Source organism: Xanthomonas maliensis (assembly GCF_009192945.1).
GTDB classification, from domain to species: domain Bacteria; phylum Pseudomonadota; class Gammaproteobacteria; order Xanthomonadales; family Xanthomonadaceae; genus Xanthomonas; species Xanthomonas maliensis.
This window is the reverse complement of record NZ_NSET01000032.1, coordinates 1-57671: the sequence shown is the minus strand read 5'-3', so window position 1 is coordinate 57671 and position 57671 is coordinate 1. Positions and strand designations below refer to the sequence as shown.

The window sequence follows — 57671 nt, the reverse complement described above, 5'->3', positions numbered from 1 at the left end:
CGCAGCTTGACCTTGCTGGGGTCGTTGAAGGTGCCGGTGATCTCATAGATATTGCCGCTGGCATCCACGCAGTCGCCGGCTGCATTGCCGGACAGCGCCGTGCCGTTGAACGCGCCCGGACAGACGATGCGATTGAAGGTCCCGTTCTTGATGTTCTTCCAGAAGCCCGCCACCGTCATCGCACCGCCGTTGCCGTAATACCACTCCAGGCCCAGATCGGCCTGGTCGGCGGTCAGCGCCTTCAGGTCGGTCTGGCCTTGGGTGACGATGTAGGTGGTGGTGCCGCCGGTATTGGTGCCGGTGGAGACCGTCGAGGCGATGGCGGTATTGCTGTCCAGGATCGGCCGCACCAACACCTTGGCCGCGGCAAACCGCAGCAACAGGTCTTCACGGATGTCCAGCACCAGGTTCAGGCTCGGCAACCAGTTGGAATATTCGTACGGCGCGCGGGTCGTGCCGATCGCCTCGTTGGCATCATCGCTGAATTGCGAGGCCTGGGTCAGATAGGTGCGCGTATCGCGGCGGGTGTTCTCGTAGCGCAAACCGGCATTGCCGCGCAGGCGCATAGTGCCGATATCGCCGTCGATCTTCAGCATCGCGTAGGCCGAGGAAATATCGTTGGTGATGGTGTAGCTGCTTTGCGGCGCGAACAGGATCGGCACCTGGATGCCGGAGGCAGCCAACGAGCGCGCGTAGGCATCGATATCCGGCGCCACCCAGCTGTCCTGCGAAGCGAGCCGGCCATCGATGAAATTGCGCACCGAGCTGCTGGCGGCCGACAGCTCCGGAAACATGTCGTAGCCGGAGACATCGCCGCGCTTGATCAGGTAGAGGAAGTCGCGCCGCCAGACATTGCGCTCGAAGGTTTCGCGGCGGTATTTGGCGCCCAGCTTGAACGCCGCCAGCGGACCGATGCCGAGGTAGCGCCCAGCGTCCAGTTGCAGCGACCACTCCTTGTTGCTCAGCGCCTGGATGGCGCCATTGGGATACTCGTCGCGCACCAGGTTGGACTTGTTCCAGGCCGAAGCATCGTTGGCATCGGCATCGGTGACCAGCGAGATCGCATCCGGATTGGAGGTATCCAGCAAGGTCGCCGTTGGCTTGCGTCCCAGGATCACCGCACGTTCGTTTTCGTTGGTCTTGCCCTGGGTGTAGTTGGCGACGCCGCCGAGGGTCCAGCGCTCGCCCTGCCATTTAAGATCGTAGGTCAGCAGCCGGGTGGACAGATCGTGCTGCTCGCGCTGGCGGTTGTTTTCCAGCCAGTAATCGGATGCCGACACCTGCGTGGCGGTCAATCCATCTCGCTGCAATACCGTCAACGGACTCTGCTCGAACGAATAGACCAACTGGTTCATGTCGTTGTCGGTCTTGTCCTGCGAATACAGCGCAGTGAGATTCATCTCCAGGCGATCATTGGGCTTCCATTGCAGGCCGCCGTTGAACATCGCCCGGTCGGTGTCGCGCTGGATCGAGCGATAGCGCGGCCGCCGCGGGATGTACAAGGTGCCATCGTCGGTCTGCTGGGTGTACCAGCGGTCGATCCATAGATAGTCGGCACGGTCCTTGAGCTTCTGGTAGCCGCCACTCAAGAACACGCCCAGGGCGCCATCGCCCAGCTTGAACTGGTCGATATAGGTCAGCACGCCCTTGGGCGTAGGCGCGCCGCCAGCGAATTCGGAATACTGTTCCTTGGCCGAGAACAACAGCTTGGGCTGGCGGTAATCCAGCGGCTTGGTGGTGTTGATATTCACCGTGCCGGACAACCCGCCGGCATCCATGTCCGATGCCGGCGACTTGATCACCTCGATCGCCGCGGCCACCTCCGGCTGGATGATGTCGTAGCGGAACCCATCGGTGAAGTCCGCGCTCTTGATCGCCTGGCCGTTGATGGTGGTGGCAGCGTATTGCGGCCCCAACCCGCGCACGCTGATGGTGGAGCCACGTCCGTTGATGGTGGAAATCTGCACGCCGGGAATGCGCTGGATGGCCTCGGCGATGTTCTCGGCGGGAAACTTGCCGATGTCCTGCGAGGAGATGCCATCGGTCATGCGCACATCGTCGCGCTTATTGTCGAGTGCGGTGATCAGGCTCTTCTGGTAGGAACTGGTGACCTCGACCGTATCCAGCTGCGCGACCGGCGGCGGCGCGGCCTCCTGCGCCTGGACCTGCGGACCGATCAAGGCCAAGGCAATGGCCGACGCCAGCGTGGAAGGGAACCGATAGCGCGCACTACAGGGAACGACACGTGGCATGGGAACGATCCTGGTTGAAGTGACGAAACGCACGACGAGATGCCCGTGGATCGAACGACGCGTAACGGCGGTGCCCGTTGGCGCGCACTCGCCCGCCGCCGCCGCTTGCGCGGGACGTTGCATTTGCGGGTGTTGACAGGGTTTCCGCGGCTCCCGCGGAGACACGCACGCCGGCCCCCTGCCGCGCCGTGCGCCACCTATCGTTCGATCCTGCGGCCCTGCTGGGTCAAGACCAATGAAGACGATTCGATTCTTATGGTCTTATGAAGATCATGTCAACCAAATCGTATGACGACGCCAATCAGCGCCTAAGTCCGGTGCTATGCCGCAAAAAAGGGCCGTGCAATGCATCATGTTGGTGCGACCGTCGCTAGCGTTGTCAGCCACGCTACTTTTCTTTCACAGACGTCGGTAATACCAATTTAAGGATGTTGTCTCGCAAACGCATCGGTACGCCTGCGCAGCGCACGCACGAGGACTCGCCGCTACAAAGCCGCCGCATTCGCGGCTAGACCACCCGGTCAGGCACGAGCAGGACAACGTTGTCATGACCCTGCTGCGACACAAGCGACCTGGAGCGCGTACACCGCAGTCCAGACGCGACTGCAGTGCCGCCGCCGCCCCGCCATGGGGCAAGCGCGGAACCAGGTCTTGTCGGCTCGCTGGAAGCAACTGCGCAAAACGTGCGCACCCAGAAGCGAGCCAGCATGCGTCATCCAGGCGCTGGGGCTACAACTGCCCCTGATCCGTACGCATCCAATCGCGCGTTTCAGTCGGGACAAAGCCCAGCAATTGCAGACCCAGCAACAGCGAGGTATCGCTGCCCGGTTCGATGCGCGTGCGCCACTGCCATCGCCCATCACGCCAAAGTCGCAGTTCCGCATCGACCCGCACACCCGCCGGCAACTCGCTGTCGGGCGCCAGGCGCAGCAGCACGGCGTCATCGACGCAGCGCGGATGGCCGCGCAGTTGCAACGGCAACAGTCCCGCCGCCTCGCCCGCCGCGGTAGGCAACACCTGCAGCACCACCTCACCGCCGACCTGTGCACAGCGATCGGCCTCGAAGAGCGCGCGCAGCGCGCGCAGATCCACCGCCAGGTCCAGCATCGTCAGCCCCTGCGGCTGTTGCAGCAGCCAGCGGCCGCTGGCCTGCGCCAGCCCGCTGCGCCGGCCCTGCACCAATTCCGCACCACCGCCAGCAGAGGTCAGCCGCAGCCAGCGTTCCCCGCGTATCAGCGGCCAGGGTTGCAAGCGCACACCCACGTCACCGACGGCAAGCGCTCCCCAGCGGACGTCGCGCAGCATTCCGTCCCAGATCGAGCCCTGCACTTCCAGGATCGTGACGGGCAGTGCCTCGGTCGGTAGCAGTAACCGTAATGGCAGGGTGGCGATCACCACGCTCAGCAGCACGACGATCAACAGCGACAACCAGCGTACCGCCCTCATGGCGCAAGCCCCTCGAAGCGGCAGCGCACCTGCAATTGGCCATCGCCACGCGTCAGCTGCAGCGTGACCGGTGCAATCCCATGGCTGCGCCGCAGCTGCGCGAACCAGGCAAACAGCACGTTGCCCGGCACTGCATCGATCTGCAGATCCAGCACCCCGACGGCACCGGCATGCTGGCGCGACACGACGATGCCGGCAACGCGTGCGCTCTGCAGTAGGGCATCGCGCGTCAGCATGGCAGGGTTGGCCTGGCGCTGGGCGCCGCGTGCCATCAACAGTTCCTGCGCGGCGGTGTCATAACGTGCCTGCGCAGTCCGCTGCCACTGCCGCAGTGGCGCCACCAGCGCGTACCAGCCAACGAAGGCGAGCAGCGACATCGTCATGACCGCCAACAGTACGCGCTCGCGCGCGCTGCGTCCGCGCCCTGCCGCTTGCACACGGTGCAGCCACTCTTTCATCGCACCGGCTCCAGTTCCATCGCGGTCGCTATTCCGTCCTCACGCGTCTGGCTGTCGCCGGCGCGTGCCTGCCATCCAGCACTGCGCAAGCGCGTGGTCAGCTGTTCCAGCTCGGCCGCATCGCGGTGCACCACCGTGACACGCAGCGGCGCGGATTGTCGATAGTCGAGCGTGTCCAGCTCGATTCCGGGCACCGCTTCTGCCGCAGCAAACACCGTCTCCAGTTGCGCAGCGAATCGTTCTGCCGCGCTACCCGTCATACCAGTCGGCGCAGCAACTGGATTGGCATGCTCGGTGCTGCGCAAAGCGGCGACACGGCGCTGCAGGACCTGGGCGCCGATCTCGTAGCGCAGCGTCTGGGCCAGCGACAACAGCAGCGGCGACAGGATCAGCAGCGCCAGCAGCCAGACCGCGCGAGGCGACAGCGTGCCGTCGGCAGGCGCTGTACGGCGGGCAGCACCGGACGGGCGCAGGTCGATCGGCAATCCAGCGAGCTGGCTTGCGAACTGCGCGATGACAGGGTCGGGAGCGGCGTCGGGCAGCGGCTCGACCCATGCCGTGGATTGCCTGGCCAACAGTTGCCGCATTGCATCCGGCTCCAGACTGCACGCCAGACCTGGAGCACGCAGTAGCCAGCGCCCGTCCCAGGCCAGCAGCGTTGGCGTGCCCGCGTCCGACGCAGCTGGCAGCAACAGACAATCCGGCACGACCGCATCGGGCACCACGCCCAGCGCAGCGGCGCGCGTCAACCATTGCGCCATCGTCGCCGGCGCCACCACCGCCACCAGACGCGTGCCATCGTCTTCCAGCGTCTCGGCGATGCTCACCAGCGCCTCTTGGCTATCGGCCGCCAGATATTCGGCCACGTGCAGGCGCGCGGCGGCAAGCAATTGCGCACGACTGCGACCGGGCAGACGCAAATAGCGCAGATGCACCTGCACGCCCGGCACGACCAGCACGCTGCGCGCCGCTGCTTGCAGCGGTGTGGTGCATGGCTGCCACGATCGCAGCTGGCCGTGCGCTTCCACCTGCGCGGCGATGGCCGGAGCGGCGGCGTCGGCCGGCAGCACCAGCAGAAGGGTCGTCATTGATCGGGACTCCATTGGCGTGCCACCAGTCGCACCCGACCATCGGCATCCTGCCGCAGTTGCGCCTGCAGCATGACCTGCGCACCGGCATGGTCGACCTGACTGTCGAGGTCGAAATAGGTGGTGCGCAGCGCGACCTGTTGCAGCACCGGATTCGGGAGAGCCGCTTGCACCAGCGCCGGTCGGTTCCAGAACACCGCCGGATCGCGCCAGCCGCCGGCGGGCCGCTCGGCGATCAGGCGACGGGCAGCGGTCAACGTGATCGCACCGCTGGTCAAGGCCACCAGCACCGGCGCATCGTCCACCTGCAAGCTGTTGATGTTGATCGGCGACAGGCGTCCTTCCGGCAACGCACACGCATAGGGCCGCAGCCGCGCGATGGTCGCCGGCGTGTAGCCAGCGATTGCGGCCAACTCACTGACACCGGCCAGCAACGTCGCCCCGCTGCGACGCGGCTGCGCGCTTTGCAGGTAGTGCATGTCCTCGTGGCCATGCGCGCCCGGCAGCGCATCGCTGTCGATCCAGTCGACCAGTGCGTCGGTCAGCGCATCGGCGTGCGCCGGCGCTTCGCCCAGTGCCTGCAGCAACGCCCGGTATTGGCGCGCACCGTCCTCGCTGCGCTGCCATTGCTCGCCGGCCCCAGCCACCACGCTATTGAGATTGAAGCAGCTGCCGCGGTCGCGCAGGCGCACACGCACGGCGCCCTGCTCAAGCGGAAACAGCAGGGGCCGATCGTTCCAGCCGCCGTCCAGCGTGGTCCGCCCCGGTGTGCGGCGCGCCAACGCCTGCAATTGCTGGCGCGCGATCGCTTCGCTGCCGAGCGCATGCCACTGGGCCTGCGTCAGCGCCGCACCGTTGGCGGTGCGGCGCTGGCCAAAGCGCAGGTCGTCGAGCACCGCAACCATCAGCAGCGTCATCACCGCCACCAGCAGCAGCACCGTCAGCAAGGCCGTGCCGCGCTGTCTGGCCGGACCATGCCACGTCCTCATGCACGCCCCTCCGGCAACAGGAAGACCTGCCGCAGATAGCCCCACTGCTCCAACTCCAACTCCAGCGCCACCGCATCCGGCAGCGCCTCCAGCCCACCGCTCCAGCCATCGCTCCACTGTGCACGGTAATGGAAGCCCAGCACTGCCGAACGCACGCCGCGTAGCAGCACGTACGGTGGACCGAGTGCTGCGCCATCCAATGCGGGACGCGTGCGTCGTTCCAAGCGATCCTCGACCAGACGATATTCGACGTACTGCAAGGACGCCCGCGGCGCCTGGTCCGGATTGCTCCAGCCGCGTCGCACGAAGGCCAACAGTGGGCCGGAGCCACCCGCTGCTTCGGCGACGAACGCCGTGCGCGCGGCGTTACCGTCGCCATTGCGCGTGCGCCGCACCGCTGCCTGCTGCAGGTCGCTGCGTAGCAAGGCATGCGCAAGCTGGACCTCGCGCAGCTGCTGCAGCCGCAGCTGGACGATCTCCCGTTGATCGATGCTCTGCCGCAAGATCACCACCGCCGCGCTCGCCACCAGGGCGAAGATCGCCAGCGCCACCAGCAACTCGACCAGGCTGAAGCCACGGTGGCGATCGGCGCTCATTGCACGCTCCGCACAACCTGCAGCTGGGCCAGCTCCTGCGCCTGGCCCTCGGCGTACACCCGCACATCGATGCGCAGCAAGCCGGGCGCGCCTGCGGGCTGGCTCTGACGCTGCCATTGCCAGACGCGCCCGCCAGCGCGCTCCTGTCCCTTGGCGGCAGCGCCCAAGCTGGCCGGCGGCGCCAGCAGCGCCGCGCAGATCTGGTTTTCGGCCACCAGTGCTGCCAGGGTGCGCTCTTCCAGCACCGCAGCGGTCCGTGCGCTTTCGGTCGACAGATTGAGCAGGGCGACCACCGCCATGCCGAACACTGCCAGCGCGACCAGCAGTTCCAGCAGCGAAAAGCCTGCCATCGCGCGGGAATCAGCGCGCCGCCGCATCGACCTGCACCATGCCATTGGCATCGATCTGCAGCGCCACGTGTCGCGCGCCGTCGCGCAGCACTACCCGTTGCGGTGTGGCCGCGCCGGTCGGATCGAAGCGCACGCTCTGTTGCTGCGTGCCCGCCGGCAGTGCGGCCTGGATCCCGTCCGCCCACTGCGCATCGACAAACGGCGGTTCCATCGGCTGCCACCGATCGGCGTGCTGGCGACGGAATCGGTAGCCATCGGCGCGCACGCTCACCTCCACCATGCGCAGACTAAGCACGGCCTCGTCGCGCGCGTGCGCCAACGCGCCGGCCAGCGTGTCGGCCTGCGCGGCCACGTTGGGCCGGCGATCAGGCAGGGTCAGCAGGACCAAGGTGCCGGCCAGCGCCGTGATCACCAACACCATCAATACCTCGAGCAGACTGAAACCGCGCGCACGCGCCAACCGCAACCGGCAGCCTGACAGCGACGGACGCACCGACATGCCGTCCGCTCAGCGCCAGTTGCCGATATCGGCGTTGTCGCCATCGCCGCCTTCGGCGCCATCGGCACCGAAGGAATACACGTCGAAGCCCCCACTGCGGCCTGGCCGGCGGTATTGATACGCATGCCCCCATGGATCTTCCGGCAGGCGACGGATATAGCCGCCCGGGCGGTAGCGCTCCGGCCGGCCGAGCCCGGCAGGTGCGGCCAGCAGGGCCTGCAGGCCTTGTTCGCTGGTGGGATACGCCAGATTGTCCAGCCGATAGGTTTCCAGCGCCTGTTCCAGCACGGCGACATCGGCACGCGCCTTCTCGGCCATCGCGCGGTCTTGGCTGGGCATGACGTTGATCATCACCACCGTGGCCAGCAGGCCGAGAATGACGATGACCACCATCAGCTCGACCAGGGTGAAACCGGCCGTGCGCGCAGGGCGCGCGACGCGATGGCGAAGGGATGCGGTGGGTGGCATGGAGGGTCTCCGAAGCGAGGATGGCGCTAGCCGAGCGCGAGGGTGTTGAACTGCAGGATCGGCAGCAGGATCGACAGCACGATCACCGCCACCACACCACCGAGCAGCACGATGATGGCCGGCTCGAGCAGGCTCATCGCAGCGCTGGTGAAGGATTCGAACTCGCGCTCGAGATAGTCGGCCGCACGCTCGAGCATCGGCGCCAGCCGGCCGCTGTTCTCGCCGCTGGACGCCATGTACAGCAGCGTGGGCGGAAACACCCCAGCGCGCTTCATCGCCGCCGACAGGCTGCCGCCTTCGCGAATCGCCGCCACCATCGCATCGGTGGCCTGCCGCAGGGCGCGGTTGTCCACGGTGCGTGCGGCGATCATCAGCCCTTCCATCAACGGCAAGCCGCTGCTGACCATGATCGCCAGCGTGCGCGCCATACGCGCGGCATGCAGGTCGCGCAGCAAGCGTCCCAGCAGCGGCAGCCGCAACAGGGCACGATCGGCAGCCAGGCGCGGCACCGGCTGTTGCAGCACCCGCGCGGCCACCACCGCCAGCAACACCGCCCCCAGGAGTGCGGGGAGCCCCGCCTGCAGCAAGCCCTGCGACACCGCGATGACCGCACGCGTCAGCCACGGCAGCGCACGCCCCATCGAATCGAACTGGTCCACCACCTTGGGCACCACGCAGGTCATCAGCACGACCACCACCGCCGCGGCGGTCAGCGCCAGCGCCGCCGGATAGACCAGCGCAGACAGCAGTTTGCCGCGGACCTGCGCCTGCCGTTCGAGCAGATCGGCCAGCCGCGCCAACACCTGCGGCAGTGCACCTGCGCCCTCGCCGGCCGCCACCATCGCGCGATACAACGGCGGAAACGCGTTGCCCTGCCGTGCCATCGCATCGGACAGGCGAAAGCCCTCGACCACCTGCGCGTGGGTGTGCGCGGTCACCTGTCGCACGCCACGCCGATCGGCCTGACTGCCGATCGCCCGTAGCGCTTCTTCCACCGGCACCGTCTCCACCAGCGTCGCCAACTGGCGGGTGAACAGCACCAGGTCCTTGTTGCGGAAGCGCGCCGCCCGCACGCGTACGTCGTCGGCAACCGTGGCGGCATCGACCCGCACCGGCACCCAATCGCGCCGCTCCAGCAGGCTGCGCGCCTGCTGCGCGGTGTCGGCGCGGATCACGCCCTGGCGCTGCTGCCCGTGCAGATCGAGCACGGTATAGTCAAAGCGCGGCATGGTCCGGCTCCTGCTGACGGGTCACCCGCAAGGCTTCTTCCAGGGTGGTGAGTCCCTGCAGCACCGCATCGCGTGCGGCATCGCTCAGACGCGGTGCGCGCGCGAACGCGACGGTGGCCAACGCATGCTCATCGGCGTTGTCGCCGATCAGGCGACGCAAGGCCTCGTCCACCACCACGGCCTCGTACAGCCCGACCCGGCCGCTATAGCCGGTGTGCTGGCAGAGTGCGCAGCCGACCGCGACGTAGAGCTGCGCAGGTGCTGCGGTGTCCAGCAGCTGGCGTGCGGCCGCATCGACGGGGCGCGGTGTGCGGCAGTGAGGGCATAGCCGGCGCACCAATCGTTGGGCGAGAATCAGCCGCAGACTGGAGGCCAGCAGGAACGGCTCGATCCCCATGTCGCGCAGACGCGTCACCGCGCCGATCGCATCGTTGGTATGGACGGTGGAGAGCACCAGATGGCCAGTCAGGCTGGCCTGCACGGCAATCTGCGCGGTTTCGCCGTCGCGGATCTCGCCGAGCATCACCACGTCCGGGTCCTGTCGCAGAATCGCCCGCAGGCCCGCAGCGAAGGTCATGCCGACACGCGCATTGACCTGGGTCTGGCCGATGCCATCGATGGCGTATTCCACCGGATCCTCGACAGTGAGGATGTTGCGGGTGCCGTCGTTGAGCAGACTCAGGCCAGCATACAGCGTGGTGGTCTTGCCCGAGCCGGTAGGCCCGGTGACCAGCACGATGCCATTGGGAATCTGCAGGGCCCGCTGCACGGTGGCCATCACCGTCGGCGGCATTCCCAGCTGCGCCAGCGACAGCGCGCCCTGGTCCTTGTCGAGGATGCGCAACACCACCCGCTCGCTGCCACGGGTGGGCAGCGTGGAAACGCGCACATCGAGCAATTTGCCGCCCATCGCCAGCGACACCCGGCCATCCTGCGGGATGCGTTTCTCGGCGATGTCCAGCCGCGCCATCACCTTGACCCGCGACACCAGCAGCGGAGCGATCCGCCCTGGCAAGGTCGCCGCCTCGCGCATCACACCATCCACGCGCAGGCGGACCTGCAGGCGCGATTCGTAGGATTCCAGGTGAACGTCGGAGGCGCCCAGGCGTGCCGCTTCGGCGATGATGCCGTTGATCAGGCGAATGATCGGCGCATCGTCCTGGCTGTCGAGCAGATCGGCGGTGGGCAGCTCGTCGATCAGCGCGTCCAGGCTGCCATGCAGCTCCAACGCATCCATCGGCACGCCTTGTTGCAACCCGGCATCGGCATAAATGCGCGCCAGATGCCGATCGAAATCCGCTGCGGCCAGTGCCTGCACCCGCAAGGGGCGGCCCAGCACGCGTCGCAGTTCGATCAATGCGCGGCCATCGCCGTCCGCGCGCAGACCGACCTCGGGCCCGCTGTCGGCATCGGCCGCGAGCAGCAGCACGCCATGGCGCTTGGCGAACGCATAGGAAATCGACAGGTGCGGGAGCGTCGACATGGATTATTGCCGCAAGCTTGGCACTGCCGGCGTGGGAACTGGCCGCGTGGCGGCCGGTACCGACGGTGCGATCGGTGGCTGGGCGCGCAGGTAGTCGCGCACCAGCGCATCCAGTGCCGCCTCCGGCGCACCATCGCTGAGTTGCTGGTCGCGGAGATAGGAATAGCGGGGCGCGGTGACCCGCTGCGCATCGGCCGCATCGCGGATGATGGTCGGGCGAATGAACACCATCAGGTTGGTCTTGTCGCGGTTGCGCGACTTGTGGCGGAACAGCGCACCCAGGCCCGGCACGTCGCCCAGCAGCGGCACCTTCTCCACCGTCTGTCGTTCGTTCTGGTCGAGCAGTCCACCCAACGCAACGATCGCGCCGTTCTCTACCACCACCCGCGTTTCGATCTGGCGCTTGTTGAACACCAGCTCGGACGACTGCGCGCTGACCGGCCCGGCGATCGCCGACACCTCTTGCTTGATCGACAAGGTGATGCCGCCGGCGGTGTTGATCTGCGGTCGCACCTCCAGTTCCACACCGACGTCCTGCCGCTGGATGGTGCGGAACGGGTTGTCGTTGGCCGCGCCCAGCACCTCGCCGGTGGTGATCGGCACTTCCTGCCCGACCAGGATGCGCGCCTGCTCGTTGTCCAGCGTCATGATCGAGGGCGTGGACAGCAGGTTGGAACCGGTATCGCGCTTGACCGCGTCGATGATCATGCCGAACACGGTGTCGTTGCTCTGCCCGGCCAGACCGATCAAGCCGCCGCTGAGCCCCAACAGCGATTGCGCGGCAGCGTTGCGTGCCTGCTCCAGCACCGAGTCATCGTCGCTGTCGCCGCTGCGGGTTCCGGCCGCGGCGGCGGCCAGCGGCACGATGCCGGGTTGCGCGCCGGCGTACTGGGTGGCTAGCAGCGGCACGGTGCCGTTACGGCCGGCCACCAGCAGCTGCACGCCCAGCCGCTTGGCCGCGGTATCGGAGATCTCCACGACGATCGCTTCGACCAGGACCTGTTCGCGGTGCACGTCCAACTGCCGGATCACGTCCATCAACGCGCGTTGGGTCTCTGGATCGGCATTGATGATCAGCGCATTGGAACCGGGGTAGCGCACGATCACCGGGCGTTTGCCGCCCGCCGGCGCGATCACCTGGGCCGGCGCCGCACCTGCCGCCGCATTGGCCACGTCCAGTGCCGGACTGCGCGTGTCCTGGCTTGCGCTGCCGTCGCCGGCCGGGGTCTGCCCCACCAGTTGCTGCAGCACCGGCAACAGCTGCTCGGCGCTGGCGTGTTGCAGGCGGACGACGCTGACATCGCCACGGCGTTCGGCGCGTCCATCCAGATCGAGCGCGGTGCGCACGACCCGCTGCACCAATGCCGGGTCGCCACGTACGATCAACGAATTGCTGCTGTCCACCGGCAACACCGACAGCACGCTGCTGCGTTCGCCGCCCTGGCCGAACAGGCTCAGCAGCGTGCGGGCCAGCTCGGTGGCCGAACTATTGCGCAAGCTCACCGTATCGATCGCCGCGCGGTCGGCATCGATCTGCGCCACCAGCCCGCGAATGCGTCGCAGATTGTCGGCGTAATCGGCCAGCAGCAGGCTATTGCCCTGCGGCATCGCCATGATCACGCCGCCGCGGCCGACCAGCGGCTTGAGAATCTCCGCGGCGCTGCGCGCGTCCACACGCTGCAGCGCGAACACCTGGGTGGCAAAACCGAGGGTGCCATTGCCGGCGCTGCCCGGCTGCTGGGCGGCGGTATCGTCGGGCACGATGCGGTAGGTGGATGGCCCGCTGGACACTGCGATCAAACCATTGGCCCGCAACACCGCCAGCAACATGCCGAGCAGGTCCGCCTCGGACATCGCCTGCGCGCGCGCGACGTTGACCGCCCCCTGCACCCGCGCATCGACGATGAAGGTGATGCCGGTGGCACGCGAGACATCCTGGATGAAGGCACGCAGATCCACGTCCTGCAGACGCACGGCAGGCGCATCGGCCGCATGTAGCGCGCCGCTCGGCAGCATTGGCAGGGCGAGCAACAGGGTGGCCGGAAGCAACCAGAGAGCACGAGCAGCAGTCATTGCGGGCGCTTCAAGGTCAAGGTGTGGGTCTGGCCATCGCGGCGGTAGGTCAGCGTGGCGGTGTGGCCCTCGCGCAGCTCGTCCTGCAGCTCGGGGAGCTGGGCCACATCGAGGGCGCGCCCATTGACCTGGGTCAATACATCGCCGGGCATCAGGCCGGCTTGGCGCAGCAAGGCACCATCGCCGCGTGCCACCACCGTCAATCCGGCACCGTCGGGACTGGTACGCAGGCCAGTGGTGCTCAGCAGTTGCTGTGGATCGACCGCTGCCGCAGCAGGTGCGCTTGCCGGCACTGCCACGTTCGCTATCGCCGCAGCGCTAGCAGCCGGTATCGACGGCGACGCCGCAACCTGAGTCCCGCCGACTGCGCTGGCCGGCGCCGCCAACCCGACGCGCTGCAGCCCAGCGCCGACGCGCAGCAGCACATGGTCGGCTGCGATGGCATGCACGCGCACGCCATCGCCGACCACATCGCCGCGACGATAGGCGCCCTGCGGCTGACCATCACGACTCAGATAGGCTGCCGGCTGCGTCCCCAGCCGCACGCCGTGCAACACGATGCTGGCGGCCAGATCGCGATCGACGGCGCGGCCGTTGCGGAAGAACACATCGTGCTGCAACGCCGGCGCGACCGCCTTGCCTTGCGGCGGCAGCGCGCCCAGCGGTTCCAGCGGCGTCAGCAGCAACCACAGCAGGCGCATGCCCTGCAGCGTCAACAGTGCGAGCAAGCCAGCCAGCAGTACGCGTCGTAACCACAGCGCGGACCACCAAGTGCCAACGTGGAGCGAGGCAGGGAACACGGGACATCCGTCTCGGAATTGCGAACGGATGACAGAATGCGGCCGATATATGTCAGCTGTGAGAAATAATGACATGCAAGGACACATCGCGTCCTCCCGCCAAAACGCAAAACGCCCGCCAGGCAAGCCGCGGCGGGCGTTTGCGAACGCACGGAACCGGCAATGGCTTAGAAGCGTGCAGTCACACTGATGTCATAACTGATGCCGGGCTGATACGTGTACAGGTCCACCCGCTGCCCGTTGCGGGACTGGTATTCCTGGTAGCGGGTCTTGAGCAGGTTGCGTGCTGCAAAGTTCAAGGACAGCGTATTGCCCGACCAGTTCAAGCCTTTCTTGACCACCAGATCCAGCGAGGTCCCGGGCTTGTCGATGTAGTCCGGCTGCCCGGGGCGACCACGCGCGGAGATCCGCTCGCCGACGTAGTTGGCGATCAGCGTTGCCTGACTGTTGGTGCTCTCGCTTTCCAGCCCAACTTGCAGGTTGGCGATATCGTCGGACTGTCCCTGCAGCGCACTGCCGTCACGAATGAACAGCGTCGCCTGGACCGGCGCACTGAACCCATACGGCTGGACGGTATCGCCGTCGCTGGCGCTGACCTTGGACGTGGCACGGGTGTAGTTGCCGGACACGAACAGGCGATGATCGCCCCACCAGTCGGCAGTGACCGGCAGATCCAGATACTTCTTTGCTTCCAGCTCGACGCCGTACAGCGCCGCCTTGGGGGCATTGATGTAGCTCTGCACGATCCCGCCACCGGGCGCGTCGTTGACGATGGCCTCGATCGGCTTGTCGATCTCCTTGTAGAACGCACCGACCGTCACGTATTGACCCGGCTCGAAGAACCACTCGTAGCGCGCATCCAGGTTGATCAGCTCGCTATCGACCAGGAACGGGTTACCGAAGAACTGCCGATCGATATCCGGATCCAGATACTGCTGCGGCGCCATCTCGCGGAACTGCGGGCGAGCAATGGTCTTGGAGGCACCAAAACGCAGTTGCTGGTTATCGGCAAAATTCCAGGTCACCGTTGCCGATGGCAACGCATAGCGGTTCTGCAACGGCGCCACGCCCGACTGGCGGGTGCCAGTGAAGATGTCGTAGGGATGGACCGCCTGGGTCGCATCCTCATAGCGCACGCCGACGGTGGCACGTACGGTCGGCACCACCTCGGCCTCGGCCTGCAGATAGGCGGCCTTGACCTTCAACGTGGCCTCGTAGGCAGCGGCACCGAAGCTGCCGGTGGTTTCGCGCAAACGCAGCAGATCGTTGCTGAGGTTGTAGTCCGACAGCAGGTAGTCCACGCGCTGGTACTGGTTGGAGAACGGCAGCGGATTGTCCAGCGCCAGGAAGCGGAATTCGCGATTCCAGGCCTTGCGGTCGTTGTCCAGGTAGGACAGACCGCCCTTGAGGGTGAGGTCGTGTTCGATCGGCAGCCGCCAGCTCACATCCACACCGCCACTGGCGACCCGATCGTCGACCTTGCTGAAGCGCGTGTAGTTCTGCACCCGCGAGGCATCGTGCGCCCAGTAGCCATTGAGCAATTCGTAGCGGATGCCGGTTTCGTAAGGCACATCGCGGCTGGCATTGGCCACCGCCCCACGCCAGCTGATCTTCAGATCGTCGTATTCGCCGAAGGCATGGCTGCCGCGCAACTGATGGTTGATCAGCTGACGCTCGTACCACTCGGTATTGTCATCGCGCACATCGAAGCCGGCGAGCTCGTCGCGACCAGCGCGACTACGGGCCACCTTGAGGGCGTCGTGCACGTACAGTGTGGTCCAGCCCAGGGTGTGCCGGCCGTACTCCCAGCCCAGACCGACCATGCCATTGGTGCGCACGTTGTTGCGGGTGGTTGCGAAGTCGTAATCCGAGTTGAACTCCACCCCCTCGCTGGTAAAGATGCCGTCCTGCTGCTTGCCGGTTCGGGTGCGCCATTCGTTGTCGTAACTGGCCACCGCCAGGATACCGAGCTTGGCCTCGCCCACGTCCAGGGTGTAGCCGGCGCTGGCGCCGACGTTGACGTCCGGATCGATGCTGTCCTTTTCCTGCAACAGGTACAGGTTGGCGTTGTTCATGCTGCGACCGATCTGGCGCAGGTCCTCGCGCGAGAAGCCGCCCAGGTCGACCCGGCGACCGCTGGCGATCGCCTGTCGCAACGCCGCCGGCTGCTTGCGCGCGCCATCGTCGTAGCCCCACTCGTCGTCGCCGGAGCCGTAGTAGGTCAGGCCCTTCTCGCCGGTACTGACGCTGTTGCCGCCGCCACCGACCGTGAGCGACAGGAAGGGCGCGTCCGGCACCGTCATCGACTGCAGGTCGATCACGCCGCCGCCGAACTCGCCGGGATAGTCGGCCGAATAGGTCTTCTGCACGGTGACGCTGGCCAGCACATCGCTGGGGAACAGATCCAGCGGCACAACACGCTGCAGAGGCTCGGGACTGGGCAATGGCGAGCCATTGAACAGCGCCGAGGAATAGCGCTCGCCAAGGCCGCGCACGTAAACGTATTTGCCGCGCGACAGGCTCAGGCCGGTGACGCGGGTCAGTGCGACTGCGGCACTGCTGTCGCCGGTGCGCTCCATGTCCTCGCGGGTGACGAAGGATGCCACCTCGGAGGTCTGCAGCATCGGTTCTGGAATGTAGTCGCCGCGTACCACGACCTGGTCGAGCTGCTTGGGCGTTCCAGTGGTGCGGGCACCGGCGTCGGCCGTCGTGGATTGCGCCAACGCCGAACCGGAGGCAAGCAAGGTGGAAATGGAAAGAAACAAACCCGTCCGCGATAGACGGGCAGCAGAGGAAATTCGCATCGTGGGGAACCCTGGCGACTGAAGAATGGCGGCCGGAAACATCGCGGGACGGCAGCACCGTCCCGCGATGGCCTGGCTTAGCAGGGACGGTCGGCGGTCAGGCCGCAGGTCCACCCCTGCCACCAGGTGTCGTTGGCATCGCGCACGCCACCGATGTAGTTCACCTGCTGGAAGAAGCTGCTGACCGAACTCAGGCCCTGGAATGCCGGCACGGCCGATTCGTTGGCGCCATTGACGAAGGTGTTCTGCAGCGTGGAGACGCCGTTGGCGACGTTGTTGGTCCCCGCTGCGAACTGGCTGGCGGCACGCGGATCGCTACCGAAGGGCGTCGGGCAGGCGAAGAAGATCGACTGGAAGGTGCCGGCGGTGTCGGTGTCGGCCATGTTCAAGCACACCAGGCCATCGCCGGTGCCGCCGGCGGGGCGGGTGAAGACCGAGTTGTAGAACGCGGCCTGCGTGCCCTGGTTGAGCATGATGGCCGCACCGCTGCGTGCGTTGCCGACGAAGGTGAAGTTGGCCAATTTCGGACGCGAGTACGGCTGGCGACGCAGGCTGCTCCACTCGTTCATGCGATCGCCGCCACCGGCGCGCTGCACCACGATGCCGAACTGCAAGGCGCCGCTCCAGCCAGCGTCGGTGTCCAACGAATCGTCGTCGGCACCGGTGATCACCAGATGGCTGCCGTTGATCGTGCCGCCGAACCATTCGATACCGTCATCGGAGCTGTTGTGGATCTGCACGTAGTCCAGCTTGGTACCGCTGCCCGCACCGGCCAGGGTGATGCCCTGCAACTCGTTGTTGGGCGAGATCTCGAAGCCGGAGTACATCACGCGCAGATAGCGCATCGAGCCGCTGTTGTCGGTGGCGCTATTGCCGCCATAGAACGCGTTGGTGCCTTCCACCTGCGCCTGGCATTGCGGCGTGCCGGACACCGTGGAGCCCGGGCAGTTGTTGATCGGCGCACGGCCCAACACCACGATGCCGCCCCACAAACCGATGGTGTTGGCATTGACCTGCCCTTCCAGCGCCTGCCGTGCGGTGAACACGATCGGCGCGCTGGCGCTGCCTTCGGCGAACAATTGCGAGCCCCGATTGACCACCAGGTAATCGTTGCCTGAGGAACCGAACAAGGTCACGCCGGGTTCGATGGTGAGAATGCCCTGGCTGCTGCCAGCGACCGGCGCGCTGGCGTCACCGCCGCGGTCGACGCCGATATTGACGCGGCCGCTGATCGAATAGGCGGTGCCGGCACGGGCGGGCACGACCAGATTGCCATTGATGGTGTCCGGCAGTTGGCAGGCGCGCAGCGTGTTGTTGGCGATGGTGCCGATGTTGGAGAAGCCGCTCGGGCAGTCGGCCGCCGGGCCGCTCGGTGACGGCGACGGCGACGGCGTGGGCGCTGGCGTCGGTGCCGGGGTGGGTGCGGCCGACGGCGGGAACGCTCCCTCTCCTGGCGAGGCGACACGATCGGCGCCACCGCCGCAACCGGTCAGCGCCAGCGCGGCGCCGAAGGTCATCAGAAGGGTTTTACTGCTGTTGCGGACGGACATGCGGCTGATCTCCAGTTTCAAGAGTTTGGAATGAAGAGGAGTCGTCAAGAATGGTTGCGTTCCGCTCACTGCAGTGGCGAGCACGTTCAAGATCCCCGTCACTTTTATAACGGCCGTCTGTTGCATTTGTCTTACCTGACACGTATCGACATATTGCTGCCACACTTCGGTCCGCATTGTGTCGGGATGACAATCGACGACATCCCTGCCCCGCTCGCCGACTGGATCCTTGCGCAAGCGCTCGCCGGCAACGCGCCCGAACACGCGTTGCAACCACTGCTGTCGCAGGGATGGAGCGAGCAGGACGCCATCGACGCCGTGGAGACGCTGGTGCGACGGCACCTGCAAACACATGCCCACGCCAACGGGTTGCCGGTGCCGGTCCGCGTTCCTGCACCGCTGTCGGCCGATGCGGCCTCCGTGCTGGAACTGGGCGATCGCCAGGTGCAGGTGTTGGTCAGCCTGATGCTGCCGCGCGTGGTGGTACTGGGTGGCTTTCTCAGCGATGCCGAGTGCGATGCACTGATCGACTGCGCACGACCGCAGCTGTCGCGCTCGCGAACGGTCGACACCCGCGACGGCGGTCAGATCGTGCACGCCGCGCGCACCAGCCAGAGCATGTGCCTGCAAGTGGGGCAGACCGCGCTATGCGAGCGGATCGAGGCACGGATCGCGCGGCTGCTGGACTGGCCGGTAGAGCACGGCGAAGGGCTGCAGGTGCTGCGCTACGCCACTGGTGCCGAGTATCGACCGCACTACGATTATTTCGACCCTGATGCCCCCGGCACACCACCACTGCTACGCGCCGGCGGGCAGCGCGTGGCCTCGTTGGTGATGTACCTCAACACGCCCGAACGCGGCGGCGCCACCCGCTTCCCGGATGTCCACCTGGATGTCGCCGCAATCAAGGGCAATGCCGTGTTCTTCAGCTACGACCGCCCGCACCCGATGACCCGCAGCCTGCATGCCGGCGCGCCGGTGCTCGCTGGAGAGAAATGGGTGGCCACCAAGTGGCTGCGCGAACGCGCGGCGCGTTTGCCCGACTAGGTGTGACGCCACGTAGCAGCGGACAACGACTGTTGCCGACTGCTGACGCGAATGAACCGGGTCACAGGCATCAGCAGTCAGATGGCGACGTCTGAAGCGTTCGACCCATGTCACGCTCGACGCGGTTTGTGACCTGCGTGATCGCTGTGCAGGCCTCGAAATCGCTTCGACGGTTCCACCGGTTGCGTTGCGGCGATTGGTTAGCGCCCCTTCAATTTATGTTATAACATGTCATACATGACACAAACCTCCACACCTTCCCGAAGGGCTTCGTCCGTTTCATGAAGATCCGCACTCTGGTGGCAGCGGTCGCCGCGCTGTTGCTTGCGACTGAATCCCGCGCGCAGTCGTCCGATTCGGCACTCACACTGGGCAAGGTCAACGCCCATCAACACCGCGAAGGCCAGCTCACGGCCCATCAGGTGTTGACCTCGGTGGACGTCCTCGGCGCCGACCAGATCGAGGACAAGAACGTGTCCTATAGCTGGGAATTGCTCGGGCAGATGCCGGGTATCCAGTTGACCGAAACCCGCCAGGGTGCCGAATCCGGCAAGGTCAGCTTCCGCGCCTTCAACGGCGAGGGCTATCTCAATGCGATCAAGACCTTGATCGACGGTATTCCCAGCAACGTCAACAGCGGCAATCAGCGCTTCATCGACATGCTGTTTCCGCTGGAGATCAGTTACATCGAGGTGGTGCGTGGCACCAACGATCCGCGCTATGGGCTGCACAATATCGGCGGCAACATCAACTTCGGCACCCGCCAGGGCGGCAACGACACCGATGCACGGCTTGCCTACGGCAGCTATGCCACACGCGATGCGCAGGTCGCCGTGGGACGCGAACGCGACGGGTTTGCGCACAACTATTTCATCGGCGCGCAGGCATCGGATGGCTATCGCGCGCACGATCGTTCCAGCAAGTATGTGCTGGGCGGCAAATGGTTCTACGGCAGTCTCGACGACGGCATGCGCATCGGCCTGACGGCACGCGCCTATCGCAACCAGGCCGATGAACCCGGCTTCATGACCGCCGCAGAGCTGCGAGCCGGCCGTCGCGGCTCAGACCGCCGCAATCGCAACGATGGCGACGACCGCGATATGCAGCAGTTTGGCCTGCACCTGGACCTGATGCTGACCGATACGCTGTTCCTGGGCAGCAAGCTTTACTACAACCGCTACCAGGACGACCGCCGAGTGACCTTCAGCGACCTTCCCACCGGCAATGCGCCGCGCCAGCGTCGGCGTTGGGACGAGTCGCAGGTCGGCATGCTCAACACCCTCACTTGGCGGGCAAACGACCTGATCACGTTGGAAGGCGGCATCAACTACGAACATCAAGACAATGCGTACCGGCGCGAACGCTTCAGCTACGCCGAGCCTACCGACTTCGCCGCAGCGCCCGCACGCATCCAGAACGACGATCGCTACACTTTCGACAATTGGGGCGCTTACGTCCAGGCCATCTACCAACCGGTCGAGACCTTGAAGCTGGTCCCGGCCTACCGCGTGGACCGCTTCGATGGCGACACCCAACTGCCAGGCGCGGTGCGCGCGCCGTTGCAGCGCTACGGCAGCATCGGGCAACCCAAACTGAGCGTGGTCTATGCGTTGACTCCCACCACCAATCTCTACGCCAACTGGGGCCGGACCTTCCAGGTGCTGACGGGCTCCACCGCCCCGGCCTATCTCACCCCGGGGCAAGCCGGCATCCGCCCCTCCACCAACACTGGCGTCGAGCTGGGCATGAAATTCAGTCCATTCCCCGCCAGCCAGGCGCGCATCGCCGTCTGGCAACAGGATGCGGAAAACGAAATCTCCAACATGCCGGCGACCGGCACCACCGTCACCCTGGGCATGACCCGTCGCCGCGGCGTGGATGCGCAAATCAACGCGCAGCTGGGCGATCGTTGGACCCTGTGGGCATCGCATGCCTATCAGGAAGCCAAGATCACGCGCGACGATCGCGCTGCCGCGCTCACGCTGCAAGGCAACGAAGTCATCGCCACGCCACGCCATATCAGCAACATCGGCGTGGACTACCGCGCGACCGAGGCGTTGCAACTCGGCCTGCAAGGGCGCGCCCAAGGCGATTACTATCTCGAAGAGCGCAACGAGGCAGGCAAGTACGGCGGCTTTGCGACGCTGGACCTCAACGCGCGCTACACGATCAACCCGACCTGGAGCGTGGATGTGCAGGTCCGCAACGCCACCGGGCGCGCGTATGCCTACGTGTGGTACGACAGTTTCTTCTGGGCACAGGCGCAGCCGATGTTTTCGCCCGCGGCCGGACGGCAGCTCTATCTTGGGCTGAACATCAAACTATGACGGCGGCAGCGCGGGGCCCGGCTCACGCCTGCGGCCAGGCGCCTTGCTTGCCGAGCGCGCGCTCGCGCAGCGTCAACGCGGCGCAAACAGACGTCGGTCGATCCGCAGCATCACCCAACGCAGCGGCGTCCGCGCCAGGCACAAGCCGGCCAGAATGCCCAAGGTATCGGCCAGCGCATCGTACGGATCGGCACTGCGATTGGTGGTCAGCGTACCCTGCGCGATTTCGATCCCGATTCCCAGCAGCACCAGACCGAATGCTGCCAGCAGCAGCGCGCGTCGGGTGGCGAACAATTGCACCGCTCCCCAGCACAACAAGGCAAAGGTGATGAAGTGCTCCGCCTTGTCGCTGTTGGACGGCAACTCCGGAAACTCCGGTGGCGGGCCCATGCACACCGCGACTACCACGAGATTGGCCAGGATCCACAGCCCCACCCACACCCGCGGCCGCTGAAACGGCCGTAGCGCCCCGGTCACAGCCGCCACGTCAGGTCGCCGGCCAGGAACGCTGCGGAGAAGTCGACGTCACGCGCGAATCCCATCACCTGGAAACGCTCGCCCATCTCGCTGGGCAGAGTCAGCCGCTTGACCTGCTCGCGCAGCCGCAGACGCCCGACCTCATCGGCGCGCGCATCGGCCTGTGCCAGCAACGTGTCCAGGCCATTACCGAGCAGGAAACTGGACTGGGTGCAATAACCGGCCAGTTCGAAGCCGGCGCCGGTGCCCGCCTCGGCCAGCGCGGTGAAGTCCACCGAGGCGGTCAGATCCTGCAAACCCGGCCATCGATACAGATCGGTGTGCATGCGATGGCGATAGAACGCACGCAGCGTGCCGTCCTCGCGTTGCGCGTGATAGAACTCCCCGCGCGGGTACCCGTAATCCACGAATAGCATCGCGCCACGCTTGAGTCCGCCAGCCACCGCCTGGATCCAATACGGCAGTTGCGGCAACAGCTCGGAGCGGTAGCCATCGGCGAAGGGCTGCTTCAAATAGCGCTCCAGATGACGCACCGCCGCGCCCAGCAAGGCGTCGGCCGGCTGCTCGCCGCGCGCGAAGCGCTGCTGGTCGTCCAGCACCACCGTTTCCTCGTAGACCTGGCCATCGCGCAATGCAAAGCGTGGCGTGGGCAGTGCGTCGATCACTTCGTTGGCGAACAGCACGCCGTCCCAGTCGTCGGGGAACGGGCCGTCCAGCCACTCGACCAGATCGAAGACCGGCGGGATCAGCGTGCGTCCCAGCCGCTCGCGCTGACGCTCGCGCAGGTCCGCGCTGGGCTCCAGGATGGCGTAGCGCTCGGGCAGCGCGTCCAGCTCCAGCAAGCGCTTCAAGGTGACCTCGGCGAACGCGCCGCTGCCGCCGCCGACCTCCAGCACGCGCGCGGCCGGGCCCAGCTGTTGCAATACCGGCGCCAGCGCGCCGGAGACGGTGGCGGCGAACAACGGACCGAGCTCGGGCGCGGTGACGAAATCGCCGGCAGCGCCGAACTTGCTCGCACCGGCGCTGTAATAGCCCAGCCCCGGCGCGTACAGCGCCAGCTCCATGAAGCGCGAGAACGGAATGGCGCCACCGGCGGCGGCGATCTCGGCACGCAGGTGCGCGGCCAACTGGTCGCTATGGGCCAACGCGTCCTGATCGGGAGCGGGAAGATCGGCGTGCATGCAGATACCGGTTGCAGGGACAATGCACAGGATAGCCGAGCCTTCCGCCACACCGAGCCACGACGCCATGACAGACAATTCCAAGGTGGTGCTGATCACCGGCGCGGCGCGCCGCATCGGCGCGCAGATCGCCACCACCCTGCACACGGCCGGTTATCGCGTGGCGCTGCACGCGCACCGTTCCGGTCAGACGCTGGCAGCGCAGGTCGATGCACTCTGCGCACGTCGCGCCGGCAGCGCGCTGGCATTGCAGGCCGATCTGCGCGATGCCGATGCACCGGCCCACCTGGTCGCCGCCTGCGTGGGAGCCTTCGGCCGCCTCGATGGTCTGGTCAACAACGCCTCGGCGTTCTATCCCACGCCGCTGGAAAACGCGACCGTGGCACAGTGGGACGAACTGTTCGCGGTCAATGCGCGTGCGCCGTTCTTCCTTGCGCAGGCGGCCGCGCCGCATCTGCGCGCCAGCGGCGGCGCGATCGTCAATCTCACCGATCTGCACGCCGATCTGCCGATGCGCCAGCATCCGCTGTACGGTGCGTCCAAGAGCGCGTTGGAGATGCTCACCCGCAGCCTGGCGTTGGAACTGGCACCGGCGGTGCGCGTCAACGCGATCGCCCCCGGCGCCATCCTGTGGCCGGAGGACGGCAAGGCCGACGCGGCCAAGCAGGCCTTGCTCGCACGCACGCCACTGGGGCGGCTGGGGACGCCGGAAGAAATCGCCGAGGCGGTGCGCTGGTTGCTGGACACCGCCAGCTTCGTCACCGGCCATACCTTGCGGGTGGACGGCGGGCGCCTGCTCAGCTGAGCGCGGCCGCCGGGTCCAGCGCGACCTGCTCGAACGCCGTGCCGTACTGCGGATGTTGCTGCCACAAGGCCGCCAGCGTGCGGCCGCTGAGCGGGTCGACGAAGGCGGGAGCGATGTCGGCCAGCGGCTTCAGGACGAACGCATGCTTGAGCTCCGGGCGCGGGATGCGCAGATGCCCAGGACCTTCGACGATGCGATCGCCGAAGAACACCACATCCACGTCCAGCGTCCGATCGCTGTAGCGCGGTCCGCTGCGGTCACGTCCGTGGCGATCCTCCAGCGCGTGCAACCACTGGTCCAGCGGCTGCAATTCCAGCTCGGTGTCCAGCGCGACCGCATTGTTGACGAAGTCCGGGCCATCGAAGCCCACCGCAGGGGTGCGATACGCCGGCGAGATCACGATGGGGCCGAAACGCGCACGCAGCGCCTCCACGGCCAGACGCAGGTAGTGGGTGGGCTGCACATTGCTGCCCAGGCTGAGGAGCACGGTGGTCATGCGATATTCGCGCATGCGACCGGCGTCAGCGTCAACCATGCCGGCGCGGCGACAGAACCTGCCGCCGGCTCAGACCGCCTCGAGCGCGTGCGCCACCGCGCGGAACACCCGGCGCATCTCCAGCGGTTTGCGCAGCACATGCACGGGGATGTCGTGCGGAAAATACGCACGTCGCAGTGGCGTGCCGACATCTTCCAGCACGATCGCTGGCCCCTGATAGCCGAGCTCCTGCATGCTCAGCAACACGCTCACGGCCGACAGCAGGATGATCTCGCTGTCGATGATCACCAGATCCGGCATGGCGTGTTGCTGCACGATCTGCAGCGCCGCCGCGCCGTCGGTCGCCAACTGCGGCTGGTAGCCCTGGCTGGAGAGCGCATTGCCCAGCAGCGACAGCCGCGTGGCCTCGCCGTCCACCAGCAGGATGCGCTGGCCGTGGCCGAGTGCCGGCGGCAGTTCGGCCTCGCTGGCGGCACTGACCGGCGCACGCATGGGCACGATCATGTCGAAGCGGGTGCCCTCGCCCAGCTGGCTATCGACCTGGATGCTGCCGCCGTAGCTCTCGACGATGCGCTTGCAGGAGATCAAGCCCAGCCCGGTGCCGTCGACCTTGGTGGTGAAGAAGGGGCTGAACAGACGCGCACGGGTGTCGTCGCCCATGCCCACGCCGGTATCGGCAACGCTCATGCGCACGCAACGCTCGTCGTGCCGGTCGGCCGACAGCGTCAGCGTCCCGCCGTCGGGCATCGCCTGGATGGCGTTCAAGCCCAGATTGAGCAAGCACTGCTGCAGTTCGGTGTAATTGGCCTCGATGGTCAGGTCCGAGGCGAGCAGATCCATCTGCAGGCGCACGCCATCGGGCAAGCTGCTCCTGAGCAGCATCTGCACGGCCTGGAACAGATTGGCGATGGAGACCTGTTCGCGCGGCTTGTTGGAGCCGCGCACGAACGACAGCATGGACTCGGCCATTTCATGGCCACGGCGACCGCATTCGGCCACTACGTTGGCGAGCTGGCGCAGTTGCGGATCGTCGCTGCGACCGGCCAGCAGATCGGGCACGATCAGCAACGGCTGCAGGATGTTGCGCAGATCGTGACTCAGGCCGGCTGCGAGCATCGCCAGGCTTTCCAGCCGCTGCGCGCGCATCAGCTCGTTCTCCACACGCTGGCGTTCGATCTCCGCACGCGCCTCGCGGATCGCGCGCAGCACCGCACTCGGCAGGCGAGTGGGCGTGTGCTTGATGATGTAGTCGTTGGCGCCGTCCTGCAGCGCCTTGACCGCGGTCTCCTCACCCATGGTGCCGGAGACGAAGATGAACGGAGTGGCGCCGCGCTGACGCACCATGCGCAGCGCCTGGTAGCCGGAAAAACCCGGCATGCTCAGGTCCGACAGCACGATATCCGGCTGGAACTGCTCCAGCACGGCCTGTAGCGATGCTTCGTTGTCGACCCGCTCGAACAGCGCATCGATCCCGGCATCCAGCAACTGGTCCGACAATAGCTCGGCGTCTTCTGGTGAATCCTCCACCAGAAGTATCTTCAATTGCTCAAGCTTTGCCCCCTCTTGCGGCATGGCGTCAGTCCACTCCCGGGGCCTGGTTGATCAGCGCCCAGAAGGTGCCGAGGGTCTTGACCGCATTGAAGAACTGATCGACGTCCACCGGCTTGACGACGTAGGCGTTGACGCCCAGGTCCCAGGAACGCGCCAGGTCGCTCTCTTCGCGCGAGGACGACAGAATCACCACCGGCAGGCGCTTGAGGCTCTCCTCGCTGCGGATCTGCTTGAGCACCTCCAGGCCATCCAGCCGCGGCATCTTGATGTCCAGCAGCAGCACCGCCGGCAGCCCTTCCTCGCGGTCGGCGAAGGCGCCTCGGCGCAGCAGATAGTCCATCGTCTCCACGCCGTCTTCGACGTGCACGATGGGATTGGCCAGGCGGGCCTCGCGCAGCGCGTCGGCGGCCATTTCCGCGTCGGCCAGGCTATCTTCTGCCAGAAGAATGGTGCGGATGGAGGTCATGCGAAGGACTCTTGGTTGGGCGCGTCTGGCGCAGGGGGAAGAATGAAGTAGAAGCTGGCGCCTTCGTCGACGACGCCTTCGGCCCAGACCGTGCCGCCATGGCGCGCCAGCACGCGGCGCACGCTGGCCAGGCCGATACCGGTGCCGGCATATTCGCTGGCCTTGTGCAGCCGCTGGAACACCCCGAACAGCTTGGCGCTGTATTCCATGTCGAAGCCGGCGCCGTTGTCGCGCACGCTGAACTGGTGGCCGCCGTCGGGCAGCAGTTGATAGCCGACCTCGATCCGCGCGATCTCGCGCCTGGCGCTGTACTTGACGGCGTTGCCCAGCAGGTTCATCCACAGCTGGCGCATCATGTTCTCATCGGCCACCAGCACCGGCAGTGGCGCGATGTGCCACTCCACCCGGTGGCCGGTGTTCTCGCTCTTCAGATTGGCATCGAGGATGGCGCGCGTCTCGGCCACCAGCGACTGCATGTCCACCGCCTGCAGACGCAGAGCACCTCGGCCCAGGCGCGAATACACCAGCAAATCGTCGATCAGCGAGGCCATCCGCCGCGCCGAGCTGCTGATGACTTCCATGTAGTGGCGCGATTTTTCGTCGGCGGCATCGCCCAGGTGGCGCGCGAGCTTGTCGGAAAAACCGGCCACGTGGCGCAACGGCGCGCGCAGGTCGTGCGAGACCGAATAACTGAACGCCTCCAGTTCGCGGTTGACTTCCGAAACCTGCTCGACCTTGCCGGCCATCTGCCGATTGAGTTCCTGGATCCGCTGCTGGGTGGCCTTTTGCAGACTGATGTCGCTGACCGTCATCAGCACCAGTTCTTCGTCGTCGGTATCGGGTAGCGGCATGCGGCGGGCGTTGATCAGCATGGTGCGCAACACGCCATCGGCACCGCGTTGCTCGTGCTCGAAATCCCATAGCTCGCGATCGCGCAGCAGCACGTCGGCCAGGCGCTGATGCATCAGCGTGTCGCGCCACACGCCATCGCCGACGTCATCCAGCGGCATCAATTCATTGCCGCGCGCCTCCAGGCCGTACAACTCGGCAAAGGCAGGGTTATGCAACACGATGCGCTGCTTGGCATCGAGCAGCACGATCGGATCGCGCACGGTCTGCAGCACCGAGGACGCGCGCCCGCTCGCACGCAGGTATTCCTGCTCGGCCGCCAGGCGGCGGCGGATCTGCCGCTGCAACAACCAGATCACCGTCGCCAGCAGCAACACCTGCACCGCCAGCGTGCCCCAGCTGAGCGCCGCGTAATAGCGACGGTCGCGCTCGGCGCGCGCGTTGCGGACCGTCAGCAGGCGGCTCTCGGTACTCTGCAATTCGTCGATCAGCGCGCGGATCGGGTTGCTGACCGTCATCTCGTCGATCAACGCACGGATCTGCTCGGGGCCGCGCGCCTGCGCGATGCGTTCGGCCAGCAACAGCCGCCGCTCGATGGTGCTCTGGATGCGCCCCAGGCGCAGCTGCTGCTCGGGGTTGTCCTTGGTCAGCTCGACCAACTCGCGTACCGCATCGGTCGCCTGCTTGCGGCCCTCGCGCATGCGGTCGAGCAGGATCGGACTCTCCACCCCGTGCGAGCGCATCAAGGCCGCCGATTCGGCGCCACGCATCGACGCCTCCATCCGTTGGGCGGCTTCCTGCACCTGCTGGCTATGGGCGACCCATACGGCTGCCCGATTGGCCTCGCGGGCGATCTGCTGCAGCAACAGCGCCGGCACCACCACGATCAGGCAGACAGCGGCCGCCAGGATTGGCAGGCGCCAGCGATCCCATACGTCTTCTCGGATCGGTGTTTGCATTGCTGGGTCGGTATCCGCTCGCTGCAGTTGCGCCTGGACAGGTCCGCATTGTCCCCGATTGGACCTGTCGTCGAATAAACCATTCAGCCGAGGATACGCCGATCCTAGACATAGCTGAATAGGGCCGATCATACGTCTGCGCACCGTGAAAAGTGCGCGAGCATCAGCAGATCGTCACCCCTTCTGGACACAAAAAAGGCGCACTCCGTGGAGTGCGCCTTGCGCTCGGGGCCGCCGCCTCGCCTCGGCGGCCCCGGCATTCACCAGAACGCTTAGTTCTTGGCGGTCGCGCTGACCTTCAAATTGGTCGCCTTGACACTCTTGACGCCTTCGATGCCCTTGGCAACGGCGATGGCCTTGTCGTGCTCGGCCTTGGTGGCCACCATGCCGCTCAGGGTGACCACGCCATTGACGGTTTCGACCTTGATGTCGGTCCCGGACACGTTGTCGGTGGCCAGCAGGTCGGCCTTGACCTTGGTGGTGATCCAGCTATCGGTGACCGGCTTCTTGGAATCCATCTTGCTGTGGTCCATGGCGCCGGCGGTGTGGTCCTTGTGCTCCTGGGCAAAGGCCTGCGATGCGCCTAGCGTCACGCCCAACGCAAGCGACAGGGCCAGCAGCGGACGTGCATGCAACATCTTCTTCATGACAAACCTCCCGTGGAATGTGGGTCCAGTCTGCCGCCGCGCCCCGTCGCGTGGATGTGACCGCCGAATGCAGAGGTCGTGAACCCGCCCCGCCACCGGTAGGTGCAATACCATGGCCCGATTCCCCATCATTGCGATGAACCGTTTTCAATGCCTAAACCGTTCAATCTGGCCGTGGTCGGCTATGGCTATGTCGGCCGCACTTTCCACGCGCCGCTGATCGCCAATACCCCCGGCCTGCGCCTGCATGGCGTGGTGAGCTCCCGACCACAGCAGACGCAGGCCGATGCTCCCGAGGCACGGGTGTGGCCGACACTGGAGGCCGCACTGGCCGATCCGACGCTGGACGCCGTGGTGATCGCCACGCCCAACCACACCCACGCGACCTTGGCGCAGCAAGCGCTGGCAGCCGGCAAGCACGTGCTGGTGGACAAGCCGTTCGCGCTGAACCTGGCGCAGGCGCAGGCCATGATCGCAGCTGGCCAACGCGCTGGCCGGATCATCAGTGTGTTTCAGAACCGGCGCTGGGATGCCGACTTCCTGACCGTGCGCCGCCTGATCGAAGACGGCCAGCTCGGCGAAGTGGTGGAATTCCATTCGCATTTCGACCGCTACCGGCCGCAGGTACGCGAGCGCTGGCGCGAGAGCGACGCGCCCGGCGCCGGGCTGTGGTACGACCTGGGCCCGCATCTGCTGGACCAGGCGTTGCAGCTGTTCGGCCGACCGCAAGCCATCGCCGCCGACCTGCAACGGCAACGCGACCAAGCGCGCAGCGACGACTACTTCCACGTCGCCCTGCACTACCCGCGGCTGCGCGTGATCCTGCATGCCGGCTCGCTGGTCGCCGACAGCCGCCTGCGCTTTGCCGTGCACGGAACGCGCGGCAGTTATCTCAAGCATGGGCTGGATATCCAGGAGGACCAGTTGCGCGGCGGGCGCCGTCCCGGCACCGCCGGCTGGGGCGTGGACCCGAAGCCGGGAACGCTGACCCGGGTCGACGCCGAGGGGCACGTGCAAACCCATCAACCGGACATGACGCCCGGCGACTACCGACAGGCCTATCTCGCCTTCCGCGACGCGTTGGCCGGGCACGGGCCGGCGCCGGTCAGCGGCGCGGACGCGCTGGCGCTGATGGAACTGCTGGAGCTGGCCCAGCGCAGCGCCGCCGACGGCCAGCTGCAATGGCTGCCGCCAACACCCGATTTCGCGGCACCGCCGGCGGCCTAAACGTCGCCACTGCCGATCTCTCGGCGCGGCGACGATCGGCCCATTACGGCGCGCCAGCCTGGGCGTCGGCACCGCCGCCCAGCACCTGATACAGCGTGACCCGATTGCTGGCGTCCTGCAGGCGCAGGGCGATCAGCGCCTGTTGCGCGGCATAGAGCGAGCGCTGCGCATCCAGGACCGGCAGATGACCGTCCAGGCCGGAGCGGTAACGCGCCTCGGCCAGGGTGTAGCTGCGCTGGCTGGCGTCCACCACCGCCTGTTGCGCGTGCAGCTGCGCCTCCAGATGGTCGCGCACGGCCAGCGCATCGGCCACTTCGGCGAAGGCCGACTGGATCGCTTTCTCGTACTGGGCCACGGCGATGTCCTTGCCGATCTTGGACACATCCAGCGAGGCCCGCAGCGCGCCGGAATGGAAGATAGGCGCAGTGATGCTGGGCACGAACGACCAGGTCCGGCTGCCGGCCGAGAACAACGTGGACAAGGCATCGCTGCTACGCCCGGTCGTCGCGGTCAGGCTCACGCTGGGAAAGAACGCGGCGCGCGCCGCACCAATATCGGCATTGGCCGCTTGCAGGCTGTGCTCGGCGGCCAGCACGTCCGGGCGCTGCAGCAGCACGCTCGAGGACAGCGGCGTCGGCAGCGGCGCCAACGCCACGCTGTGATCGATGGCCTGCGCGGCCGGCAGCAGGTCGCTGCCCACCGGCGCACCGACCAACAGCTGCAGCGCATCGCGTGCCAACGCCAATTGTGTCGCCGCGCTGGCCACGCTGGCGCGTGCGGTCTCCACGCTGGTCTGCTGCTGCGCCAGATCCAGTCCCGAGGCAGTGCCCACGGTGTGCCGGCGCTCGACCAATTGCAGACTCTGCGTCTGGCTATCCAGCGTCTCCTGCGCCAGCGTGAGCTGTTCCTGATTGGACGCGACCGTCAGCCAAGCACCGGCGACCTGAGCGACCAGGCTCAGCCGCACACTGCGCTGGTTTTCTGCGCTGGACAGCCAGTTCTGCAGCGCTTCCTGCTTGAGGCTGCGCAGCTGTCCGAATAGATCCAGCTGCCAACTGCTGAGCCCGACCTGCCAACTATCGCTGGTGCTGACCCGCGACACGCCGTCGTCGTCGCTGGCAGCACTGTTGCGGCCGCGGCTCATGCTGGCGTTGGCATCGAGCATCGGCAATTGCGCGGCACGCTGGATACGGTACTGCGCACGCGCCTTGTCGATCGACAGCATCGCCACCCGCAGGTCGCGATTGTTCTGCAATGCCAGCGCGATGGTCTGGCGCAGCCGCGGATCCAGGAACACCTGCTGCCAGTCCGGCATCGCCAGCGTATCGGTGACGGCACCCGCGGCCGGCGCAGCATCGACCGCAGCCAGCGCGCTCGGCACTGGCGCGGCCGGGCGCACATAGGTCGGTGCCAGCGTGCAGCCGGCCAACGTCAGCAGCGTCGCTGCTGCCACGCTCACACGGATAGCGGCGCTCATGGGCTCACCTCCGCCGTGGGCGCGCTGCGATCGGGAAACAGCCGGCGCACGATCACATAGAACAACGGCACGAAGAACAGCCCCAGGGTGATCGATGCCAAGGTCCCGCCGGTGACGCCGGTCCCCAGCGAGTGACGCGCGGCCGAACCGGCACCATGACTGACGACCAGCGGCAACACGCCGAGCAGGAAGGCCAGCGACGTCATCAGGATCGGGCGTAGACGCATCTGCACCGCATGCAAGGTGGCGGCCAGCAGGGCTTCGCCGTGGCGCTCCAGTTCACGGGCGAACTCGACGATCAGGATGGCGTTCTTGGCGGCCAGGCCCACCGTGGTCAACAGACCGACCTGGAAGTAGACATCGTTCTGCAGTCCGCGCAGCGTCATCAGCAAGACCGCGCCGAACACGCCCACCGGCACCGCCAGCATCACCGCGAACGGAATCGACCAGCTCTCGTACAGCGCCACCAGGCACAGGAACACGAACAGCAACGAGATCGCATACAAGGCCGGCGCCTGATTGGCCGACAGCTTTTCCTGGTAGGCCATGTCCGACCACGCGTAGCCGAACCCATGGGGCAGTTGCTTGCTCAGTTCGGCCATCTCGTCCATGGCCGCACCCGAGCTGACGCCGGGCGCTGCCTGTCCGGTGAGCTCCATCGCCGCCACGCCGTTATAGCGTTCCAATGCAGCGGGCGCGCTGGTCCAGCGCGAGCGGGTGAACGCGGACATCGGCACCATGTCGCCGCCGGTATTGCGCACCGTCCAGCGGTCCATGTCCTGCGGGGTCATGCGCGCATCGGCGTCGCCCTGCACAAAGACCTTCTTGATGCGCCCCTTGTAGATGAAGTTGTTGACGAAATCGCCGCCGAGCGCGCTATTGAGCGTGGCATTGATGTCACCCGGATCCACCCCCAACGCCTGCGCCTTGTCGTCGTCGATCTTGACTGCGTAGACCGGCGCGTCTTCGAGGCTGGCATAGCGCACGTCCCTCAACTTGGGATCGTGCTTGGCCAGCTTGAGCAGCTTGTCGCGCGCGGCCACCAGCGCCGTATGCCCCACGCCTTCGTAGTCCATCAACTCGAACGTGAACCCGGCGGCATCGCCCAAGCCGCTAATGGCCGGCGGCGAGGTCACGAACAGATCCGCATCCGGGACGTCGGCCAGGGCCTTGTTGAGGTGCTCGGCGATGGTGGCTGCATCGTCCTCGCGATCATCCCAGTCCTTGAGCCGGATAAAGGCCATGCCCACGTTCTGACCAGCGCCGGTGACGCTGAAGCCGGCCGATGCCAGCACCGAGCGCACGCCGGATTCCTTCAGCGCGGCAGCGGTCAGGCGGTCGGTCACACCCAGGGTCTGCTCCAGCGTGGAGCCGGCCGGCAGCTTGACCAGCACGTTGAGCATGCCCTCGTCCTCGTCGGGCAGGAAGGCGCCGGGCAGGCGCCACAGCAGCACGCCGGTGACCACGATCAGCACCGCATAGGCCACCAGACCGAGCGCGCGGCGTCCCAACATCCGCTCCACCAGCGTGCGATAGCGGTCGGACAGATGGCGGAAGCGGGTGTTGAACCAGATGAAGAACCAGCCCAGGCGACCGTGCGAACCGATCGGCGCCTCGCCTTTGTGGAGCGGCTTGAGGATGGTCACGCACAGCGCCGGAGTCAGCGTCATCGCCACCAGCACCGACAGGATCATCGAGGCGGCGATGGTGATCGAGAACTGCCGGTAGATCACACCGGTGACGCCGTTGAAGAACGCCATCGGCACGAACACCGCGGTCAACACCAGCACGATGCCGACCAGTGCGCCGCTGATCTGCTGCATCGAGCGCAGCGTGGCCTCCTTCGGCGGCAGGCCTTCCTGGCCCATCACCCGCTCCACGTTCTCCACCACCACGATGGCATCGTCCACCAGCAGACCGATCGCCAGCACCATCGCGAACATGGTCAGGGTGTTGATCGAGTAGCCGAAAGCCGCAAGCACGCCGAAGGTGCCCATCAGCACCACCGGCACGGCAATGGTCGGGATCAGCGTGGCCCGCCAGTTCTGGAGGAACAGGTACATCACCGCCACCACCAGCAGCACCGCCTCGATCAGCGTGATCACCACCTCCTTGATCGAGGTGGTCACGAACGGCGTGGTGCTGAAGGCGATGTGGTAGTTGAACCCGTGCGGCCAGTATTGCTTGAGTTCCTGCAGCCGCCGGTCGATCGCCTTGGAGGTCTCCACCGCGTTGGCGTCGGCGTTGAGTTCGATACCCAGCGACGCCGAGGGCTTGCCGTTGAAGCGGGTGATGCTGTCGTAGGTCTCCGGGCCCAGGCCGATCCTGGCCACGTCGGACAGATGCACCGCCGCTCCGCCGGTATCGCTCTTGAGCACGATCGCACCGAACTGCGCCGGGGTCTGCAGGCGGCTGCGGGTGGTCACCGTTGCATCCAGACGCTGCCCGCGCAGCGCCGGTTGACCGCCGATCTCGCCGGCCGACACATCGGTATTCTGCGCCTGCAGCGCGTTCTCCACGTCCGAAGGCATCAGCGCGTACTTGCGCAGCTTCTCCGGGTCCAACCAGATCCGCATGGCGTACTCCGAGCCCAGCGGCTGGATGTTGCCCACGCCGCTGACGCGGCTGATCTGGTCGTCGATGTTGGATTCCATGTAGTTGGCGACATCGAAGTTGTCCATGCTGCCGTCGTCGGAGGTGAACGCCACCACCTCGAACAGCGAGCCGCTGGACTTGGTGATGATCAGGCCGTTCTGCTGCACCGCCTGCGGCAACACCGACATCACCGACTGCAACTGGTTCTGCACCTGCACCTGCGCGGTGTCGGCATTGGTCCCGGTCTCGAACACCAGGTTCACCTGCGCGGTGCCGTCCGATGCGCTGGTGGAGGTCATGTACAGCAGGTGATCCAGACTCTGCTGCGACTGCTCGATCAGCTGGGTGACGGTGTTCTCCACCGTCTGCGCCGAGGCGCCGGTATAGGTGGCGCGCACGGTGATGGTGGGCGGCGCCATGTGCGGATAGCGCTCGATCGGCAGCCCATGGATGGCCAGCATGCCGACCAGGACGATGACGATGGCCATGACCCAGGCCACCACCGGGTGGTTGACGAAGAAACGCGACATGGCGGTCTCCTCACTCGGCCTGGGCGTCGCCCGGCACCGCCGGTGCGGCCGGAAGCTGGGCGGCGCTGACCGCGTACGGCGTCACCGGCTTGCCGATCTCGGCCCGGCTGGCATTGACCACGATCAGCCGCTCGCCGGGACGGAGCCCGTCCTCGACCACCCAATCGTGCCCCACGGTGTCGCCGGTGCGGATCCGCCGCTCGACCACCCGGTCATGCGCGTCGAGCAGTTTCACCATCGGTTCGCCCTTGCTGTTGCGGGTCACCGCTTGCTGAGGCACCAGCACCGCTCCCTGATCGGTGGCCATCGGCAACATCGCGCGCAGGTACATGCCTGGCAGCAGCAGCTGTTCGGGATTGGGCACCACCGCACGCAGGGTGACGTTGCCGGTTCCCGCATTGACCTGGGTGCCGACGAATTCCAGCGTTCCGGGATGCGGATAGACACTGCCGTCTTCCAGTTGCACCTGCACCTGCGCCTTGCCGTCGATGGCGCGGATCTTGCCGGCGTCGAGCTGGCGCCGCAGCGCCAGCATCTGGGTACTGGACTGGCTGACGTCCAGGTAGATCGGATCCAGCCGCTGGATCGTGGTCAACGCGGTGTCCTGCGCGGCCGTGAGCAGCGCACCGACGGTGTAGGCCGAGGTCCCGATCCGGCCAGAGATCGGCGCGGTAATGCGGGTGTAGTCCAGATTGATCCGCGCGGCCTGCAGCGCGGCCTTGGCCGCGATCACGGCGGCGGCATCCTGGCGCTCGGCCGACAACGCATCGTCGGCGTCCTGCTTGCTGGCTGCGTCCATGTCCATCAGGGTGCGGGTCCGCTCGGCCTTGGGGCGGGCGCTGGCCAGCGTTGCTTCGGCCTGGGCGAGGTTGCCGCGGGCAATGTCGTAAGCAGCTTGGTACGGCGCCGGGTCGATCTGGTACAGCGGCTGCCCGGCCTTGACCTGTTGCCCCTCGTCGAACAGACGCTGGCGCAACAGACCGCCTACCTGCGGACGCACATCGGCGGTTTCGAAGGCGACCGTGCGGCCGGACAACGTCCGTTGCACCGGCATCGCATGTGCGCTCAGGGTGAGCACCCCGACCCGGACCGGCGTGTTGGCCGCCGGCGTGTGATCCGAACAGCCTCCAGCCACCACGGCAGCGAACAACAGCGCACAGCAAGCGAGGCGACGCGGCGCCAAGGAGACCTGGGACATGGAAGAGCGGCTGAGAAGAAACGCGCAACGCTACTCCACCGACGTGTCGCATCGCACCATCACCGCCACGAGGCGTTGCCCGGCCTTCACCAAGGTCGGAAAATTGTCGGAGCGCGGCGGTCCTGCTGCTGGCTAGCCGGTTGTTCCCGGTAGCCGCCGATCCACAGCGCAAACCGCGCATGCGGCTCATGCCTTCACCCAGAAACCGCATCTGGTCAGCACGCGAGTCGGGCGGGCCACGCGCGCAAGCACCGGCTCACAGCGCCGATTCATCGTGCGATCGCTGCGGCGTGCCGGTGCGATCGGCCGCCAGGTGGGTCTGCTCACCGCCGCCATGACCTGCCCACCGATCGCCTCTGCGGCGATCGGTGGCGTGTGCTCAGCTGTGCTTGCCGTCCGTCGCCGCTGCCGGAGTGCTGGCCAGTACGGCATGACCGCCGAACTGATTGCGCATGGCAGCCAACAGTTTGTCGGTGTAGGAATCCTTGTCGCGCGAACGCAGGCGCTCCAACAGCGACAGCGTGATCACCGGCGCCGGCACGTCCAGGTCGATCGCCTCGGCCACGGTCCAGCGTCCCTCGCCGGAATCGGCCACGAACGGCGCGATGCCGTCCATCGTGGGGTTGTGCGCCAATGCATCGGCCGTCAGGTCCAACAACCACGACCGCACCACACTGCCCTCGCGCCAGATTTCGGCCACCTGGTGCAGGTCCAGGGCGAACTCGCGCTTGTGCTCCATCAACGCGAATCCCTCGGCATAGGCCTGCATCAGGCCGTACTCGATCCCGTTGTGGACCATCTTGGTGAAGTGACCGGCGCCACTCGGGCCCACGCGTCCCCAGCCGGTGTCCGCACTCGGCGCCAGGCTCGCCAGCAGCGGGTGCAATCGCGTTACCGCCGCCTCGTCGCCACCGACCATCAGGCTATAGCCTTCCTGCAGGCCCCAAACGCCACCGCTGGTGCCGCAATCGACAAAGGCGATGCCCTTGGCCTGCAGCCGCGCCGCACGGCGTTGCGAGTCCTTGTAGTAAGAATTGCCGCCATCGACCACGATGTCGTCGGCGTGCAGCAGCGGCAGCAACCGATCGAGCGTGTCGTCGACGATCTTGCCGGCCGGCACCATCAGCCACAGCACGCGCGGACTCGGCAAGGCCTCGACCAACGCCGCCAGCGCATCGACGGTGGCAATGCCCTTGGCCTGTGCAGCATCGCGCGCGGCCGCACCCGGGTCGTAGCCATGCACACGGTGGCCGCCGCGCAGCAGGCGTTCTGCCATGTTGGCGCCCATGCGCCCCAGTCCCACCATACCCAGTTCCATCGTCGCTCCTCGTCTGCTTGGTTCAGTGCAGGGTGCCACGCCGCGCGGGTGGCGGCGTAACGGAATTCTCAATGGATCGTTCCGTGGCGATACCGGCTTCGCATTGCTGCAAGCGCCAGTCGATCCAACGCCAATACAGGGTGGTCTGCAGATTGTGCAGCGTCAGTTCGATCGCGTACGGCGTGCGTGGATTGCGGTCGAGCAGACGCGCGACGTGGTAACCGATCGGCTTGACACCCTTGGGATGCACATAGACCTGGAACCCGGTATAGAACGGGTCGTCCAATAGGCTCGACAAAGCCTGCAGCCGGGCCTGCTCGGCAGGCTCCAGGCTGGCACGCAATCCGGCATCGTGCTCGTACAGCAAGCGTTCGAAACGGCGACGGCCCGGTCCGCGCAGCGTGCGGGCCAGCTCCCAGATCTGGCGGTTGCGTTGATCGTAATAGGCAAATCCGCCGTGCTGCGCCAGCGCCCGCGCGGCGGCGTCGCTGACGTCCACCACCACGAAGTTCTCCGCCTGGTTGTGGATGTCGTCCAGGTATTTCGCATCGAAGACATGGACGATGTAACCGGGCGCACCGACAAAGGCCTGGCGACCCAACGCGGCGGTCTTGACCGCCTTGCCGTCGGCAAAGAAGTCGCCGGCATGCGCCCCCAGCAGGATGCTGTCGGTATCGTGCAAGGTGAGGAAGGTGCCGATCGACAATTCGCCGGGCGTGAACATGCGATCGAAGCCGTCATCGCCGTACAACTCGCGCTGGGTCGCCAACTGCGCCACCTGGCGGCCGACACCGCACTCCGAACGCACCCGCCCCTGATAGAACGCATCCAGCGCACGCGCATTGCTGGCGGTGGGCCGATACCCACGGCCAAAGCTGCGAAAGCGCTCCCATCCCTGCGCATCGGCACCGCGCCAACCGAAACCGATCCAGCCGAGTTGCAGCGCGGAGAAACGGTAACCTGGATTGTCCTGCAGGCGGGCCACCGCGCGCTGCGTCGCCGCGCCTAGCGCGAAGGCATAGGCGCAATGGGTAGCGGGATCGTCCAGCAGGTGCACCAGGGCCTGGTGGCGCTGATCCAACGTCCATTGCTGCGGGTAATGCCAGTGCAGATCACCTGCGCGTTGCGCCTCAGCGAGCGATCCCCGGGTACACGGCGCGCCTGCCTGCAGCTGCGGCACTGACACCGACGCTGGCGCGATGTTCCAGCCCAGTTGCCGCAACAATTGCTCCAGGCAGCCCACACTGGCGGTCTCGGCGCTGCGACTGGCGGCCTGGGCCAATGGCACGCAGCACAGGCATAGCAACGCCATCACCGCGGGCAGCCGCTGCATGACCCGCCGTACCGACGCCATCGCCATCACGGCAAGACACCAGCCAAGGTCGGCGTCGGCTCGCGGCCGATCGACCGAACTGGCACCCACGTCCACTCACACCATGTCGTTGCCGCCGATGTCGTTGCCGCGCGCAAACGAAAGCCCCGGCAGAACCGGGGCTCGTTCGCTATCCAAGCGCGCTGCGCCTCAGCGGCGCTCGCACACACGTTCGACCTGGCGATTGCCATTGGTTTCCTGCCGCCGCCCCTGGACATAGCGGCCGGTCGCACCACCCGCCACCGCGCCAGCAACAGTCGCGAGCTTCTTGCCGTCACCGCCACCGATCTGGTTGCCAAGCAAACCACCAATCGCAGCGCCGGCGACGGTGCCGCCAATCCGGTTGGGGTCGGTGGCATTTTTCTGCACGGCGACGTTGCGGCAATGCACGCGCGTGCCGTCGTTGAAGCGCCGCCCTTCATCCTGCGGACCATAGGTCTGCGCCTGCGCCAGTGCACTGGCAGCCATCAGGCCGATCAAGGACACACCCAGCATGGAATTGCGCGTCTTCATTGCAGTCTCCCGTCTCTCGCCAGTATCGGCGGGGTTCACGCCTCCACTCTGGCCAGCGCGTCGAGAACACAACGTGAAACGGGACGACCGGATTCAGGTAACAGCACAGGGGGTGAAAGGCACCATCACGGCCTGCCCGCAGTCTCTGTCGCGATCGGTGCCTGCGGCGCTGCGGCGGTCTCAGGCTCCGCCGCCGACGTTGGCTTGTCTTGCTGTGTGGGCGCGGGCGTGTCCGTCGGCGCCGGTGCGGCGTTTTGTTGCGAGGTGGCGGGCGCAGGCGTGGCGTCTGCAGACGCGGCAGGCGGCGCGCTGGGCGCAGACCGTGCAGCAGACGCTGCATGCGCGGATGCGTCCTTCGCACCGCTATCCCCCTTGGCCTGCGGACCATCGCTGGCCTTGGGCAGATAGGCGCCCAAGCGTTCGAAGAAGCGCTTGTAGAACGCCGCATCCTGCACGGTGGTGCTGGAGACGCGTACCAGCGAATCGTCGCTGCTGCCGACCGGCAGCGACAACGAACCGAGCACGCCCACACCGACGCTGGCGTTGGTCGAACTCTTCTTCAACGCATATCGGTCCTGCAGCGCGCTGATGAAGACCAGCGCCTTGCCGCCATCCTGGCTGGCGCAGGAAATCCGCAGATTGAGTTGCTCACCCTGCTCGTCCTTGAGTTGGAAGTTCTTGCTGCCTTCGACACCGCTCGCATCCGCGCGCGCGACCACATAGCCCTGGCTGAGCAATACGCGGCGCGCCGCTTCGCAGGCCTGCGCCGAACTGGCAGCGACGGTGCGCGAGTAGGTGTCGTCGGAATTGAACGATTCGCGCATCAGCATGGTATCGCCCTTGCTGCCGCCACACCCGGCAAGGGTCGCCACAACGGCCAGCAGCGCGCTATGCGCAATCAGGGGAGTACGGGACATGGCAGAGATTCCGGTATCCAAAACCGTGCCGAGGATAGCCGCAAGGCCGTGCTGGCGGCGTCGACTGCCTGCCCTCAGGCCGGCGACGGTTCATCCGCCGCCACTTGCAGATCGACCTGCAGACGTCCGCCGTCGGCGGTGACGCGTTCGGCGCGCAGATAGTGATGCGCCCGCACGGCCGCCAGTGCCACCGGCGCCCGGCAGGGCTCGCCCCACAGGCTCAAGGCAAACCCCTGCCCCTGCAGCCAGCTGGTCAGCTGATCCCACAGCGGCTGCCGATCGGGCAACAGCAGGTCCAGATCCGACGGACCAGCCGGCAGCTGCGCGGGGTCGCGCAGCCACTGCGCATAACTGCCATGCAGCGTGAACGGCAGCGCCTGGGCTTGCAGTGCCTGCAGCAGCTGCGCGGCCTGCGCCGGATCCAGCCGCGGGCGGCAATGCTGGAACAGCAGCGCATATTCGTGGCGGCGGTTGCTGTCGCTGCGCCCCGGTGCCAGCGGCGCGGCAACCTGCGGGTAGCACAGCACCCGCTCCTCGCGCAGCGTGAACAGACTCGACAGGATGCGCCCCAGGTCCCAGGCCTGCGGAACCACCCGTCCACCCAGCACCACGTTCTGGATCATCGCCACGCCGTAGCCATCGCCGCGCAGGTGACGGCGCAACGCATGGAAGACCGCCCGCAGGCCGGCCAGATACTCCGCGTAGTCCGCACTGGCGTAGAGCTGACCGGTCGCAGCATCGCCGCGCCAGCCGCAGCCGAAGTACGGCACATTGGTCAGGCACAGATCGACCGCATCCGCCGGTGCGCAGTCGACCAGGCTGCCGACCACGACCGGCGCCTGCACTTGCTGCCGACGCAAGCGCTCGCTGGCCAGCTGCGCACGCGCCGGATCGATCTCCATGCCATGCGCAGACCGCCCCTCCAGCGCGGCCGCCAACAAGGTGCTGCCGAAGCCGCAGAACGGATCGAACACCTGCTGCCCGGGGCGACTGAATTGCCGCACGAACGGCCGCATCTGATTGACCCAGCCGCAATCGCGCGCGGCAAATGGGTCGATGGCGCGCAGGTCCGCCGGCAGCGTCCATGCCGGATCGTCCGGCGTGGGCGTCCACCAACTGCGCTGATCCAACTCATCCATCGGCCGGCTCCCACAGCACGTCGGCCTGCGGATTCCAGCCGGCGCATAGGCGGCCGTTGGCGAAGAACACCAGCTTGTACACTTCACCGCTGGCATGGCGGCGATGCATGGCGGCGTAATCGGCGCTTTCGAACACCACCTCCATGCCCGACGCGCTGCGCAGGCGCACATTCCAGAAGTAATAGCCTTCGGTACTTGCGCACACCGTCCAATCCCGCCACCACGGCTGCTGCATGCAGGCTTCCAGCAAGGCGTCCATGCCGATCCGGCGTTGCTCGATATAGCGCAACGTGGCGTTGCTGCGGTACTCGCCATCCAGACGCGCCAGCTCGCGAAAGATCACCTGCTCGGCACCGCAACGCTGTGCCCAGTGCAGATAGCGTTGCACCTGCTCGGCACTGTCCACGCCCTGTCGCTGCACGATGCATACCAATCGCACCGGCAGCCGGGCGGCAATGCGTCTGGCGGTCTGCTCGAACACGGCGGTATCGGCCACCGGCTCGCCGGCACGAAAGCGCATGATCGCGTCGTTGACCGCCTGCTGTGGATGATGGCGCGACAACTCGACCCACGACAGCTCGAAGGCGACCAGCGCATCGACCAGCGTCGCGCCGGCTGAGCGCGCCAGCCCGGCGCCATTGCTGTACAGCACCCGCTGCTCGACCTGCGGCCCGTGGCTCGACGCCGACAGCGTCTGCAGCAGGCGCTGCAGCCAGTCGGGATCGTCGGTCATTTCCAGCCCCGACAGCGAGTACGACAATGGCACCCCGTGCAAGCGCTGCAGGGCGGCGTCCAGTTGGCGGAAATAGTCGGCGCCCGGGCGCAACTGCGCTGCGGCCGGACCGGCTCCGTGCTGGCGCAGGTTTTCCGAACAGAAGCCGCAACGCGCCGAGCACGGCTGTACCGACGCATACGGCGTGAAGGTCACCGGTAGCGCCACTCGATAGTGGCGGCTGCCGATCTGCAAGGCGTGCCAGCGTGCGGCATCTTCCGGCGGCGGCACGCGCTGGATCTGCCGTGGCGCCTGCTCGCGCAGACCACGCAGCAGCGGCGATACCGTCGGCACGACTACGCTCATTGCCTGGTCGCCAACGTCGCCCTCAGCCGCGCGCGGCGTCGGCGCGTGCACGGATCTGCTCCAAGGTCCATTCCTGCTGCAGCGCGCCGTTCTCCCACACCGTGACCAACGCATCCTCACAGTCGGGATGCGCGGCCACCTCATCGAGCAGCACACTGCGATAGCTGCCGTCGTGGCGATCGCGCAGCAAGGTCAGGCGCCCGCGCTTGCTCTGCTTGCCCTGATCGGTGATCGGATCCTTGTAGACGTCGATCCACTGGCCATCCACCCGCAGTGCCGAACACTTGAGGGCGAACTTCTGGGTGTCGCGATCGACCTTCTGCAACAACGCGCCGCCCATGCCGAAGGCGACGTTATCGGTGGCGTAGCCGGCGGCGGTCATGCGCGCCAGGATCGCCTGCAAGGACTGCGGATTGATGCCGTCGCCCTGAATCACCCGCACGTGGTTGAGCACCTTGTAGCCCTTGCCGTTGACCTCATGGCCGAACGCCTCGTCCAGCAGCAGCAGGCATTGCTCGACCACGTCGACCGGGTCGCCGGAATCGGGGCGGATCACCACCGTGGCACCGGAGGCGATCACCTGCTCACGCAGGGTGCTGCCCCAGTGTTCGCGGATCGCGCGATAGATGTCGTAGCTGTCCGAGACTACCGCGACGATGGCGCCAGGCCGGGCGAACTGCGTGAGCATGTTGCGGTAGGCATCCACCTCGCGCTCGCGGCCCCAACTGGTGATGGTGCTGTGCTCGGCGGCCGGGATCGAATACCCCGCCACCGGCGCGTGGTAGTGCGCCCGCGCCAGCAGCAGCGCCGACAAGGTATCGGTACCGAGGAAATTGACCAGATGCGCCGCACCACCCAACGCCGCCGAGCCCAGGCTGGACACGCCGCGGGCGCCGAAGTCGTGCAGCTTGAACGGCAGCTGCCCCTCCGGATCGTCGCTGGTGCGCTGCAGGTAATCGCGCACGATTTGCTTGACCTGCCAGCTGACCGTGGCCACGGTCACCGGATACCACACGCGCAGCAGCAAGGTCTCCAGATACGACGGCACCCAGAACGCCTGTGCATCGGTGGACTCGATGGTCATCAGCACATTGTGGGTAGGCACGACCGCGCCTTCGGGAACCGCACGGATGCGCACCGGCAGCTGCCCGCCCAGACGGTCGACGATATCGCGCCAGCCGGCTTCGTTGAACGGCTCGCCATGCGCGGCCAGCAACGCCTTGGCGTCGTCGATGTCGGCGTGGGTGACCGGCCGGCTCAGCGCCTCCTTGAGAATGGACTGCAGGCCGAAGAACACGGTGCGGCCGTAACGGCCGCCGCGCGATTCCACGTAGAAAAACGAGGCGTCGGCGCCGGGCGGATACTGCAGCCAGTGGCTGGCCTTGTAGCTGTCGGTGTTGAGCAGCAGGTTGTCGAGGTAATGCATGACGGAAGCTCCTTCGCGTCGGATGAACCGGCGGTCTGTCCGCCGGCGGGAGGTCGCGACTCAGCCGCGACCCAGGAAAAATTCGAGGATATGCAGGTGATCTTCGTACAGGCGCGGCCCCATCGCCATCACCTCGGCGATCGGGATCCAGCGTGCCTTGTCGGCGTCGTCGCCGCCGCGCACGGCCGGCAATTCGCCCGACGGAAAGTCGAAGTGGAAGGCGTGGGTGATGGTGCGACCGCGCTGGCTGCGCTCGGGATGGTCGAATACCTGGCGCGCGCGCAACGAGCCTTTCAGCACCGGCAGCGGCAGTTTCAGCCGGGTTTCCTCGCGCAGCTCGCGCAGGCAGCCATCGAGCAGCCCCTCGTCCTGACCAACGAAGCCCCCCGGCAGCGCCCACAAGCCCTTGCCGGGCTCGGCGCGGCGACGCACCAGCAAGACATGTCCCGAATGCACCACCACCGCATCGGTGGTGACAAAGGTCGGCGGATACGGTGCGTCCTTCCAGGCCGCGCGATACTGTTCGATGAAGCGGTACTCGGCCACCAGCTGCGCATAGCTGGGCGAGTTGCGCCGGAAGGCTTCCAGCATGTCGAACACCGGCGCCGGTACATTGCCGCGTAGCATCAGCATGCCGCCGTGGAAGCCGATATCGCCGGACTCGAACAGGTAACGACGCAGCTCGGTGGCCGACAAGGTGGCGGTGTGCTGCACGTCCTCCAGCGGCCATTGCGGGAATTCACGCAGATAGTAGCTGCTGGCGTCCTTGTCCATGCCGATCAAGCCGATACGTGCGTCCAGGCTGCCGCCGTCGGCCTGCACAGCATCGGCCACCTGTCGCTGCACTTCGGCGATCCACAGGCTTTCGTTGTACAGATGGTCGCGCAACGGCCGCAGGATCAGTCGCTCGCCGACGTTCGGCAGCGCTGCCTGGATCATCACCGAACGCTCGGCGACGGTCCAAGGATTACGGATGGTACGGGGGGTGTCGGCCGAGCCGATCAGCACGATGAGTTTGCCGGCCTTGTCGAGCGCATGGCGGGCGACGGCGGCGTGGCCGTTATGAAAGGGCTCGAAGCGCCCGATGAACACCAGATAGTCGTACTGCATTGCCATGAGAATCCCTCACGGTTGAGTGGCTGACCGGCGGTCTCTCCGCTGGTCTGGGGCTAATGCTACGCCGTTGCACACGAGCGTCAAGCGGCGTTTGCCGGATGTGGTGGATCGACCTGCCATGACTGGATGGTCATCTTCACTGACTACACTGCATGGCCCGTTATGCAGGAGTTGCTGATGCCATCGTCCTTGTTACGCGCCGCACTGTGCGCGTTGGTGTGTGTACTGGCGATATGTGTCGGCGTGTCGCCGGCATCGGCGGCCGACACCGCAGCACCATTGCGGGTGATGTCGTTCAACGTGCGCGTGCCGGTCGACACCGACGGCGACAAGCGGTGGAAGGTCCGCCGCAGCGCGATGGTGGCCTTGCTCCGGCAGACCCATCCAGACGTGTTCGGCACCCAGGAACTAGTCCGCGAGCAGGCCGACTACCTCACCCGACAATTGCCACACTACCGCTGGTTCGGCCAGGGCCGACGTGGCGACGACAGCGATGAACACATGGGTGTGTTCTACGACACCCGCGCGCTCAAGGTGATCGAATCCGGCAACTTCTGGTTGTCCGATACGCCCGAGGTGGCCGGCAGCATCACCTGGGGGCAGCCGCTGCCCCGCATGGTCACCTGGGCGCTGTTCGAGCGTCGCAGCGACCAGCGACGCTTCTACCTGTTCAACACCCACTTCCCCTACCGCGACGAAGACGAGCCGGCACGCGAACGCAGCGCCAAGCTGATCCTGTCGCGTATCGCACAACTGCCGGCCGACATCCCGTTGGTATTGACGGGCGATTTCAACAGCGACCCCGACAAGATCACCTATCGGACCCTGACCGCAGTGCTGGCCGACGCGCGCGTCCAGGCACGCACGCCGCGTGGCCCGGAAAACACCTTCCAGGATTTCACCACCGCACCGATGCGGCGTATCGACTGGATCCTGTCGCGCGGGCTGACCGCCACCGACTTCGCTACGCTGGACGACCGACCCGGCAGGGTACTGCCATCGGATCACTATCCCGTACTGGCGGAATTCGCCTGGCCACACTGACGAACGCACGATTGCCGAGGCAACACTGGCGCGCCATCGCGCCGGTCAGTGCTGATGCGGCGCTGCCTGCGATGCCTCGGCTTGCAACCAGTCACGTAGGGCGCGCAGCGGTGGCGACAACGGCTGTGCGGCACTCACGACGATGGACAGCTGTCGTCTGGCCCAACGCTCGTGCAGCGTCAGCGCCACCAATTGCGGCCTGACCGCCGAGCGCGCCAGCGCCGCCTGCGGAATGATGGCTGCACCGGCACCACGCGCCACCATGCGGCACAGCGCTTCGATGCCGTGCACGCGCGCGCGCAGCCGCAGCTGCACACCGGACCTGGCCAACTGTCTGCGCAAATGGCGTTGCAAGGCGTTGTCGGCCGACAACCCCAGCATCTGCAAGCCGGCGATGTCGGCCAACGCCACCGCGCCGGCGGCGGCAAGCGGGTGATCGTGCGCCACGATCAGCACCAGGCGATCCTGGCGGAAGGGAACCGCCTGCAAGCCGGTGAGATCGGCGTGGTCGGCCACCACCGCCAGGTCCGCGCGCTCCTCGCGCACCGCATCGGCGGCCTCTTCGCTGCCCTGCTCGGTCACCGCCAGATCGATGTTGGGATGCGCACGCAGGAAATCGGCCAGACATTCGGGCAGCCATTCCGACAGTGCCGCGGTGTTGGCGGCCAGCCGCAACATGACCCGCCCGCCAAGGCCGTCGCGGCCCAGCTCGCTGCGCAGTGCCTCCACTTGCCGCGTCACCACCCGCGCATGCCGCAGCAGCACCTGCCCCGCCGCAGTCAGGCTCACGCCACGCCGCCCCCGCTCGAACAGGCGCGCGCCGATCTGCAATTCCAGCGCGCGGATACGCGCGCTGACCGCCGCCAACGACAAGGCCACCCGCTCCGCCCCCGCGGTCAGGCTGCCGCCGTCGGCCACGGCGACGAATACCCGTAAATCGACGAACTCCACCTGCATGACGGCCCTAGCCTTCGGATTTACTGAAGTCTGCCTCAAGCAATCACAGCTTGTCCGCGCGAATGCCTCGGCTGATGCTGTGTCGATGGATGTGATGCCATTGTTCGATGGGGGCCTGATTGCTTGCGTGTTTCTGCTGGCCGGTGGAGTCAAGGGCGTCGCCGGCATGGGCCTGCCGCTGGTGGCGATGGGCCTGCTCGGGCTATGGCTGCCGCCCGCACAGGCCGCGGCCCTCCTGGTCCTGCCTTCGCTGGTGACGAACCTTCAACAAGCCTGGAGCGCGCAGACCCCAGCCCTCTTGCGCCGCCTGTGGCCGCTGCTGGCGTTAGTGCTGGTCGGCACCTGGTGCAGCGTGGGGGTCATGACGGGCGCAGATCCGGTACGGGTGCGAGGCGGACTGGGCGTCCTGCTCGTGCTGTATGCCTTGCTCGGCCTTGCTCGCTGGCAAGGCGCGGTGCCGCGGCGCCATGAACGCTGGGCTGGCCCGCTGGTGGGGCTCAGCAGCGGACTGCTGAGCGGCGCCACCGGCGTGTTCGTGCTGCCGGCAGTGCCCTATCTGGCCGCGCTGGGCCTGGACCGCGAGCAATTGATTCGCGCCCTGGGCTGCTGCTTCAGCACCGCCACGCTGGCGCTGGGCAGCGCGCTGCTGCTTCGCGGCGGTCTGCCCCCCTCGGCGGTGCTGCCATCATTGGGCGTCCTGCTCCCGACCTTGTTGGGGGTATGGATCGGCACACGGCTGCGCCGACGCATCTCCGCAGCGATGTTCCGCCAGGTGTTCTTCGGCACGTTGCTGCTTCTGGGCCTGCAGGCATGTTGGCAGGCGCTGCGTTGAAAAAGCGCAGACATCCCTGGAGGCCACGCGCCCGGTGTCTTGTCGCCGACCGCTGCGCCGCACGCGAGCACTGACGACACCCGCCTGGCCGCCGTGCCTAGCGCATGGCGATGCCACGAAAACCAGTGGCACGCTGCGCGCTTCGCAGCGCGCGTCGAACGCAGGAGGCTGACGTGCTTGAGCGCAGGCATGGGCAAGCGACCGGTCATGCAGCGCTGTCGATCTGGCTCGCACCGGCCGGCAGTGCGCTAGCCCGCAAATGACAACGCCACCGCAGGGGGTGGCGTTGTCGTGGTCACTCAGCCGACCGGCTCAGTCGGCCCAGCGGCCCGGCGCGGTGGATTGCGGCAGCACCTGCGCCGACAACGGACGGTCCTGTGCCAACAAGCCCAAGGCATCGGCCAGGATGGCGGCGGACTCGTGCAGCAGCGGATCCGGACGCTTCTCGGCGGCCTTCTCGCGCGCAGTGTCCTTGACGATGTCGCGCTCGTTACCGGTCAGACCATCGTCGCTATCGTCGGCCAGCGGATCCAGCGGCATCCCGAGCTGCTTGCGGATCTGCTGACGATCCTTGCGCTGCTGGTCCTGCTTCTGCCGCTCGGCCAGACGTTCGGCCTCGTTCAACGAAATGTATTTCTTCGCCTTCTCGTCGCGGAACTGCTTGACGTCTTCTTCCCACCACTGGAATTCCTTGTCGGTGGCGATGCGCGTGGTGTGCAGTGCCTGCAGCTTGGGCAGCAACGGCGCGAAGTTGCCGTACTGGGTATGCGGCACGGCGGCGATGCGGGTCCACGGCAAGGCATTGTCGTAGGTGCTTTCGCCGAATTCGGTGGCGTCCACGCTGGCGGGGAAGGCGATGTCCGGCACCACCCCCTTGTGCTGGGTGCTGGAGCCGCTGACGCGGAAGAACTGCGCAATGGTCAGCTTGACCTGGCCATAGCGCTCGCCTTCGGCGGCCGGCCAGCGGTCGAGGTCGACGATGTTCTGCACCGTGCCCTTGCCGAAGGTGGTCTCGCCGATCACCAGGCCACGGCCGTAATCCTGGATGGCACCGGCGAAGATTTCCGACGCCGACGCCGAACCACGGTTGATCAGCACGGCCAGCGGGCCGTCCCAGGCCACCTTGGGATTGCTGTCGCCATTGACGGTGACGCGTCCGCCGGACTCACGCACCTGCACCACCGGCCCCTGCTCGATGAACAAGCCGGTCAATTCGATCGCCTCGTCCAGCGAACCGCCGCCGTTGTTGCGCAGGTCCAGCACCACACCGTCGACTTTGTCGGCCTTGAATCCGGCCAGCAGCTTGGCGGTGTCGCGGGTTGCCGACGCATAGTCGCTGGCATTGCGCCGGCGCCCCTCGAAGTCCTGGTAGAAGCCCGGCAGCTTGATGATGCCGATGCGGCGCTGCGGCTCGCTGCCATTGGCCGGCAAGGTGATGGTCTCCCCCTTGGCGGCCTGCTCGGCCAGGCGGACCTTCTGCCGGGTCAGGGTGACGGTCCGGTGCGCGCCGTCGATCCCCGACTCGGCCGGGATGTATTCCAGCCGAACCTGGGTGTCCTTGCTGCCGCGGATCTTGGCCACCACATCGTCGATGCGCCAGCCGATCACGTCCTCGATCGGGCCACTCTTGGTCTGGCCCACGCCGACGATGCGATCGCCCGGCTTGAGGGTGCCGTCGACGGCGGCAGGACCGCCCGGGATCACCTCGCGGATCACCACCATGTCGTCCTGCTTCTGCAGCTGCGCGCCAATGCCTTCCAGCGACAGCGACATCTGCTGGTTGAAGTTCTCGGCGGTGCGCGGGGTGAAGTAGTCGGTGTGCGGATCGACCGCATTGGTGTAGGCGTTGAGGAAGAACTGGAACACGTCCTCGGCCTTCAGCTCGCTGACCGATTCGGCAAGCGTGGCGTAGCGCTTGTCCAGCGTCTTGCGGATATCGTCCGGCTTCTTGCCGGCCAGCTTCAGCCGCAGCCAGTCGTTCATCACCGACTGCCGCCACAGCACGTCCAGCTGCTTGTCGTCGGCCGCCCACGGCACGTCCTTGCGGTCGTACTCGAACTTGTCGTTGCCGGTGAAGTCGAAGTCCTGCTTGAGCAGATCGCGTGCGTACTTGACCCGCTGGTCGACCCGCTTCTTGTAGACCGCAAACACCTGGAACGCCGGCTCCAGGTTGCCGCCGCGCAGCGCATCGCCGACGCCGGCCTGCAAGGGGGCGAAGCCATCGATATCGGCCTGGGTGAAGAACTGCTTGCTGCCGTCCAGCGTCTCCAGATAGCGCTTGAACACGTCCTTGGACATCGCCTCGTCCAGCACGCGCGGACGATAGGCGTAGCGGCTGTCCGAGAGCAGGCCATAGACCAGCTTGGTCGCCGTCGACTGCTCAGGCGTCGCGGCCGCCGGCAAGGCGGTATCGGCGCGCGCCAGCAGGGCCATTGGGGTGGTCAGCACCAGCGCCAGCAGGCCGGCCTTGAGGGACGCAGAAACGTTGTAGGTCATCGAATGGCTCTCGGCACCGGGCCGATGGAAGAGAGGCGTGGGTGGGACAGCAGGACAGTGCCGAAAGTTGCTGACCTTGTCATCCGCTGGCTGAATCAGCCTAGCGCTGCGCTTGGGATGGATTGTGAACGAGACCGCACCCCGCTGCGCGTGCGCTGGCGCCAGAAACGACACGGCCCCGCCGAGGCGGGGCCGTGCAGACAGCGAGTCGGACCGTGGTCAGGCCGCCACGCCAGCGCCGGCGGCCTGGCGGTCGGCATGGTAGGACGAACGCACCATCGGCCCGGACGCGACGTGGCTGAAGCCCAGCGCATTGCCGTAGTCCTCCAGCGCCTTGTATTCCTCCGGCGTCCAGTAACGCAGCACCGGATGGTGGTGCGGGGTGGGCTGCAGATACTGACCGATGGTGATCATGTCCACGTCGTGCGCACGCAGGTCGCGCAAGGTGGCCTGCACCTGCTCCATCGTCTCGCCCAGCCCGAGCATGATGCCGGACTTGGTGGCGATGGTCGGATGCTTGGCCTTGAACCGCTGCAGCAGGGTCAACGACCACTGGTAATCGGCACCGGGACGCACGTTCGGGTACAGGTCCGGCACGGTCTCGATATTGTGGTTGAACACATCCGGCGGGCTGAGCGCCAGGATCTCCAGCGCGCGATCCATGCGGCCCTTGCCGCGGAAATCCGGGGTCAGGATCTCGATGCGCGTGGCCGGTGCGCTGGCGCGGATGGCGGTGATGCAGTCGACGAAATGCTGGGCACCGCCGTCGCGCAGATCGTCGCGATCCACGCTGGTGACCACCACGTACTTCAGGCCCATATCCGCCACGGTGGCGGCCAGGCTGGCCGGTTCGTTCGGATCCGGCGGCTTGGGCCGGCCGTGCGCCACGTCGCAGAACGAGCAACGGCGCGTACAGACTTCGCCGAGGATCATGAAGGTCGCGGTGCCGTGGCTGAAGCACTCGTGGATGTTCGGGCAGCTGGCTTCTTCGCAGACGGTGACCAGGCGATTCTCGCGCAGCTTGGCCTTGAGGTTCTGCACCGCGTTGCCGGAGGGAATGCGCACGCGGATCCACGACGGCTTGCGCAGCACCGGCGCATCGACGAACTGCACCGGCGAGCGCTGGATCTTGTCGCCACCGATCTGCTTGACGCCGGTCTGCAGCGAGGCAGGCGCGGCGTGCTCGCCGGAGACGACCTGCAAGGGGATGGAGCGGGCGGGAGGCTGGGTCATGGCAGTCGGGGCACTCAGGCCGGAAGCGAAAGGTCGGGCAATGCGGACGTCGGCTGCAGGACAAGGCCGAACTGGCGGGCCAGTTGGGCGAGCAGCACGGTCTTGACGGCATCCATCCCGGACGGACCACCCAAGTCTAGCACCGAGGTCACCTGCAGGCCCTGGTAGCCGCAGGGATTGATGCGGCGAAAGGGCTCCAGGTCCATCGCCACATTGAACGACAGGCCGTGGAAGGTGCAACCGCGCCGCACGCGGATACCGAGCGCGGCGATCTTGGCGTCGCCGACATAGACCCCCGGCGCACCGTCGCGGCGCTGGGCCAGGATGTTCCACTCCCCCAGGGTGTCGATCAGCGCCTGCTCGATCTTGCAGACATAGTCGCGCACGCCGATGCGCAGCCGGCGCAGGTCCAGCAGCGGGTAGACGACCAACTGCCCGGGGCCGTGATAGGTCACCTGGCCGCCGCGGTCGACCTGCACCACCGGAATCTCGCCCGCGGCCAGCACGTGCTCAGGTTTGCCGGCCTGGCCGAGCGTGAACACCGATTCGTGTTCGACCACCCATACCTCGTCGGCGGTGTGGTCGTCGCGGGCATCGGTGAAACGCTGCATCGCACGCCACACGGGCACGTACGCCTGACGACCGAGATCGCGCAGGGGCGCGGGCGCGATCGCGGAGGGAACTGCGGCCGCTACAGCGTCCACTTCACTTCCGGATGATCGCGCAATGCCTGATGGGCGGCATCGAACTGCTCGCGGCTCTCGGCGCGAAAACCGATCCGCACCGACACGTACTTCCCGTTGGAGGAATGCTTCCAGCTGATGCTTTCTTCCAGCAGTTCCACGCCGGTGGCAGCCAGCAGACGCGGCAATTCGGTTTCCAGGCCGCGTTCGGCAGTGCCCATCGCGCTCAGCTCGAAGGTGCCGGGGAATTGGAAGCCGTGTTCGGGGTTGTCGGAGCGGATATCCATGGCCCTCATTATCGGGCCGCGGGCGGGCAAACCCAAGCCCATGGCCTCGTGAGAAGCCGGAGTGTGTCGGTCCGCAAGCTGCTCCGCAGCGTCATCGTCTGCCGTGCGCAGCGGACGAATCCGCCAATGCAACACAGCAATGCGTGCACGAGCATTGCCGCCTTGTCGGGCACGCTACATGTTCGGGTGACGTTCACGCCGCGCAACCGCGCCGACAGGCAACGTTATTTCCTCCCGCCTCCCCTTCCCTGGGTCTTGCGATGCTCCGACCGCACGCGTTGTCTGTTGCCCTGCTGTTTTCCCTCGCCAGCCTGGCGACCCCAGCCATCGCCGCACCACAGTGCGATTCGAGCACCTTGAGCCGCACGCCGCCTGCAGTGAATTTTCGCGTCGACAACGACCTGTTCGGCGGCGAGGATCAGGACCAGGGATATTCCAACGGCGCGGTATTGACGCTGGTATCGCCCAACCTGGTCGACTACACCGACGATCCCTGTCTGCCGCGCACCGCACGTTGGGTCAACAACTATCTGGAACGCCTGCACCCGGGCGAGTTCGACCAACAGAACATGGTGTTCTCGATCGGCCAGGGGATCTTTACCCCAACCGACCATACCCGCCGCGACATCATTCCCGACGATCGCCCCTATGCCGGCATCCTGCTGGCCAGCTTTGGCTATAACGCACGCAACGACGCGCATCTGCGCACGACCCAACTGCAGGTCGGCGTGGTGGGTCCGTGGGCGTTCGCCAAGCAGACGCAGAATGCGATCCACGACCTGCTCGGCGACGAGAAATTCCAGGGCTGGGACAACCAACTGCACAACGAGCCGTTGATCAACCTGGTGCACGAGCGGATGCGCCGCTGGCCCGGCGACGCCAGCGTCAATGCCGATGGCTGGGGCTGGGATTTCATTTCCCATTGGGGCGGTTCGCTCGGCAACATGGCCACGCATTTGAATGCGGGCGGCGAGGCGCGCTTCGGCTGGAAGCTGCCGGACGACTTCGGCAGCACACCGACCCGGCCGGCCGGCGAAAACACCGCACCCAGCCGGCTGGGCCGCAGCCGCGGCTGGTCGGGGCACTTGTTCGTCACCACCGATACGCGCTGGGTGCTGCGCGATATCACCTTGGACGGCAACACCTTCCGCAGCAGTCACAGCGTGGACAAACGCCCGTTCGTGACCGATCTCGGCTACGGCCTGGCGGTAATGTACGGGCGCTGGAAGTTCGCCGTGGCCCGCTATCACCGCAGCCGCGAGTTCGACACCCAACAAGACAAGCCGGTGTATGGAAGTTTCACCATCAGCCGGATGCTTTGAAGCCGGGAGTGGGGATGCGTCAGCTTAGGCGGATGGGGGCTTGCGCCTGCACGTACGGTATCGCCAAGGTCCGATCCGATCGCGCAGACAAAAACGCCGGCATTCGCCGGCGTTTTTGTCTGGATCACTCCGATTTCCACCACATCCAGAACGCGTCCCACAGGCGCTTGAAGAAACCGCCCTCTTCGACCGCGTTGATGGCTACCAGCGGCGCCTGGGCGATGACCTTGCCATCCAGGCTGACCTTGACGGTGCCCACCTGCTGGCCCTGTTTGATCGGTGCCTGCAGATTCTTGGCCACTTCCATGCTCGGCTTGAGGTCGTTGTAACGACCGCGTTGCACGCTCACCAGCAACGGCTGAGCCACGCCGAGCTGGACTTCATCCTGCGCGCCCTTCCAGACCTTCTGCTTGGTCACCAGCTTGCCGGGCTCGTACAGGCCATGGATCTCGAAGAAGCGGAAACCCCAGTTGAGCAGCGCCAGGCTGTCCTCGGCACGCTGCTTCTCCGAGCTGTCGCCCATCACCACCGCAATCAGGCGCTGGTCGCCGCGCTTGGCCGAACTCAGCAGACAGTAGCCGGCCTCGGAGGTGTGGCCGGTCTTGATGCCATCCACCGAGGGATCGCGCCACAGCAACAGGTTGCGGTTGAGCTGCTTGATCGAACCGACCTGGAAGTCCTTGATCTTGTTGTAGGCGTAGGTTTCCGGATAGTCGCGCACCATTGCCCGGCCCAGCAGCGCCAGATCGTAGGCGGTGGTCTGGTGGCCTTCGGCGCTGAGGCCGTGGGCGTTGACGAAGTGCGAGTTCTTCATGCCGATCTTGGCGGCGTAGCTGTTCATCAGCGAGGCAAAGGCTTCCTCGCTGCCGGCCACATGCTCGGCCAACGCGATCGCCGCATCGTTGCCGGACTGGATCGCCATGCCTTTTTCCATGTCTTCCAGACGCGCGGTCTGGTTGACCGGGAAGCCGCTGTAGCTGCCGTCGGTGCCCGCGCCGCCCTCACGCCAGGCACGCTCGCTCATCATGACCTGATCGTCGCGACTGACCTTGCCGTTCTTGATCTCGGCGGCGACCACATAAGAGGTCATCACCTTGGTGATGCTGGCTGGCGCCAGTTGCTGGTGGATGTTTTCGCCAGCCAGGACCTGGCCGGTGGCGTAGTCCATCAGGATCCAGGCCTTGGACACGGCCGGCGCCGGGGCCGGTGGCACCGGCAGCGCGGCCGGTGCTGCTGCGGCGGCGGCAGGCGCTGGCTGCGGCATCGGGGTCTGCGCCCAGACCAGGCCAAAGGCGAAGGTAGCCACCGCGGCGGCGGCGAAGCGGAATTTCATTGCAGAACGACTCCTGACGGGCCCAAAGGGCTGGTGGTGCGAAATTGTACGGCGCTACCGCAGCCGGGGCGACGCAGGCAGCGGCCTACGCCACGGCGCAGTTCAGCGATCGCGCGGCGCTGGCCCGATCAGTTGGCGACGATTTGCGGACGTCCGAATCCCAGCCCGGCGATGCGTTGGGCGATTTCCGAGGCGCTGTCGTGGTCGCGCGCATTGACCCGCAGCCGCCACAGCGTGCGCCCGCCGCTGACGATGTCGCTGACGCTCGCACCGACGATGCCGGCCGATGCCAATCGCGACAGCGCGCGATTGGCGTTTTCGCGGCTGGCAAAGCTGGCCACCTGCAACAGGATCTCGCCGAGCGCGCTCTCGGCAGCGGTGGGAGCACGGCTGGCAGGCGCCGCGGCGGCCGGGGCCGGCTCGGGCGCGCCACTGCTCACCGGCTTGGCGGCGGTCGCCACGGCGACGGCAGGCGCCGCGCGCGACGGTGCGGCCGCGGCGGGCTTGCCGGTGGCCACGCGCACGCCTTGCGCCTTCATCCAGGCGTCGAAATTGTCGGCATTGCCCGGTTGGCGGGAGTCGGCGACGCGATAGCGCCAGCGCTCGCCGGCCGCCGGCGCGGCGGCTGCGGCGGGAGCGCCGGTCGCCACCGACGTCGTCGCCACTGGCGTTTTGGCCGGCGACGACGACGCGGCGGTCGGCAGGCGCTGGACCAGATGGTCGATCTGGCTGCCGGAGGCGGCCGACGATGCGGCAGCCACCGTGGCAACCGGCGCGGCACCGGCGCGGCGACGTGCCAGCAGGGTGCCGTTGTCGGCCTCGGTCAATCCACGGACTTCGACATTGCCGGTGCCCTTGCCGGTGATGCCTAGCTTGACCGCTGCCGCGTAGCTGAGATCGATCAGGCGTCCGTCATGGAAGGGGCCGCGATCGTTGATGCGAACCACCACCGATTGCCCGGTGTCGGTATTGGTGACCAGGGCGAAACTGGGCAAGGGCAGCGTCTTGTGCGCGGCGGTGAAGGCGTACATGTCATAGACCTCCTTGTTGGAGGTCAGGCGGCCATGGAACTTGCTGCCGTAATACGAGGCGGTACCGCGTTCGACGTAGCCACCGGCACCGTCCATCACCACGTAGCGCTTGCCCAACACCTCGTACGGCGAACGATTGCCGACCGCCGAGAGCGGCTCGTTGGTCACCAGCGGCTCGGGGATGCAGGCGACGTTGGGGACATGGTCCGGCGTGCTGTCCTTGACCCCTGGCTTGTACAGGCCGCCGGCAGTGTAGTTCCCGCGGGTGGAGGGATCTTCCTGCGCCGCAGGATAGGGCGAGGTCGACGGGCAGCCAGTCGCCACATGCGCCGGGCCACGGCCTTCGACCTTGACGCCTTTGCCGGACGACCCCGCCGTTGCAGCGGTCTTCTTCGGCGTACTGCTGCAGGCCGCCAGGCCCAGCAGCAATGCCATCGCGATCAACCAGTGGACGCCTGCGCTCTTGTTCATGCCGGTGGAAGCTCCTTGCCGGCGACGGCCTCCGACAACTGGAAGACGGCCATCGCGTACATCTTGGAAATGTTGTAGCGGGTGATCGCGTAGAAGTTCTGGAAGCCCAGCCAGTACTGCTTGCCGTTGGCATCGTCCAGGGTGATCGGGGTAGCAGTGCTGCCGGCCACCACCGGCCCGGCCGGGTGATAGCCGCGCGTGGAGAGGTCGGCCAGGGTGTACACCGGCGTCCAGTCGGTGGGATTGAACTCCTCATGCCCGGCCGCCAGGGTGGCCGGCACGGCGACCTGGCCGTCACGGACCCAGCCGCCCTTCTTGACGAAGTAATTGGCGATCGAGGCGAAGACGTCGTCGAAGTCGGTGAACAGGTTGCGCTTGCCGTCGCCGTCGCCGTCGACCGCGAACTGCCGATAGCTGGACGGCATGAACTGGCCCATGCCCATCGCGCCGGCGTAGCTGCCGAGCAGCGTGGTGACGTCGAGCTGTTCTTCCTTGCCGAGCGCGAACAACTGGCCCAGCTCGTCGCGGAAGAACAGTTCGCGACGCACCTCGCGTTCGAGCTTGGCTGGATCGCCGCTGCGCGGATAGCGGAACGCCAGCGTGTACAGCGCATCCAGCACGCGGTACTTGCCGGCATTGCGGCCATAACTGGTCTCGACCCCGATGATGGCGACGATCACCTGCGCCGGCACACCGGTGGCCGCCTCGACCTTGGCCAGTTCGGCGCGGTGTTCGGCCAGGAAGGCACGCCCACCATCGATGCGCGCCTGGGTGATGAACATCGGCCGGTATTCGTTCCACGGCTTGACCCGTTCGGCCGGCCGCGACATCGCGCTGACGATGGCGTCCTTGAATTGCGCCTGCGCCAGTACCGCTTCGATCTGCGCCGGGTCGATGCCGTACTTGGCGGCGGTCTCGCGCACGAAGTTGGCGCGGGCGATCTCGAACGGCACCGGCGTCAGATCCACCGGCGGCAATGCCGGCGCTTCGGCTGCCGCACCCACCGGCGTCGCGGGCGCACCAGGCGGCTTGGCCGGCGGCGCACTGGCGGGCGGCGGCGGGGTCGGCGGGCTGGGCGGGGTCGCGCAAGCGACCAGGCCGAGGGTGAGCAGGCAAATGAGGGCGCGTCGAATCATCGGCCGAGGGTAACAGAGATCAGGTGAACTTCTAGCAATAAGGCCATGAA

The 57671-nt window shown here is 66.5% G+C and carries 49 protein-coding genes (1 of these 49 running past the window's edge); 8 read left to right on the top strand and 41 right to left on the bottom strand.

Annotated features, from left to right (window positions below; all coding sequences use genetic code 11):
* The 15 genes from CKY51_RS10600 to CKY51_RS10530 all read right to left on the bottom strand — a co-directional run.
* Window positions 1-2252 carry the 5' portion of a TonB-dependent receptor gene (locus tag CKY51_RS10600; protein ID WP_152249196.1) on the bottom strand. 442 nt of this gene lie to the left of the window's left edge, so the window shows 2252 of its 2694 coding nt (coding positions 1-2252); it begins with the start codon at window positions 2250-2252; its stop codon lies off the left edge, out of view.
* Between the two features lie 729 nt (window positions 2253-2981).
* Window positions 2982-3698: a type II secretion system protein N gene (gspN, locus tag CKY51_RS10595; RefSeq protein ID WP_022971646.1), complete on the bottom strand. Its 717-nt coding sequence runs from the start codon at window positions 3696-3698 to the stop codon at window positions 2982-2984.
* Entirely contained in the window at window positions 3695-4156 is a 462-nt protein-coding gene (gspM, locus tag CKY51_RS10590; protein WP_022971647.1) for a type II secretion system protein GspM, read from the bottom strand. The genes gspN and gspM overlap by 4 nt, the downstream gene beginning before the upstream one ends.
* Window positions 4153-5244, bottom strand: a complete 1092-nt coding sequence (gene gspL / locus CKY51_RS10585; protein WP_022971648.1) for a type II secretion system protein GspL — start codon at window positions 5242-5244, stop codon at window positions 4153-4155. Before gspL ends, gspM begins: the two co-directional genes overlap by 4 nt.
* A complete protein-coding gene (gspK, locus tag CKY51_RS10580; RefSeq protein ID WP_022971649.1) occupies window positions 5241-6233 on the bottom strand; it encodes a type II secretion system minor pseudopilin GspK in 993 nt (330 codons plus the stop codon). The genes gspL and gspK overlap by 4 nt, the downstream gene beginning before the upstream one ends.
* Complete coding sequence (gspJ, locus tag CKY51_RS10575; RefSeq protein WP_022971650.1) at window positions 6230-6829, bottom strand: type II secretion system minor pseudopilin GspJ; 600 nt, start codon at window positions 6827-6829, stop codon at window positions 6230-6232. Before gspJ ends, gspK begins: the two co-directional genes overlap by 4 nt.
* On the bottom strand, window positions 6826-7206 hold the full coding sequence (gene gspI / locus CKY51_RS10570; RefSeq protein WP_022971651.1) for a type II secretion system minor pseudopilin GspI: 381 nt from the start codon (window positions 7204-7206) through the stop codon (window positions 6826-6828). The genes gspJ and gspI overlap by 4 nt, the downstream gene beginning before the upstream one ends.
* On the bottom strand, window positions 7190-7645 hold the full coding sequence (locus CKY51_RS10565) for a GspH/FimT family pseudopilin (protein ID WP_022971652.1): 456 nt from the start codon (window positions 7643-7645) through the stop codon (window positions 7190-7192). Before CKY51_RS10565 ends, gspI begins: the two co-directional genes overlap by 17 nt.
* Before the next feature lie 42 nt (window positions 7646-7687).
* Entirely contained in the window at window positions 7688-8146 is a 459-nt protein-coding gene (gene gspG / locus CKY51_RS10560; protein WP_022971653.1) for a type II secretion system major pseudopilin GspG, read from the bottom strand.
* Window positions 8147-8172: 26 nt separating this feature from the next.
* Entirely contained in the window at window positions 8173-9375 is a 1203-nt protein-coding gene (gene gspF / locus CKY51_RS10555) for a type II secretion system inner membrane protein GspF (protein ID WP_152249194.1), read from the bottom strand.
* A complete protein-coding gene (gene gspE / locus CKY51_RS10550) occupies window positions 9362-10858 on the bottom strand; it encodes a type II secretion system ATPase GspE (protein ID WP_022971656.1) in 1497 nt (498 codons plus the stop codon). The genes gspF and gspE overlap by 14 nt, the downstream gene beginning before the upstream one ends.
* A gap of 3 nt (window positions 10859-10861) precedes the next feature.
* Complete coding sequence (gspD, locus tag CKY51_RS10545) at window positions 10862-12931, bottom strand: type II secretion system secretin GspD (RefSeq protein WP_031339206.1); 2070 nt, start codon at window positions 12929-12931, stop codon at window positions 10862-10864.
* On the bottom strand, window positions 12928-13731 hold the full coding sequence (locus CKY51_RS10540; RefSeq protein ID WP_022971658.1) for a PDZ domain-containing protein: 804 nt from the start codon (window positions 13729-13731) through the stop codon (window positions 12928-12930). The genes gspD and CKY51_RS10540 overlap by 4 nt, the downstream gene beginning before the upstream one ends.
* Window positions 13732-13898: 167 nt before the next feature.
* On the bottom strand, window positions 13899-16535 hold the full coding sequence (locus CKY51_RS10535) for a TonB-dependent receptor domain-containing protein (RefSeq protein ID WP_152249193.1): 2637 nt from the start codon (window positions 16533-16535) through the stop codon (window positions 13899-13901).
* A 77-nt stretch (window positions 16536-16612) separates the two neighbouring features.
* The gene (locus CKY51_RS10530) at window positions 16613-18085 is read right to left on the bottom strand and encodes a hypothetical protein (protein ID WP_031339213.1); all 1473 of its coding nucleotides are present in this window, start codon (window positions 18083-18085) and stop codon (window positions 16613-16615) included.
* Window positions 18086-18271: 186 nt separating this feature from the next.
* Between CKY51_RS10530 and CKY51_RS10525 the strand changes: the two genes are divergently transcribed.
* Together CKY51_RS10525 and CKY51_RS10520 are read left to right on the top strand one after the other, a co-directional pair.
* Window positions 18272-19132 carry a 2OG-Fe(II) oxygenase gene (locus CKY51_RS10525; protein WP_022971661.1) on the top strand — a complete coding sequence of 287 codons (861 nt, stop codon included), beginning with the start codon at window positions 18272-18274 and terminating at the stop codon, window positions 19130-19132.
* 281 nt (window positions 19133-19413) lie between these two features.
* A complete protein-coding gene (locus CKY51_RS10520) occupies window positions 19414-21459 on the top strand; it encodes a TonB-dependent receptor (protein WP_152249191.1) in 2046 nt (681 codons plus the stop codon).
* A gap of 72 nt (window positions 21460-21531) precedes the next feature.
* On the opposite strand, the gene CKY51_RS10515 is transcribed toward CKY51_RS10520, so the two are convergent.
* Window positions 21532-21945, bottom strand: coding sequence for a VanZ family protein (locus CKY51_RS10515; protein ID WP_022971663.1), 414 nt, complete (start codon window positions 21943-21945; stop codon window positions 21532-21534).
* Complete coding sequence (locus CKY51_RS10510) at window positions 21933-23186, bottom strand: class I SAM-dependent methyltransferase (RefSeq protein WP_031339221.1); 1254 nt, start codon at window positions 23184-23186, stop codon at window positions 21933-21935. Before CKY51_RS10510 ends, CKY51_RS10515 begins: the two co-directional genes overlap by 13 nt.
* Between CKY51_RS10510 and CKY51_RS10505 the strand changes: the two genes are divergently transcribed.
* Entirely contained in the window at window positions 23185-23922 is a 738-nt protein-coding gene (locus CKY51_RS10505; RefSeq protein ID WP_022971665.1) for a pteridine reductase, read from the top strand. The genes CKY51_RS10510 and CKY51_RS10505 overlap by 2 nt on opposite strands.
* Here CKY51_RS10505 and folK read toward each other — a convergent pair.
* The 5 genes from folK to CKY51_RS10480 all read right to left on the bottom strand — a co-directional run bounded on the left by folK (window position 23915) and on the right by CKY51_RS10480 (window position 28890).
* Window positions 23915-24418, bottom strand: coding sequence for a 2-amino-4-hydroxy-6-hydroxymethyldihydropteridine diphosphokinase (gene folK, locus CKY51_RS10500; RefSeq protein WP_031339223.1), 504 nt, complete (start codon window positions 24416-24418; stop codon window positions 23915-23917). The genes CKY51_RS10505 and folK overlap by 8 nt on opposite strands.
* A gap of 69 nt (window positions 24419-24487) precedes the next feature.
* Window positions 24488-25990, bottom strand: a complete 1503-nt coding sequence (locus tag CKY51_RS10495; RefSeq protein WP_152249190.1) for an ATP-binding response regulator — start codon at window positions 25988-25990, stop codon at window positions 24488-24490.
* 4 nt (window positions 25991-25994) lie between these two features.
* Window positions 25995-26435 carry a response regulator gene (locus CKY51_RS10490; RefSeq protein ID WP_022971668.1) on the bottom strand — a complete coding sequence of 147 codons (441 nt, stop codon included), beginning with the start codon at window positions 26433-26435 and terminating at the stop codon, window positions 25995-25997.
* On the bottom strand, window positions 26432-28243 hold the full coding sequence (locus tag CKY51_RS10485; RefSeq protein ID WP_022971669.1) for a sensor histidine kinase: 1812 nt from the start codon (window positions 28241-28243) through the stop codon (window positions 26432-26434). Before CKY51_RS10485 ends, CKY51_RS10490 begins: the two co-directional genes overlap by 4 nt.
* Before the next feature lie 272 nt (window positions 28244-28515).
* Entirely contained in the window at window positions 28516-28890 is a 375-nt protein-coding gene (locus CKY51_RS10480; protein WP_031339228.1) for a BON domain-containing protein, read from the bottom strand.
* A 150-nt stretch (window positions 28891-29040) separates the two neighbouring features.
* Between CKY51_RS10480 and CKY51_RS10475 the strand changes: the two genes are divergently transcribed.
* Window positions 29041-30117 carry an oxidoreductase gene (locus tag CKY51_RS10475; protein WP_022971670.1) on the top strand — a complete coding sequence of 359 codons (1077 nt, stop codon included), beginning with the start codon at window positions 29041-29043 and terminating at the stop codon, window positions 30115-30117.
* A 43-nt stretch (window positions 30118-30160) separates the two neighbouring features.
* Here CKY51_RS10475 and CKY51_RS10470 read toward each other — a convergent pair whose 3' ends face one another.
* The 3 genes from CKY51_RS10470 to CKY51_RS10460 are packed head-to-tail and all read right to left on the bottom strand — an operon-like array spanning window position 30161 to window position 35917.
* A complete protein-coding gene (locus tag CKY51_RS10470) occupies window positions 30161-31594 on the bottom strand; it encodes an efflux transporter outer membrane subunit (RefSeq protein WP_022971671.1) in 1434 nt (477 codons plus the stop codon).
* On the bottom strand, window positions 31591-34719 hold the full coding sequence (locus tag CKY51_RS10465; protein WP_022971672.1) for an efflux RND transporter permease subunit: 3129 nt from the start codon (window positions 34717-34719) through the stop codon (window positions 31591-31593). The genes CKY51_RS10470 and CKY51_RS10465 overlap by 4 nt, the downstream gene beginning before the upstream one ends.
* Window positions 34720-34729: 10 nt before the next feature.
* Window positions 34730-35917 carry an efflux RND transporter periplasmic adaptor subunit gene (locus CKY51_RS10460; protein WP_022971673.1) on the bottom strand — a complete coding sequence of 396 codons (1188 nt, stop codon included), beginning with the start codon at window positions 35915-35917 and terminating at the stop codon, window positions 34730-34732.
* Here CKY51_RS10460 and CKY51_RS22450 point away from each other — a divergent pair.
* Complete coding sequence (locus tag CKY51_RS22450) at window positions 35916-36053, top strand: hypothetical protein (RefSeq protein WP_155975855.1); 138 nt, start codon at window positions 35916-35918, stop codon at window positions 36051-36053. The two genes, CKY51_RS10460 and CKY51_RS22450, sit on opposite strands and share 2 nt — an antisense overlap.
* A gap of 243 nt (window positions 36054-36296) precedes the next feature.
* On the opposite strand, the gene gnd is transcribed toward CKY51_RS22450, so the two are convergent.
* The 8 genes from gnd to CKY51_RS10420 all read right to left on the bottom strand — a co-directional run bounded on the left by gnd (window position 36297) and on the right by CKY51_RS10420 (window position 44796).
* Window positions 36297-37235 (bottom strand): phosphogluconate dehydrogenase (NAD(+)-dependent, decarboxylating), encoded by a 939-nt coding sequence (gene gnd, locus CKY51_RS10455; protein ID WP_031339232.1) that lies wholly within the window; start codon window positions 37233-37235, stop codon window positions 36297-36299.
* A gap of 22 nt (window positions 37236-37257) precedes the next feature.
* Complete coding sequence (locus CKY51_RS10450) at window positions 37258-38568, bottom strand: hypothetical protein (protein WP_022971675.1); 1311 nt, start codon at window positions 38566-38568, stop codon at window positions 37258-37260.
* 189 nt (window positions 38569-38757) lie between these two features.
* Entirely contained in the window at window positions 38758-39120 is a 363-nt protein-coding gene (locus CKY51_RS10445) for a glycine zipper 2TM domain-containing protein (RefSeq protein ID WP_022971676.1), read from the bottom strand.
* A 125-nt stretch (window positions 39121-39245) separates the two neighbouring features.
* Window positions 39246-40037 carry a DUF2242 domain-containing protein gene (locus CKY51_RS10440; RefSeq protein ID WP_052172236.1) on the bottom strand — a complete coding sequence of 264 codons (792 nt, stop codon included), beginning with the start codon at window positions 40035-40037 and terminating at the stop codon, window positions 39246-39248.
* 74 nt (window positions 40038-40111) lie between these two features.
* Window positions 40112-41176 carry a DNA methyltransferase gene (locus tag CKY51_RS10435; RefSeq protein ID WP_022971678.1) on the bottom strand — a complete coding sequence of 355 codons (1065 nt, stop codon included), beginning with the start codon at window positions 41174-41176 and terminating at the stop codon, window positions 40112-40114.
* On the bottom strand, window positions 41169-42254 hold the full coding sequence (locus CKY51_RS10430) for a hypothetical protein (protein ID WP_170292312.1): 1086 nt from the start codon (window positions 42252-42254) through the stop codon (window positions 41169-41171). Before CKY51_RS10430 ends, CKY51_RS10435 begins: the two co-directional genes overlap by 8 nt.
* Window positions 42255-42276: 22 nt before the next feature.
* Window positions 42277-43680: a nicotinate phosphoribosyltransferase gene (locus CKY51_RS10425; RefSeq protein ID WP_022971680.1), complete on the bottom strand. Its 1404-nt coding sequence runs from the start codon at window positions 43678-43680 to the stop codon at window positions 42277-42279.
* 60 nt (window positions 43681-43740) lie between these two features.
* Window positions 43741-44796: a bifunctional nicotinamide-nucleotide adenylyltransferase/Nudix hydroxylase gene (locus CKY51_RS10420; RefSeq protein WP_152249188.1), complete on the bottom strand. Its 1056-nt coding sequence runs from the start codon at window positions 44794-44796 to the stop codon at window positions 43741-43743.
* Between the two features lie 177 nt (window positions 44797-44973).
* Here CKY51_RS10420 and CKY51_RS10415 point away from each other — a divergent pair, with 177 nt between their 5' ends.
* A complete protein-coding gene (locus tag CKY51_RS10415) occupies window positions 44974-45840 on the top strand; it encodes an endonuclease/exonuclease/phosphatase family protein (RefSeq protein ID WP_031339241.1) in 867 nt (288 codons plus the stop codon).
* 45 nt (window positions 45841-45885) lie between these two features.
* Here the strand turns inward: CKY51_RS10415 and CKY51_RS10410 are convergent, their stop codons facing one another.
* Window positions 45886-46797 carry a LysR substrate-binding domain-containing protein gene (locus CKY51_RS10410; RefSeq protein WP_022971683.1) on the bottom strand — a complete coding sequence of 304 codons (912 nt, stop codon included), beginning with the start codon at window positions 46795-46797 and terminating at the stop codon, window positions 45886-45888.
* 94 nt (window positions 46798-46891) lie between these two features.
* Here CKY51_RS10410 and CKY51_RS10405 point away from each other — a divergent pair, with 94 nt between their 5' ends.
* On the top strand, window positions 46892-47629 hold the full coding sequence (locus CKY51_RS10405; RefSeq protein WP_031339243.1) for a sulfite exporter TauE/SafE family protein: 738 nt from the start codon (window positions 46892-46894) through the stop codon (window positions 47627-47629).
* Window positions 47630-47941: 312 nt separating this feature from the next.
* Here the strand turns inward: CKY51_RS10405 and CKY51_RS10400 are convergent, their stop codons facing one another.
* From CKY51_RS10400 to CKY51_RS10385, 4 genes are all read right to left on the bottom strand, one after another.
* Window positions 47942-50125 (bottom strand): carboxy terminal-processing peptidase, encoded by a 2184-nt coding sequence (locus CKY51_RS10400; protein WP_022971685.1) that lies wholly within the window; start codon window positions 50123-50125, stop codon window positions 47942-47944.
* 219 nt (window positions 50126-50344) lie between these two features.
* Window positions 50345-51358 carry a lipoyl synthase gene (gene lipA, locus CKY51_RS10395; RefSeq protein WP_022971686.1) on the bottom strand — a complete coding sequence of 338 codons (1014 nt, stop codon included), beginning with the start codon at window positions 51356-51358 and terminating at the stop codon, window positions 50345-50347.
* A 14-nt stretch (window positions 51359-51372) separates the two neighbouring features.
* Window positions 51373-52062, bottom strand: coding sequence for a lipoyl(octanoyl) transferase LipB (gene lipB, locus CKY51_RS10390; RefSeq protein ID WP_031339245.1), 690 nt, complete (start codon window positions 52060-52062; stop codon window positions 51373-51375).
* Window positions 52050-52328: a YbeD family protein gene (locus tag CKY51_RS10385; protein WP_022971688.1), complete on the bottom strand. Its 279-nt coding sequence runs from the start codon at window positions 52326-52328 to the stop codon at window positions 52050-52052. The genes lipB and CKY51_RS10385 overlap by 13 nt, the downstream gene beginning before the upstream one ends.
* 260 nt (window positions 52329-52588) lie before the next feature.
* On the opposite strand from CKY51_RS10385, the gene CKY51_RS10380 reads away from it, so the two are divergent.
* Window positions 52589-53650 carry a lipid A deacylase LpxR family protein gene (locus CKY51_RS10380; protein ID WP_152249187.1) on the top strand — a complete coding sequence of 354 codons (1062 nt, stop codon included), beginning with the start codon at window positions 52589-52591 and terminating at the stop codon, window positions 53648-53650.
* Between the two features lie 124 nt (window positions 53651-53774).
* On the opposite strand, the gene CKY51_RS10375 is transcribed toward CKY51_RS10380, so the two are convergent.
* From CKY51_RS10375 to mltB, 3 genes are all read right to left on the bottom strand, one after another.
* Complete coding sequence (locus CKY51_RS10375; protein WP_152249186.1) at window positions 53775-54983, bottom strand: D-alanyl-D-alanine carboxypeptidase family protein; 1209 nt, start codon at window positions 54981-54983, stop codon at window positions 53775-53777.
* 128 nt (window positions 54984-55111) lie between these two features.
* Window positions 55112-56485 (bottom strand): septal ring lytic transglycosylase RlpA family protein, encoded by a 1374-nt coding sequence (locus CKY51_RS10370; protein WP_152249185.1) that lies wholly within the window; start codon window positions 56483-56485, stop codon window positions 55112-55114.
* On the bottom strand, window positions 56482-57621 hold the full coding sequence (gene mltB / locus CKY51_RS10365; RefSeq protein ID WP_152249184.1) for a lytic murein transglycosylase B: 1140 nt from the start codon (window positions 57619-57621) through the stop codon (window positions 56482-56484). Before mltB ends, CKY51_RS10370 begins: the two co-directional genes overlap by 4 nt.
* Window positions 57622-57671 lie beyond the last annotated feature (50 nt).

Coding starts and splice junctions, on each gene's coding strand:
- CKY51_RS10370 (WP_152249185.1), bottom strand. CDS start 56,485: ATGAACAAGAGCGCAGGCGTCCACTGGTTGATCGCGATGGCATTGCTG.
- CKY51_RS10525 (WP_022971661.1), top strand. CDS start 18,272: ATGACAATCGACGACATCCCTGCCCCGCTCGCCGACTGGATCCTTGCG.
- CKY51_RS10470 (WP_022971671.1), bottom strand. CDS start 31,594: ATGAGCGCCGCTATCCGTGTGAGCGTGGCAGCAGCGACGCTGCTGACG.
- CKY51_RS10425 (WP_022971680.1), bottom strand. CDS start 43,680: ATGCATTACCTCGACAACCTGCTGCTCAACACCGACAGCTACAAGGCC.
- CKY51_RS10420 (WP_152249188.1), bottom strand. CDS start 44,796: ATGGCAATGCAGTACGACTATCTGGTGTTCATCGGGCGCTTCGAGCCC.
- gnd (WP_031339232.1), bottom strand. CDS start 37,235: ATGGAACTGGGTATGGTGGGACTGGGGCGCATGGGCGCCAACATGGCA.
- gspN (WP_022971646.1), bottom strand. CDS start 3,698: ATGAGGGCGGTACGCTGGTTGTCGCTGTTGATCGTCGTGCTGCTGAGC.
- CKY51_RS10405 (WP_031339243.1), top strand. CDS start 46,892: ATGCCATTGTTCGATGGGGGCCTGATTGCTTGCGTGTTTCTGCTGGCC.
- CKY51_RS10400 (WP_022971685.1), bottom strand. CDS start 50,125: ATGACCTACAACGTTTCTGCGTCCCTCAAGGCCGGCCTGCTGGCGCTG.
- gspI (WP_022971651.1), bottom strand. CDS start 7,206: ATGCGGCGGCGCGCTGATTCCCGCGCGATGGCAGGCTTTTCGCTGCTG.
- CKY51_RS10435 (WP_022971678.1), bottom strand. CDS start 41,176: ATGGATGAGTTGGATCAGCGCAGTTGGTGGACGCCCACGCCGGACGAT.
- gspL (WP_022971648.1), bottom strand. CDS start 5,244: ATGACGACCCTTCTGCTGGTGCTGCCGGCCGACGCCGCCGCTCCGGCC.
- CKY51_RS10465 (WP_022971672.1), bottom strand. CDS start 34,719: ATGTCGCGTTTCTTCGTCAACCACCCGGTGGTGGCCTGGGTCATGGCC.
- lipA (WP_022971686.1), bottom strand. CDS start 51,358: ATGACCCAGCCTCCCGCCCGCTCCATCCCCTTGCAGGTCGTCTCCGGC.
- gspM (WP_022971647.1), bottom strand. CDS start 4,156: ATGAAAGAGTGGCTGCACCGTGTGCAAGCGGCAGGGCGCGGACGCAGC.
- CKY51_RS22450 (WP_155975855.1), top strand. CDS start 35,916: ATGGAAGAGCGGCTGAGAAGAAACGCGCAACGCTACTCCACCGACGTG.
- gspF (WP_152249194.1), bottom strand. CDS start 9,375: ATGCCGCGCTTTGACTATACCGTGCTCGATCTGCACGGGCAGCAGCGC.
- CKY51_RS10510 (WP_031339221.1), bottom strand. CDS start 23,186: ATGGCGTCGTGGCTCGGTGTGGCGGAAGGCTCGGCTATCCTGTGCATT.
- CKY51_RS10530 (WP_031339213.1), bottom strand. CDS start 18,085: ATGTCCGTCCGCAACAGCAGTAAAACCCTTCTGATGACCTTCGGCGCC.
- CKY51_RS10410 (WP_022971683.1), bottom strand. CDS start 46,797: ATGCAGGTGGAGTTCGTCGATTTACGGGTATTCGTCGCCGTGGCCGAC.
- CKY51_RS10475 (WP_022971670.1), top strand. CDS start 29,041: ATGCCTAAACCGTTCAATCTGGCCGTGGTCGGCTATGGCTATGTCGGC.
- gspK (WP_022971649.1), bottom strand. CDS start 6,233: ATGAGGACGTGGCATGGTCCGGCCAGACAGCGCGGCACGGCCTTGCTG.
- folK (WP_031339223.1), bottom strand. CDS start 24,418: ATGACCACCGTGCTCCTCAGCCTGGGCAGCAATGTGCAGCCCACCCAC.
- gspJ (WP_022971650.1), bottom strand. CDS start 6,829: ATGAGCGCCGATCGCCACCGTGGCTTCAGCCTGGTCGAGTTGCTGGTG.
- gspD (WP_031339206.1), bottom strand. CDS start 12,931: ATGACTGCTGCTCGTGCTCTCTGGTTGCTTCCGGCCACCCTGTTGCTC.
- CKY51_RS10535 (WP_152249193.1), bottom strand. CDS start 16,535: ATGCGAATTTCCTCTGCTGCCCGTCTATCGCGGACGGGTTTGTTTCTT.
- CKY51_RS10490 (WP_022971668.1), bottom strand. CDS start 26,435: ATGACCTCCATCCGCACCATTCTTCTGGCAGAAGATAGCCTGGCCGAC.
- CKY51_RS10480 (WP_031339228.1), bottom strand. CDS start 28,890: ATGAAGAAGATGTTGCATGCACGTCCGCTGCTGGCCCTGTCGCTTGCG.
- CKY51_RS10450 (WP_022971675.1), bottom strand. CDS start 38,568: ATGCAGCGGCTGCCCGCGGTGATGGCGTTGCTATGCCTGTGCTGCGTG.
- CKY51_RS10430 (WP_170292312.1), bottom strand. CDS start 42,254: ATGAGCGTAGTCGTGCCGACGGTATCGCCGCTGCTGCGTGGTCTGCGC.
- CKY51_RS10415 (WP_031339241.1), top strand. CDS start 44,974: ATGCCATCGTCCTTGTTACGCGCCGCACTGTGCGCGTTGGTGTGTGTA.
- CKY51_RS10495 (WP_152249190.1), bottom strand. CDS start 25,990: ATGCCGCAAGAGGGGGCAAAGCTTGAGCAATTGAAGATACTTCTGGTG.
- gspG (WP_022971653.1), bottom strand. CDS start 8,146: ATGCCACCCACCGCATCCCTTCGCCATCGCGTCGCGCGCCCTGCGCGC.
- CKY51_RS10385 (WP_022971688.1), bottom strand. CDS start 52,328: ATGGATATCCGCTCCGACAACCCCGAACACGGCTTCCAATTCCCCGGC.
- CKY51_RS10380 (WP_152249187.1), top strand. CDS start 52,589: ATGCTCCGACCGCACGCGTTGTCTGTTGCCCTGCTGTTTTCCCTCGCC.
- CKY51_RS10375 (WP_152249186.1), bottom strand. CDS start 54,983: ATGAAATTCCGCTTCGCCGCCGCCGCGGTGGCTACCTTCGCCTTTGGC.
- CKY51_RS10460 (WP_022971673.1), bottom strand. CDS start 35,917: ATGTCCCAGGTCTCCTTGGCGCCGCGTCGCCTCGCTTGCTGTGCGCTG.
- CKY51_RS10505 (WP_022971665.1), top strand. CDS start 23,185: ATGACAGACAATTCCAAGGTGGTGCTGATCACCGGCGCGGCGCGCCGC.
- CKY51_RS10440 (WP_052172236.1), bottom strand. CDS start 40,037: ATGTCCCGTACTCCCCTGATTGCGCATAGCGCGCTGCTGGCCGTTGTG.
- gspE (WP_022971656.1), bottom strand. CDS start 10,858: ATGTCGACGCTCCCGCACCTGTCGATTTCCTATGCGTTCGCCAAGCGC.
- mltB (WP_152249184.1), bottom strand. CDS start 57,621: ATGATTCGACGCGCCCTCATTTGCCTGCTCACCCTCGGCCTGGTCGCT.
- CKY51_RS10520 (WP_152249191.1), top strand. CDS start 19,414: ATGAAGATCCGCACTCTGGTGGCAGCGGTCGCCGCGCTGTTGCTTGCG.
- CKY51_RS10445 (WP_022971676.1), bottom strand. CDS start 39,120: ATGAAGACGCGCAATTCCATGCTGGGTGTGTCCTTGATCGGCCTGATG.
- CKY51_RS10485 (WP_022971669.1), bottom strand. CDS start 28,243: ATGCAAACACCGATCCGAGAAGACGTATGGGATCGCTGGCGCCTGCCA.